The sequence below is a fragment of the Cohaesibacter gelatinilyticus genome (genome assembly GCF_900215605.1).
Taxonomy (GTDB): domain Bacteria; phylum Pseudomonadota; class Alphaproteobacteria; order Rhizobiales; family Cohaesibacteraceae; genus Cohaesibacter; species Cohaesibacter gelatinilyticus.
The window spans coordinates 173015-229291 of the sequence record NZ_OBEL01000002.1 but is presented as its reverse complement, the minus strand read 5'-3'; the positions used below and the strand labels follow the sequence as shown (position 1 = coordinate 229291).

The following is a 56277-nucleotide window of genomic DNA, read 5'->3' as shown; positions in this document are numbered from 1 at the left end:
CGCAAATTCACGAGTTGGCGGAAGCTTGGCTCCTTCTGCAAGCTCACCTGAGTTTGCCCGTGTCCTGATTGCCAGACATATTTGCTCAAAGACAGGTATTTTCGAGGCGCGATCAATCGAAAAGCCAAGCCATGTGGTTTCGGTCATTCTGGTATGCTCTTTTTTCTTATTTTTGGATATTAATGCCAATCCAATATTGTGACAAGCTTGCCTTGTTTTTTCTAAAAAAGGTCTCTCTCATGACATACACAATCAATCAGCATGGGCAGCCTGTCGGCATTGCATTACCAGACTGGATAGGTGCAGGGCATCCGGGCCACTCCTCCATGACGGGATGTTATGCGCAGTTGGTTGCCATTGATCCGCAGATCCATTGCAAGGATCTGTTCGAAGCCTATCGTGAAGATGTATCTGGCAAGATCTGGACCTATAACTCCCTCGAACCATTCCAAACAGAGGAAGGCCTTGCTGACTGGATGAAGACAGCGCAAGGGGTTGATGCTCAGCCTTATTTTGTCATTCTTGATCGGGAAACAGGTAAAGCGTCGGGTATCGCCAGCTTCATGCGTATTCGGCCTGAGCTTGGTGTGATCGAAATTGGTGGCATTACCTTTGCCCCACGTCTTCAACGCACTCGTGTTGCCACAGAGGCGATCTATCTGATGATGCGCCGAGCTATTGAAGAATTGGGTTATCGCCGTGTCGAATGGAAATGTGATGCCCTGAATGCGCCATCGCGTGCAGCAGCGGAGCGGTTCGGTTTCTCTTATGAAGGCCTGTTTGAGCAAGCGATGGTTTATAAAGGACGTAGCCGTGATACAGCTTGGTATTCCTTGCTGGACAAAGACTGGGGCGCGGTTGAACAAGGCTTTAAGGTGTGGCTGGATCCAGATAATTTTGATGAAGCTGGACAGCAGCTCCAAAAACTGGCTGATCTGATTGCCACAGCACGGGCATGATAGGTGATGAAAAGCAAATAGAAACCAATAGCGAGAAAAGACTGTTCTTTGAAAATCTCCGTGCAGCTTTCCTCATCATAGGGTCACGAGACAGTTGATTGGAGGAGGTCTGAATATCTGTTGTTCTATAGGCTGCTATTCCGTGACCCAGCCGGTTTTTACGGCGCGAGCCCAGTCTGGCCGGTCATTCTCTTTGGCCATTTCAACCATGCGTGTTGTGTCGTACGGGACCGAGCGGAAGGTGATGAGCCATTCCGTGCCGGACTTTTCTGCTATGGCATAGGAGGCATTGGGATTGCCGGTCTGCATTTCGTGATAGACCGGATAATCAGACTCATAGCCTGGGGAGCCGACACTGCCGGGATTGAGAACAAGTCGCCCATCACTCAGGCGTATCAGGCGTGGTTTATGGGTATGACCGCATAGAATGAGGCTGGCCTCTATCCCTTCGGCCTTTTGCTCGATCTCTTGCAGGCTTGCGGAGCTGATGGAGCCATCGTCATCGATGTGCTCAAGCCAATAATCCAGATCATTCTGTGGTGTTGCGTGGCACAGAAAGACCTCATCATGGACAAGCATGGTTGCCGGCAGTGTGCGCAGCCAATCCAGATGGTGCGGTTTCAACTGATCATAGGCCACCTTGTCCGAGGGGCTCATGTCTGACGGGTTCTGTTCGACCAGCCATCTGTCATGATTGCCCTGAATGGAGGGGAAGTTGAGCGGGATCAGCATTTCGGCGGTCTTATGGGCGTCCAAAGGTCCGCTCATATGATCGCCCAGATTGACAGCTTCTGATATACCCAGATCATCCATATCTGAGAGTACCGCTTCCAATGCTGCTGAATTACCGTGAATGTCGGCGAGAATGGCAAATTTCATGGACCGATGGTGCCAAAGATTGATTATGGTTTCAATCTCCAATTCAGATAAGCTTTGAACGATAGATGGTTGCAGCGTGGTTTTTGCTCGACAGGGGAAGGATCATTTGGTTTGATCGCGGGTCTGATGGCAGGATACTGCGGTTGATTTTATCAAGGCTGGCAGAATGATTTTTGATTGGGACTTTTTTATTTTTGTCGGGGCGCTGTCCGTTGCTGCCTTTGCGCCGGGGCCGGGTCTGGCAGCGATCGTTGCCACTGTTCTGGCGCGCGGTGCCAAACGGGCCGTCTGGTTCTGTGTTGGCATGATCATCGGGGATCTGACATGGTTGATCCTGTCCCTCAGCGGCCTTGCCGTGATCGCCCAGAAAATTCCGATTGTGTTTCTCGCCATCAAATGGGGTGGTGTCGCCTATCTTTGTTATCTGGCCTTCAAGATCTGGCGCTCGGAGCCTGATGCACCGGCCAGTGTGGCACATCCGCAGCAGCGGAATATTCCAGGACGTGTTCTGGCTGGATATGCTGTCACCATGGGCAATCCAAAAGCCATGCTATTCTATCTGGCCTTGCTGCCGAGCATAGTGAAGGCGGATCATATTTCCATTGCCTTGACGCTGTCGCTTGGTCTGGCTGTGATTATGGTTCTGTCTGTGGTCTTTGCCATTTATGTAATTGCGGCAAACAAAGCTCGCCAAATGATGACCAGCGGCCGTGCCGTGAGGACTTTCAACCGCATCACAGCCACAGCGTTGGGAGGTGCTGCGGCCTGGATTGCGTTCCGATAAGCAGTGTTGTTCCATCTCACTTGTTGTTCAATGTCTTGCCAATGCTCGCATACCAGTCAGCTTTGGTTTTGCAAACATCACGATGTTGCCCATCAACACCAGAAAAACACCTGCTATGGCTGTACCGGTCCATTGATAGCCCTCAAAAAAGGTGGATATGACCAAGGCAACGGCGGGGAAGATCACCGTGGCATATCCTGCCTGTGCAGAGCCGATACGCGCAACAAGCAGCAGATAGGTGGTGAAACCAATGACCGAGGCGAAGATAGCCAGATAGAGCAGGGCCGCGAGATAGGTGAAATCGGTGGGCAGAATGAAAGGCTGTTGCGTGGTCATGATCAAGGTCCAGAGAATACAGGCGCCAATGGCCATGCCCCAGGCATTGGCGATCATGGGCGGGGTGCCTGTGGCGGTGTTCTGGCGTGATGCCATATTGCCCCAGGAGAAGAATAGAGTGCCAAGGGTCATCCAGCCAATGCCTTTCAGGCTATCCGGGTTGAAGGAGACAGCAAGGCTGTCCCAGAATAACAGCCCTACACCACAGACCCCGATGAGTCCGGCAATGAATATTCGAATAGAGATCCTTTCACCGAAAAAGATGCGGGCATTGATGGCATTGAAGATGGAGGCAAGCGAGAAAATGACCGAGAGCAACCCGGACGGGATCAGTGCGGCGGCATTATAGAAGGCCATGAAATTCATGCTGAACAGGCAGATTCCCTGCAATGCCACAAAGCGCCATTGGCGGGGCAGTGCAAGGCGTCTGGTCAGGCCCAGCCAGAGCAGGAGCAATAATGCCGCCAGCAGGATGCGGTAGAAAATCGAGACACTGACGGGAACAGGTCCGATTTGCAAGGCGATGCCGATCCAGCTTGTGCCCCAGATCAGGACCGTGACAAAAAATAGAAATGCGTTGCTCATGATAGCCTCCGTCGCAGAGGCCTATCATTCCGACCCATGTCTGTTTTGCATGATCTTGCTGTTTTCTCTTGTCCTGACGGTTTGAGTGCTTTCGCTGTTCGCTGGCGATCTGTTAGAATGGGGGCATGTGCTATACCGTCTCAGATTATCTGGATCAGTCTCCCAACGCCCATGCCCGGGCTCGTCTGGCTCTTGGAGCCGGGCGCACCGTGACCATATGGGAGAATGATGATGCCCGGATCCTCTATGATAAGCCGATCGGCCATACCTTCAGCCTTTATTTGAGAGGTGGTACAGGTACAAAGAGACTGGATGCGGGCGGTGTGAGTGGATGGCCGGGCGCCATTTGTGTCTTGCCCGAAGGACAGATATCTGATTGGGAAATTACTTCGCCTTTCCGGTTTCTGCATCTCGTTTTGCCGGATGAGCCGTTGCGTGCGAGCTTTTCTCGCATACATGATCGTGATGCCAGATATTTTGATCTGGCAGAGGTCATGTATGATGATGCCCCAACCATGATGGGGCCACTTGTGCGATTGGTTGAGGCCGCGAAGACCAGTAATGTTCTTTTGGCAGATAGTGCCATTGCAGAGCTGATCCATCAGTTGCCCGATCAACCCGTTATCTTGAAAGGTGGGCTTTCAACCCGTCAATTGAGGCAGGTGGATGAATGGATTGAAGCAAATCTTGCTTCTTCCATTCGACTGGCAGATCTGGCTGCTCAAACGGATTTGTCAGAGTTTCATTTTCATCGCATGTTTCGTACCTCGCGGGGCACATCTCCACATAAATGGGTTCTGATGCGCAGACTGGAGGCTGCCAAACGGCAACTGGCAGGCTGTGATAGCCTCGCATCCATCGCTACCAATTGTGGCTTTTCCTGCCAAAGTCATTTCACGCGCCTGTTCAAGGCTGATATCGGCACGACCCCTGCAAAATATCGCGTTGCGATGAGGTCTGACGGATAACGCAATCCTGGCGCATCGGGAGTTATGCTCAAATCCTGATAGATCTTGGGAGCCCAAGCATTGCGGGATTGTTTCAATGTAGGGTTCAATGCTGCAAGCAAGGGGACTGTGTTATAGTTGCTGTCGAGCTACTGGATGTTCATCTCCTGAGCCTGTTTGATCAGCCAGTCTCGGACGCAAGTGACAAGGGTGGGGTTTCTTGGTTCTCGCGGAGCGACAACATAAAAAGCTGCATGGGTGCTTTGGGAGAAGGCAAAAGGTTGGCAGAGGCGGTTTTCGCGCAGATCATCCATTACCAGAGCCCGGTTTGTCAGCGCCACACCTTGCCGGGCAATGGCAGCATCGATGGCCAGAGATGTGAGGCTAAAATTAGTCGTCTTGGTGTTCTGGAGCTGCTTATCGCCAAGGGCAGCTTGAAGAAAGATGGGCCAGTGACCGTGGGCGTCTTCGAGCAGGACATGATGGGCCAGATCTTCGGGGGAGTGGATGGCATTCTCTCCTTTGGCAAGATCGGGATGGCACACGGCTATTATCTCGGAGTCGAATAGATTATCTGCAACCAGGCCGGGGCCGAAAGGTGACTGTCCTTGGCGAATGGCAATGTCCACACCATCTGTCTGGAAATTGGCAGGGGTGTTTGATGCATCCAGACGCATGCGAATGTCAGGATAATCTTCGGAGAACTGACCCAATCTGGGCACCAGCCATCTGGTGGCAAAGGATGGGGTCGTGCTGATGGTAACCACCACATCTTTGGGTGTGAGGGTTTCTGTTGCCTCGGCAATCATGTCAAATGCACGGCGGATTGGCGGTAGATAACGACGCCCGTCATCGGTCAGGGACAGCCCTCGTGCATGGCGATGAAAGAGCTTCATGTTCAATATTTTCTCCAATGATCGAACATGCTGTGCCACGGCGCCATGGGTTACATTCAGCTCTTCTGCGGCCAATCTGAAATTCAGATGCCGACCAGAGGCTTCAAACGCCTTGAGAGAATTAAGTGGTGGCATGGAGCGCATGGAATTATCCGATCAGACTGTAGAATTTCTCCAGGATTAACGCAGAATATCTGATTGGTCAAAAGTTTCAATTGGCTCCATGCTGATGGCGAGATGACAATCACAGAGTTCATGGAGATAAAAATGGCTGAGAAGAAAGTGGCAATCATCACGGCAGGTGGTAGCGGTATGGGGGCCGATTCTGCGCGGCGTTTGGCGGCTGATGGTTTTGATGTGGCCATTCTGTCGTCATCTGGTAAAGGAGAAGCCTTGGCCAGGGAGTTGGGCGGCATTGGCATGACCGGATCCAATAAATCCAATGAAGATTTACAGAAGCTGGTTGATGCCACGATGGAAAAATGGGGCCGGGTAGATGTGCTGGTCAATTCCGCCGGGCATGGGCCTCGTGCGCCCATTCTCGAAATCAGCGATGAAGACTGGCATGAAGGCATGGAGGTTTATTTCCTCAATGCCGTACGTACGACCCGGCTGGTTGCTCCCATCATGATCGAGCAAAAATCCGGTGCCATCATCAATATCTCCACTTTTGCCGCCTTTGAGCCGGACCCTGTTTTCCCGACCTCCGGGGTCATGCGGGCCGGTCTGGCAGCCTATACGAAATTGTTCTCCGACAAATATGCGGCCGATAATGTGCGAATGAACAATGTGCTGCCGGGCTTCATTGACAGCCTGCCGGAAAATCCGGACTGGAAAGCTCGCATTCCGATGGAGCGCTATGGGCAATCCTATGGTGAGATTGCAGCCACGGTTGCATTCCTTGCGTCCGACGGTGCCGGCTATATCACGGGTCAGAATATCCGGGTTGATGGCGGCATAACACGCGCGGTGTGATCTGCCGCTAAGCCCAGCCGTCTATAATAGTTTGCCAAGCCTTGCCACGGCTCGTTCAATCTCGTCTTCGCTATTGTAATAATGCGGGGCGATGCGGAGCATGGTGGGGAGGTTTCGCCGTTCGGAATCCAGGCGAGTGCTGGAGGCCTGGGATGCGCCGATGGCGAAGCCTGATTTCGCCATTTGCTGGACGATCTGGCGTGGGTCTTTGTCGGCAATGGAAAAACTGACAATGCCGCATTTGTCTTGGCCGAGATCCTTCAAATTGACTGTCGGCAGATCGGAAAGGAGTGTTCTGGCTTTATCAGCCAGCAGGGTGACACGGTTCTCGATCAGATCGATGCCGATCTGGTCGGCATAATCCATGGCAACACCCAGGCCGGCGCGCAAGGCATAGGAATTCTCCCATGTTTCGAACCGTCTGGCATCTTCGCGTAGTTCATAGTGATCTCGCGCCACCCAGGGAGCGCCGAAATGATCGATCATGGCTGGTTCAAGTGAGCTGAGCCAGCTTTCCTTGACATAGAGAAAACCAGTGCCTCTTGGCCCGCGCAGGAATTTACGCCCTGTGGCAGAGAGAAAATCACAACCCAATTCGGCCACATCAATGCGTTTTTGCCCTGCGGCCTGACAGGCATCCAGCAAATAGGGTACGCCGTGGGCATTTGCGATCTTGCCAACGTCTGCAGCGGGGTTGACCAAGCCGCCATTGGTCGGAATCCAGGTGATGGCGATCAGTCCGACATCCTCATCCATCATAGTCTGCAAGGCATCCAGATCCAGCGCGCCGCTTGCGTCGGACGGGATCACGTCGATGGTCAGATTGTCCCGCTTGGCTCTTTGCAGGAAGGCAACATAATTGGCGGCATATTCCGCTTCGCATGTCAGAATGCGAGAGCCGAGTTTCAGGGGAAGGGCATAGAATGCATGACACCAGGCAACGGTGGCATTTTCCATCAGGGCGATTTCAGTGGTTTTAGCGCCCAGATGACGGGCAACGGAATGATAAACCCGGTCGAGCTTGTCGACCTCTTTTGCATGGGCCTCATAGCCACCGATCTGTGCTTCCAGTTGTGTGTGCTCGACAATCGCATTGACCACACATTGCGGCATCAGTGCCGAGCCGCAGGCCAGCAGATGAGCCGAGGTCCCAACACCGGGTGTATCCTTGCGTATCTTTTCGAGATCAATCTGCCGCATGCTTTCTCTCCCTGACCGAATTGATTGTCGACACTGTGACTGCTTCGCGCGGGTGTGGCAATATGGGAGCGAGCAAGCTGTGGGGAGGTGGCGTATGGATTGGAAGGCTCTGGTTTGAGCCTTCCCGGTTTTGCATCCTTTTGTTCAGGTCGGTGCTTGCTTGAAAAATAGTTCAGCCTTTCAGGAGCCGCTGTGTCAACGAGCCTGGATCTCGGTGATCATGGCGCGGCCAATGTCCGAGATTACCTTGTTGCGCATTGGGAAATCTGCTTTGTTTTCCGTCATATAGATTGCGGCCAAATAACGTTTGCCGTCCGGTTTTTCAATGAAGGCAATGATGCCACGTGTGCCGTAACCGCCTGCTCCAGTCTTGTCTCCGATTGTCCAGCCTTTTGGAAGATGCGCACGGATGAGAGCATCCGCCACCTTGTCGTCAATCATCCATTGACGCAGTTGCCGCGAGGATTTTTGTTTCAGCACATTGCCAAAGGCCAGTTTTTCCAGGGAGCCAAGAATGGCCCGTGGTGTTGTGGTGTCGCGGGCATCGCCTGGCTTTCCTTCGTTCAGCTCTGTTTCCCAGCGATCCAGACGTGTGGTCGTGTCCCCCATCTTACGCAGGAATTTTGTCAGTCCTTTTGGCCCATCAATACGCTTCAGCAAAAGATTGGCGGCGGTGTTGTCACTGATGGTGATGGTTGCTTCGCAAAGCTCGCTTACACTCATGCCGTCTTTGACACGCTTCTTGGTCACCGGCGAATAACTGACCAGATCCTTTCTTGTGAATGTGATCTTGTTTGACAGGTTCTCTTCGTTGGCATCAACACGCGCCAGAACAGCACCACATAACAGGCTCTTGAAGGTGCTCGACATTGGAAAACGCTCATCGGCACGATGAGCGATGGACCAATCGGATTCCATCTCGCTTAACAATACACCGATGCGTGCATTCAGATGCTTCTCCCAAGATGAAATTGTCCTGTTTAACTCTTGTGCGATGGCGCTGCCTTGAGAGCTGAGGCCCATGGTCAAACTTACCAATATAGTGCAGAACAGATTTTTTGTGGTTAGTCGTTTTGTCATTTTACCAGCCGTAGTTATATGAGAATTTATCATCCTTTTTCAAAATACGGCTTACAATTGATGCTTCAAGCGACTAATATTTGAACTTTCTATTAGAAAAACTAATGCTATGGATCGTCCTGATATTCCTCTTAACGCCTTGCGTACATTCGAGACTGCCGCCCGGCAGGGCAGTTTTACCAGTGCTGCGATTGAGCTGCGGGTGACACAGGCGGCCGTAAGCCATCAGATTTTGCGTCTGGAAGAATTGCTGGGCGTTCGCCTGTTTCATCGTTCTCGAACTGGTTTGTCACTTACGTCCGAGGCTGAAGCCCTTTTGCCTGATTTAACGGCGAGTTTGGATCGAATTGGCGGGTTGCTGGACCGGCTTCAGGATGGGCGGTATGTGGAGGTGCTCAATATTGGTGTGGTGACCACATTTGCTGCAGGTTGGCTGTTGCCCCTTTTATCCGACTTTGAAGAAAAGCACCCTTCCATCAAGGTCAAGATCTTCACCAATAACAATCGGGTCGATATTGCTCGAGAAGGCTTGGATGCTGCCATCAAATTTGGCTCCGGACATTGGCCAGGACTTGAAGCAACCCAGCTTATGACCACACCCTTCGCGCCTCTTTGTGCTCCGGATCTGGCTCTGGGTCTTGAACGACCTGTCGATCTTATGGGGCAGGTCTTGTTCAGGTCCTATATGGCGGAGGAATGGTCACGATGGTTCAAATCATGTGGGCTTACTGCACCCGAGAATGATGGACCGGTTCTGGATTCTTCAATTGCCATGGCCAATCTTGCTGCCAGTGGGCTGGGGGTCGCCTTGTTGCCGGTGCGCATGTTTGCTGCGCAAGTCGCGGCTGATTTGTTGAGAAGGCCCTTTGATCAGGAGGTGGTTCTTGGAAGTTATTGGTATACCTGCCTCAACTCCAAGGAAGAGACCACAGCGTCCAGATTGTTCCGGACCTGGATGCAGGACAGCATATCCGATCAGGACCGGGGTTAGTGCCTCTTGTTTCCCGGCATTTTCGGTGTGTTCTGGTGTGGTTTTCTGTCCAGCGTTACCAAACAAAGGTGGCATTGTGAGATAATCCTTCGGGGCGCCTTTGTTTGTGATTCAGGTGCTATCAACATGGCACTGAGACAAAAGAGCTGATTGCAGAAGCGGAATAGGTGGCTTATATTTACATAGCCTGCTATTTAAAAGAATTGAGCATCTGATGCCATTTTCGCGACATACCTCTCCCGGTTATCTCATAAATCATCTCGCACGATTGTTTGTGAGTGCCTTGCAAAAGGAAATCAAACCTCTGGGTTTGTCGACAGGTGTCTTTCCCATCATGGTGCATCTTTGGGAGAGGGATGGTTTGTCCCAGAAGGAATTGGTGGAGCAGGTGGGTATCGAGCAGGCGACCATGGCGAACACGTTGATGCGGATGGAACGTGATGGTCTTGTCATGCGGCGTCGAGATAGTAGCGATGGACGTATGCAGCATATCTGGTTGACAGTGCATGGTCGCAATTTGCGCGAACCAGCCTTGACGAAGGCAATGCAGCAAAATGCTTCGGTATTGGTGGGCTTGAGCCAGCAGGAGCAGCGGCAGATTGTTTTTCTGATGTCCAAGGCCATCCGGTCGATAGAGTCAGGGTGTGAGATTGAACATAGAGTTTGAAAGATGGCAACCTGTTCAATGAAATCGGCGCGAGTTTTACCCCGCGCCGGTTTTGTTTGATGACAGTTGGCGTCTAATTCTGCTCATTAGAGCGTGTTCCCGAAAAGTTGAAGCACTTTTCGGATAAGAATTCGCTTTGGATCAAAGGGTTAAAGCACTACTCACGATTCAATGATTGTGAGAAGTGCTTTAATGGGTTCTGGGCCTAATAACCACTGAACTCCTCGGTGTGGATGTCCTGTTCTGCCACGCCTTGTTTTTCCAGCAGTGTGCGCATGGACATGACCATGGCTGGTGAACCGACCAGATAATAGATTGGGGCATGTATATCGTCGAGATGATGGTTGAGCATTTCTGCATCAATGCGTCCTGTTTCGCCCTGCCAGTCTGTCATGGTTTCATCGCTTATTGTCGCAACCAATTTGAAATTGGAATTGGTCTTATCCATCCGGGCTAATTCGTCCAGGAAAACCGCATCCTTGGCTGTTCGACTGGAATAGAAGAGTGAGATCTTCTGGTTGGGTGTGTGGCGCGTCGCGTGGCGAGACATGGCAAGGAAGGGGGTGATGCCAATGCCGCCAGCCAGAAAGACCACGGGACGATCAATCGTCTTTGGCAAGGTCATGATCCCTTGTGGATCGCTCACCTTCACTTCTGCGCCAATGGGCAGCTCTGCAAGGGCTTGTTTGAAGGCCGATGTGCTAAGTCGGGTTGCGAATGTCAGGTCGGTGTCATGAGGAGCTGAGGCAATGGTGAGGCTGCGGGCGGTTCCCTCGCGATCTGTATGGCATGGATTGATCAAGGTTAGGCGCGTCCATTGCCCCGCGTCATGTTGGAAACCTTTTGGTTTGGCAAAATGAAGCACCATTGAGCCATTATTTATCAACTCGCGGCTGATCAATTTGGCCTTGTTGTTTTTGCCAATCTTGCCAGTCATGCGCAATCCGTCGCGAATATTCAGGCCCATGAGGGTCAGGTTGGTTCCACCTGCGAGTAGTTCGATGGCCTGTAGCCCGTAAAACCAGGTATCAAAAGCACCAGATGCTGCCTTGTCAGCAAGAATGAAGGCCATGGGCAACAGAATCAGCAAGCCATTGGCTGCGATGATTGGCATGCGCTTTTTTTTGGTGCTGGCCAATATGTCGGTACGCTTGCCCCCCAGGGCCATTCCAGACCCACCCACGATGATCATTGCAGGGATCAGAATGATCATGCCTCGCAGGATCATGGCTTTGACATTTGCGATGGTCTCATAGGAACCAAACAGTTCTGAAAAGACGGTAGAAGTCCAGAATGTCAGGATCATCAGAAAGCCTATGCCACCGGCAATGGCATGTATGCGCGTTTTCATGGGAATTGGTCCTTGAATATTGAATGTCTTATCATTTTGCTGCGGCTCAAATGCCTCGGAACACCTTAAGGGGATCTGGTCTTTTCGAGGTGCAGTCGCTTTATCAGTCTGTCAGGATGACCTGATAAAGGCCGGGTGTGAATTTTAGGCCTTTTACTGGCTTGATACCGGATGTTTCGCGCATGGCTTTTGATGCTGCCTGAAAGGCTTCGGCACTTTCCCATTTGGCAATATTGATCAGTTGGAATTTTGCGTCCGACCCGATGGATTTGTGCAGGGCAGTCGAGATATAGCCAGGTTGTGTTTGAAGGAAATCGCGGGACTGAACCCACATGTCCACGGCAGCCTCATATTGACCTTGTGGGACTTCGAAAACATTGATCAGCGTGATGTCCTTCGCCGATGAAGCAAAGGACATTGTGCCGGAAAGGCATAAAGCTGCGGTGGCTGTCATCAAGGGCTTCATTGTCTCTTCTCCTATTTAAATAGCAAGCTATGTTTATTGATTTGCTTTCGCATCCATTTGATGTGTGTCGTAGATTTATATAGCATACTATATTTATTTTGTATAGTCAGCTATTGAAAAATGTTCAACATCGAAATGAGAGGTGATGGTGCGCCTTACAGGCTCTGATTTGAAGAGTCCGGGAAGGACTTGTGCAAGCTTTTGTTCGGGTCATTGTATTCCTTGCGCTATGTTTCTACTGTGAGACATGAGCTTTGATCACAATTCCTCCGCCGGTTATCTCGTCAATCACATGGCGCGTCTGTTCTTTGAAGAATTGCGCAAACGTATCGAGCCGTTGGGCATCGTGCCTGGGCAGTTTCCTGCTCTTTTGGCGTTGTGGCAAAAAGATGGCCAAACTCAGAAGGAATTGGTGGAGGCCCTTGATGTCGAGCAAGCGACAATGGCCAATACGCTCAACAGAATGGAACGGGATGGGCTTATTATCCGCAAGGATCATCCTACTGACGGCCGCGCAAAAATCATCTGTCTGACAGACAAGGCACAAAGTGTGCGTGATGATGCTTATGCTTATGCCAATTCCGTCAATGACATCGCTCTGGCAGACTTTACCCCGGAAGAACGAGAGATGTTCATGCATTTCATGAGGCGCACCATCCGTGCTCTGAAAGCTGGCTAAAAGCAGGCGGTCGAAAGCGGTGCGGGTGAGGTGATCGGGATCTTCTGAAACTGGCTTTGATCTTCTTGGGTGGGGCGAGCGTGCATTTGAATTGTTCCCTTGATGCGCTGGTTGCAAAAGCGAAACAATTGCTGCATCCAGTTCGTAGATGACCGGATAGTGTGATCGAATTCCTGGTGGGATGAGATGCTTGGATAAGAAGGGGCCGGAGCGAGGTGATATCTTGCGCTCCGGCCCCTCGGTTGTTCCCTATTCTGCTGGTGCTTCTGCTTTATGGGTTATCTCGACGTGATGATGGTCACGCACGGCACTCACGAACAGGTTTGCGAAAAATGCAATTACCAGCAAGGCAGCCATGGCATACATCGTCGTATTATACAGGCTGGGTGTTGGATCCACCGTGCCAGCAGGCGCAATTTCCATAAGCTTTGCGATGGTTACGGATTTGGCCGTGACCAATTCGGAGAGCTGAGACAGAGGGGCTCCAAATTTTGCTTCAAAGTCTGCGGGGCTGACCTTGGCGGCGATGTCCCTGATGGCGTCCTGTAAAGACAGATTTCGCAGATATGTGATTGCAAAGGGTCCAAGGACACCTGCTGTTGCCCATGCCGTCAGGAGACGTCCATGTATGCCACCGACATGCATCGTTCCGAACACGTCTGCCAGATAGGCCGGAATGGTAGCGAACCCGCCGCCATACATTGTGAAGATGATCATCGTAGCGGCGTAGAACATCACCAGCCATGTTATCGACGGATCTGCGCTCACTGCCGATGCGGTGAATGGAATGGACAGATACAGCAGCGTGCCAAGCACAAAGAAACAATGATAGGTGTTTTTCCGCCCGATGAAATCGGACATCGAAGCCCAGAAGAACCGGCCACACATATTGAAGACCGATATCATCAAGACATATGTGCCTGCAAATGTTGCGGTTACGACGCCGGGCAGGGTGGTGCCGAAAATTTCGCCCATCATCGTTTTTGCAACACCGATTACGCCAATGCCGGCGGTCACATTGAAGCAAAGCACGATCCAGAGTAGCCAGAATTGTGGTGTTTTAAGCGCCTGGTCGATATGAACGTTATTGCTTGTAATCATGCGTTTTGCAGATTCAGCTTTTGCCGGAGGTGTCCAACCTTCCGGTTTCCAGTCTTTTGCTGGAACGCGATAGCAGAAAGCAGCTATCATCATCACACTGAAATAAACGATGCCCAAGGTCAGAAACGTTGCGGCAGCGCCGGTGTTCCCTGTTCCGACAACATAGACGCCAGCATCCCCTGGAACCGCCATTTTTGCGGCTTCTGCTGCACTGGCGATGACCACCTCGACCTTGCCGGTCGCGGTTTGTGCAAAGCGACGACCGCCTTCAGTGATGATGCTCAAAGAGCCTTCGGTGCCAAGATAGGTCGGTGCGGTGGAGAAGGTTTTCAATAGAAAGGCAATGAGGGGAGCGCCGATCATGGCGCCGCCTCCAAAGCCCATGATGGCCATTCCCGTTGCCATTCCGCGCCGGTCCGGGAACCAGCGAATGAGGGTGGAGACCGGTGAAACATATCCAAGCCCGAGGCCGCATCCTCCCAGTACGCCATAGCCCAGATATACCAACCAGAGTTGGTGGGAGAGAATGCCAAAGGAACCAAGGATGAAGCCACCACCCCAAAGGAAGGCTGATGTTACGCCGACACAACGAGGGCCGACATCTTCGAGCCATTTACCGGCAATGGCTGCGGCCAGCCCAAGAAAGACGATGGCGACTGAGAAGATCCAGACAACATTACTGAGGCTCCAGTCGTCAGCTGCACTGGTGACGACGCCCAGTTCCTTGACCAGTGCCGGATTGAAAACACTCCAGGCGTAAACTGAACCGATGCATAGATGGATTGCGATTGATGCAGGTGGTACCAGCCACCTGTTATAACCGGGTTTGGCGACAATGTTTTCTTTCATCAAGAAAGAAAACATGCCGTTCTGAGATGAATTGGAATCGGCCATTTTTAAAAATGCCCCCCTAGATTGCTTATATTGATTATTGTTCTGTTTGAACGGTGCCACGGTTGACGTTATGGGACACGTCAACTGTTGCTGTTCTTTTTTGTTTCATAAAGAAATGGGTCGTCCGGTCATATGCCGGATGGTCGTCGTTTCCTCCTGGTCCTGGCGTTGGCAAAAGCCAAAACGCTCTTTTGTTATGACCATTTGGTCAGCAAGACCTGTGCCAAAAGAGGAGGTGTCTAAAAATCAATGAGTTATGGGGATTTGGAAAATCAGAAGGGACAAAATGTCCAGTTTGACCAAACTTCGGGAGGGCGATATGGATAAATTGTCCAGATAGCAGGGGAGAGCGAACCGGTTCTGTTGTCAGTCAGCTTCAGGTATCCAGACAAAGAAAGTTGTTCCCTGACCTTGAGTGCTTTTGGCTGAGATATGTCCACCATAACGGCTGAGAAGCGTTTGGCTGATTGAAAGGCCAAGGCCGGTCCCTTCCTCTCGTTTTGTTGTAAAGAAGGGGTCGAATGCTTTCTTCAAAATTTCCGGGGACATGCCGCCTCCCGTATCTGTTACCTCAATTATCAGTCCGGGAATCTTGTCCTTGAGTTGATCATAGGTTCGCAGTGTCAATGTGCCACCATCAGGCATTGCATGAATGGCGTTGACAATGAGATTGATCAATATCTGCTGTAACTCGGTGCGGCTCATCAAGACAAGGCATTGCGTGCCTTCGTCCCTGATGATCTCTATTTCGGCTTTGCCCAGCAGATGCTGAACCAACAACAAGCAGTCGGTCAGAACATCGTCCGGCGCATGCCGATCAACGAATCCGGCAAACTCGTCCGGCCGCGCAAATTGAAGCAGTTTATTGACAATCAGATTGATGCAATGGATTTGCTCGTCAATCAGGCGGAATTCGGTCTGGTTTTCCCTGATCTTAGATCCCAGTGCTTCTCGGATAACATCGAGATTTCCCTGAATAACAGCGATGGGATTGTTTATTTCGTGAGCGACGCCTGCTGTGATTTCTCCTATTGCAGCCAATTTTTCTGACATGACGAGTTGTTGCGTGGTGGCTTCCAGCCGTTGATTGGCTTCTTTCAGTTCTCGTGTGCGTTCTTCCACGCGCGTGTTCAGTTCTGATGCCCAGTCGCGAAGATCGCGATCACGTTCCTGTAGTTGCTCCAAAAGCGTATCCAGGTGATGTGCGACTTTTCCGATTTCATCGCCGCTGTTCACCGGGCCTGTCCGTGCGCCCAGATTTCCCTGTTCCACCCGTGAGATTGTGAGTGCCATTCGCTCCAGAGGTTTGAATATATTCCGTGCCCAGCGCAGGAAGATCGGGACCGAGATGGCAGCGACCAGCAGAAATGCCACGGCAATTGCGATCAGGGATGTATATTTGGCGGCCTTAAACGGGGCTTCGAGGAAGCCGACATAGAGCATGCCGACCCGTTTGCCGTAACTGTCCACGATTGGCTCATAGGCAGATATGTACCAGTCGTTCACAACAAAGGCTCGATCCAGCCACACCCGTCCCTCGTCCAGAACAGTCGACCGTACAATTGCGGAAACGCGTGTGCCCAAGGCGCGTACATTTTCAAACAAGCGGACATTCGTGCTGATACGAATATCTTCCATGAACAAGGTTGCTGTGCCTTGGCTGCCAGCAGGCAGGCTGGCCTGACGGTAGACAAGATCGTTGATGGTATCGATGAATGCGAGGTTCCGATTGAGGAGAATGCCACCAACCAATGCGGCTTTTGTGGTCCCAAATTCCACCGGGGTTGCCGTATGAACCATCATGCCTCTCGTTTCTACCGTGCGATCTGTGGGAATGGCGGCGCGGGTATGTACAAGATCGAGCCGTGCTCGTTGCGCGAGATCAGGTGATAAAGCTGTGAGGTCTTTTGCGCTGAATATGTCGATGGCCGTTGATGGTTGTCCGTTGAGTGCGGATATTATAACCGGCCAGTCATTTGCTGGTCGTTCGGATCTGCGTGATAGAGAAGCCGCGTGGGTAGTTCCTTCAAGATCGACCAGATAGAGAAAATCAAACCCAAGCGCTTTCCTGCTCTCGTTCAGGTATTGGTTGAGATTCAGGTCACTGATCTCCATATTCAGGTTTCGGGAGAATGTTGCTGATGCGCCCAGCGCCTGGATTTTTTCTCCGCTGTTTTCCAGTATGCGGGACAGATATTGATGGGCGATGGTGAGATCACCATTCACTTTGGTAATCAGAAGATTGTCGAATTTGCTGGCCCAGCGCGTTACTGCAACGCCCAGCAGAACAGGCATGACCACCAGCATCGGCAGGAGCGCAATGACCAGAAGGCGAACGCGAACCGAGCGCTCCTTACCAGGCCGTGTGGCTGAAGACTTCGTCAGAGACTGATTGTCCGCAAGTTCAGACATTCCATTGTTCGCATTTGCGGTCGATGGTTTTACGAGAAATTCCAAGGCGACGTGCTGCCTCTGCTCGATTGCCTCCACATGCTTCCAGCACAGATAGGATATGGCGTCGCTCGACCGACTTCAGAGAGTTTTCGTTTGCGCCTGTATCTTCCCCTTCCTCGTTGTCAAACTCAGACGGGAATTCTCCCAAAATCAGCGATCTCTCGATGAGATTTCGTAATTCGCGTACATTTCCTGGCCAGTCATAGTTGGTGAGGCCATGGCGTATGGGAGCTTCAAGCGATAATGCGGGTACACCCAGATCGCGTGAAAGCTTGTGCATGAACATTTCGGCTAATTCTACGACATCGCCTTTGCGCTCGCGTAAGGGCGGCATATCAACGTTCACCACATTCATTCGATAGAAAAGATCCGCTCTGAACTTTCCTTCTTCAACCGCTTTGGCCAAATCAACATTTGTCGCAAAGACAAAACGCACATTGATCGGGATTTCGCGCTCAGATCCCAAGGGGCGGATTTTCTTGTCCTCGATCACTCGCAACAGCTTGCTCTGCATGGGCAAGGGCAATTCTCCAACTTCATCGAGAAAAAGAGTGCCTTCGTTGGCGTAAAGGAATAAACCATCGCGTCGGGTATCTGCACCGGTGAAAGCCCCCTTGAGATGTCCGAACAGCTCGCTCTCGATCATTTCGGAGGGAATGGCTGCACAATTTACCGGAACAAATGGTTTCTCTGCGCGGTCGGAGACGGAATGAAGCATGCGGGCGGCAACTCCTTTCCCGGTTCCTGATTCCCCCGTGATCAGCACGGATGTGGGCATGGGAGCTACGCGGGCGAGGGTTTCCCGAACCTGTTGCAGGGCCGGAGATTGGCCGATAATTCGGCTGCGCTTCAGTGTTTCGTTCGTTTCTGAAAGCAATTCGTGACGAAGCAGAAAATTCTCTTTTTGCAAGTGAAGTCTATCAAGACATCGCGCTACGGCGTTTAGAATCTGATTTGATCGAAACGGTTTCAGTACAAAATCCACCGCCCCCGCCCGCAGCGCTTGTATGGCTGTCTCCAGATCGGCAAAGGCTGTGATCAGGATGGCATCTGCAAAAAAGCCGATGTTGCGCTGCTCGTTGAGCCATTCCACGCCGGATTTGCCGGGCATGATGTTATCCAGAATAACCACATCGAATTGGTTGCTATCCAGATGCCGGGATGCTTCCTCAACGTTACAGGCCTCTACCACCCGACGACACCGGGGGCTCAATGTCTTGACCAGAAAATTTCGCATGCCGGGTTCATCATCGACAATGAGTATGGAGGCTTGAGACAACCAAGGGCCAAATTCCGGGGCGTCACCTTCAGCGTCTTTATCTTTGAATTCTGCGTGAGCCTGCATCACCTTGCCTGTTTTGATCCCGCTGCCAATATCAAGCGCCTGTCATGATCACATTGGCTCAGCTTTCCAGCCGGGTTTTATCCCAAAGTGGTCTGGTCAATTTGAGCAGAGATCATCCAGCCAACTATTGCGAAATTTAGAACTCCCCGATTTGACCAGAGAAGTTTTCAGGGGTGCCGCTGCTTTCAGGCATATCAGTACATTATCGCTATTGCAACTCACTACCAGTTTGCAGATTCATGCAGTCTGTTTGATGTCTTGCATTGCTAGCGATCAAATCGAAAGACGATATCCCGGACCACAATTGGACGCTGATGGTCGAATCTGCGGATAATCAACTCATTATCCCAGCCTATGTCTTTCTTCAAATGCTGCGATAGTTGATTGATATCGGAATGTTTGGTGCGCTGCCCTTTTGTGGAGAGTTTTATTCTACGTAAAAGGTGCTTTATTGTTAGTAAAAACGGGGACATATGAAGCCTCTATGATAAAATTGGTGATGCGTATATGCGTCATCTTCTTTATTGACATCGTGCATATGTCGCGGGATAACAAATTTAATATCAGCATCAAACATAAGGAGAATTTATACCTCATGGCTCGAAACCTTCCTCCTTTGAGTGCAATTCGTGTGTTTGATGCAGCCGCCCGACACAGCTCTTTTACGGCCGCATCCACGGAGTTGGGTATGACGCAAGCTGCAGTCAGCTATCAGATCAAGATTTTGGAAGAGAGGGTGGGGGCGGCCCTGTTTGAGCGCGTTGCGCGTGGTGTGCAGCTCACCAAAGTTGGTCGCAGATTGTTTCAGCAATCTTCTGCTGCGCTCGATATTCTGTCAGATGCCTATAGTGACGCCCAAGGAACCAATGCGGGTACATTGTCGATCAGTGTCATTCCAACCTTTGCGACCAGTTTTCTGGCTCAGAGAATTGGAACGTTTCATATGGCGCATTCTGACATTGCCGTGAGGATGGAAGTTGGGGAAACGTTGGTAGATTTTGCGACCAGCGAGTTTGATGCCGCTATCCGCGGTGGTTATGGCGAATGGAATGGATTGTGCAGTCATCTTCTGATTCCAGCGGTATTCACTCCCATGCTTTCGCCCAAACTTATTGATGAAGCGGGTGAGCTTTCTTCGCCTGAAGATCTGCTGAAATTACCCATCCTATCTGAAGGGGATGCCTGGTGGCGGCACTGGCTGTCTTTGGTCGGGTTGAATGATGCTGCCATTGTTTCTTCTTCGGAGAAGCATTTTGCGCCTCAGATCGTGGAGGCTGGTGCGGCGGTAGCCGGACATGGTGTGGCGATGCTGACACCGACCTTCTTTCAAAGCGAGCTGGAAAGCGGACTTCTGGTTCAGCCCTTCGAGCAGGTTGGCTATGATGGCTGCGGATATTGGCTGGTCTATCCCGAGAGCCGTCGCAACGCGGTCAAGATCAAACGATTTCGATCTTGGCTGGAAAGTGAAACAGCACAATTTCGGGATCGCTGATTGATGCGATCCTGATGATCAGTGCTGTCAGTGCAAGTGCAACCTTGTTCAACGTGCCTTGTTTCTGGTGGCATCCAGTACCGTTTTGAAAATTTCAACCGGTGGGTATGGATGTTCAATGATGGTGCCGATGCCTTGCTCGGTGAAGGCACTTTTCAGATTTTCATCGGTTTGACCATTGCACATCAGCACTGTTCGACCCCGGTTATGAGTGGTTTTCTGGTTGATCATTCCACTGAGATAATAATGCACGATCTTACTATAGACCATGAAGCAAAGGTCATTTTGCTGTATGCTGTCCTTACGCACTTTGAGATGGGATTCCGATATGAACTCCACGAGGCAACCAAGCTGGTTCAAGGCGCTTTCAATGGGACTGACAAAGTCATGTGATTTTGCCACGATTGAGATGCTCAACGGCTCCTTGAAACCCTGATCTTCTTTCATGGAATAGTAAATCTTCTTCAGCCGGGACTCGTTGGTCTCCTTGATCTTCCTGTTTCGTGCCAATCTTGCTTTCAGTGTTGCGAGAAGCAGGTCATAATCAATTGGTTTTCGAATGAAGTCATCTACTCCGAGACTCTTGGCCCTGATCTCGTCCTCGCGCGAGGATTTGGCAGTCAGGTAGATGAAAGGTGTCTCATCATGCTGGGGTAATCTTTCGCGAACCAGCTCCAAAAGCTTGTAGCCATCAATCAGCGGCATCATGACATCGGAGAGAATGAGATCGACATAATCATATTTCAGTATCTCAATGGCTTCCTTGCCATTGTTAGCCTTGATGACCTCATAGCCATTGTCTTCCAGCTCATCGGCGATATCATCCAAAATGAGCTGTTCATCTTCAACACAGAGAATTTTTTCATTCATAACCTTCTCCTATGATGCTTGCTTTGTCAGATTGGATGTATTCTCATCCTGCGCCCCTATGAGCGAAGCAGGTAGCAGGATGTTGAAACAGGATCCTTTGCCAAGGGTGCTTTCCACTTTGATGTTGCCGCCGTGCTCGTCCAGCACCATCTTTGCAAAATGCAATCCGATGCCGGTGCCAGCGCGGCTGAGCCCGGAAGAGGCGCGGAAATATTTCTTGAAAATACTGGGTAATTCATCCTCGGCAATGCCGACGCCCTGATCTTGAACCGTGATGGTGACGTATTTGTCATCGACTTGCCCTTCAACTCTTACTGGAGAGCGGGGGGCTGAATATTTCACGGCGTTGAGAATGATGTTTGACAGGCACTGATTGAGCAAGACTTCATCTGCGAGGAACTCTTCTGGCAGATTGTCTACATTGCAATGAATGACAGCATCTTCCTCTGCCTCACAATAGCCCTCGCAAAGCTGTTTGAGGCAATGTTGCAAATTGATTGACTTGGCTTGAATTTTGACACCCTCGATTTCGTCACTGGAGAAGGACATGAAGCGTTCGATGAGAAATTGCATGCGTTGCACAGCATTTTGAATGTTGGCGGTGCGCTCCAGTAGCCGGTCTGGTGTTATGTCTTCTACCCGCTTTTCAATGCGGCGAATATTTCCATTGATGATAGTTAGCGGTGTCTTGAATTCATGAGAGGCCATGGTGACGAATTCGCGTTGCGTTTCAGCGAGTGCCATTTCCTTCTGCAAAAGCTTTACCAGCTCCGATGTCTGGCCTTGCAGCTTAACATTCTGCTTCTTGTATTCCGTGATATTGGAGAAGACGGCAATGGAACCGCCATCCAACGTGCGGGACTTTTCAATCCGATACCATTTGTCATTATGCAGCTCTTTTTCGCAGCTGTAGGAAGGTGACGGCTCGAATTCATCCTTGCCGGTCAGGCCAGGGGAGGGGAGCTCTTCTATTCCGAGTTCGGTTATTGTGGATTTTTTCTCCAGATGTTCGGAAAGGGAAGGATAGAGCTCCAGCATCAGTCGATTGGCAAGGATCAGTCGATCACTTTCATCAAAAATGATGATGCCGTCATTGATGACATCGACTGCATTTATGAGTAGATCGCGGTTGAATCTGACTTCATTCATCGTTTGTTGCAATTGGCCTTCGAGAGTCTTGCGATGGTTCTCATTTGCGATGAAAATCCGAATGGCTCGAGCCATTCTTCCCACTTCATCCTGTCGCCTCAGGCCTTCGACCGCGATGTTACTCTCACCTGCAGCCAATTGACCCATATTGCGGATCAACTCGCCCATGGGTTTGGAAATGGATTGGATCACCAGATAGGACACGAAACCGGCAAAGGCAAAGGCGAAAATGGTCAGGCCGATTGTCTTGGCGGCATGGACGTGGAAGGCGGCTTTCAGATCGTCAGTATAGATGCCCGTGCCCAATACCCATTGCCATTCAGGGATGGCTTCCACCCAGCTGATTTTCTCGATGGGGGTGCCGCCGTTGGGTTTCTCCCAAAGATAAGTATAACGCCCTCCACCCTGTTCTGACAGGGTTATCAGATCACGTGTAATATAATTGCCACGCGAATCCTTGACATTCAAAAGATTGGTGCCCTGCAAGGCCTTGTTTGGATGTACCAGATTGGTGCCGTCTTTGTGAAAGACAAACACATAGCCGACGCCGTCATCATAGCGGATCTGCTCCAGTGCGGCCTTGGCGCGGATTTGGGCTTCTTGACGTGAGAAGAGTCCTGCTTTTTCCTGCTTTTGGACAACGGTGACGGCTGTTTTGGCGGATTGGATGATATGTTTCAATCCTGTGACGCGTTCTTCCTGCATTGTATGCCAGAGCTCGTTCAAATTCAGAGCAGTCAGGGCCATCATGAAGAAGAATAGAATAAAAGCCGGTATGGAAATTTTCCAAAACAGCGTCAATCGAGAAAGCAACATGGTACCACCCTTCTAGTTGCAAGTTGCTTTCATAGTAGTGGCTTATAACTAAATTGGAGTTAAAGAATGCAGTGATTGGTTGGTATTTTTTTTTGAATTCATAATACTATCTAATGAGTTTTTATTATGAGTTAATGCAGGAGGTATATTCTTTATTTTCAATAAATTTTAATATATATTATAAATATAAGTTTTTATATTTATCTAGTATTTATATATTGTTGTTTTGGTTGAAATGTTGATTTTCTTGCATGAAGAAGTAAATGAATGAAGCCTTTCTTATTTCTTTTTGTGAGCAGAAAGACTTGCCTCTACCAAATTCACCGCATTTGTGAGTCTACGGCCTAACTCGCGGCAGGCAAGGTTATGGTGAAAGTGCTGCCTTCGCCGATCTTGCTTGTGACCTCAAGAGTTCCATCATGCTCTTCAATAAGGCCTTTTGCCAGATGCAGACCGATGCCGGTGCCTTCTATTCCCTCGGCGGTTTTGGCCCGAAAGAATCGGGTAAACAATTGTTTTTGATCCTCTTCGTCAATGCCAAGGCCAAAATCACGGACCGAAACAAAGGCATTGTTCTCATCGCTCCAGCCTTTGACAATAATGTCGCTCGCATCAGGCGAGTATTTTACGGCATTGGACAGGAGATTGGTGATAATCTGGTCTAATGCGGTAGCATCAGCCTGTATTTCTGATGGAAAATCCGTCAGATCGCGGATTATTTGCCGGTCTGGGGTAACGTCCTGCTGACGAATACAAGCCTCATTGACAATGGAGGTGATGTCACAGGGAGACAGAGAAATTTCAAGCTTGCCTGAATCGAGCCGTGAGCTTGACAATGTACTCTCCATCAATGCGATCAGGCGAGTGACAGCTGAAGTGATCCTGCCCGTCCGCTTCAGCAATTCTTCCGTTGTCAAATTGTCTTTTTTACGCAGCAATCGACGAACTGAGGAGTCGATCACTGCCAGTGGTGTCCTGAATTCATGGGAGGCCATTGCAATGAATTGTCGCTGGGATTCGTTCAGTTCGGTTTGTTGCTGCAAGGCAGTGGAGACTTCCGAATAGGCTTGCCTCTGAGCCTGTTCGAGCGCTCTTCTGGGTGTAATATCGCGAATGGTAGCAGATATCACACTTTCGTCTTCAAGAGGCACTTTCACCAGACCGACTTCGGCAGGAAACCGTGTGCCATCCAGACGATGCCCGATCACTTCCACAGTTTGCCCTGCCGAGGCCATGGAGTCTATGTCACCGTCGAAGATCGAAGATATCTTCTCCTCTCTGGCCTCGGAATTGTTCGACATAAACAGGGTAGCAAAATCCCGACCTGTCAACTCATCCTGTTCAAGACCGAACATTTTCTTTGCGGCATTGTTGCCGAGAGTGATTTTTCCATAGGTGTCTGAAACAATAATTCCGTCCAGACTGTTATTCATGATCGCGGAAAGCAAGGCGGATTTGGCCGTCATTCTGCGTGCGACCGAGGCAAAAAGGACAAGCATCAGAAATGCGAACAATATTCCGATGCCGACCAGAGATATGATATCGCCGTCAATGGTCTGATCAGGGCGCGCGCACAAGGATCCTTCATAGAAGGTCACGGCCAGCATTGCGGTATAATGCATTCCCGAGATGGCGACGCCCATAGTGGCTGCCGCTATAGTATTCGACCATATGGTATTGGCTTGCGGGAAAAATTTCCTGATTTCTGTTCGGGCGGACAGAGCAATAATCGCCAATACCACCGCTACGGCAATCGACACGGCAAAAAGCACAGGATCATATCCCATGGATGCATTTGCACGCATTGCATCCATGCCGATGAAATGCATTGCTCCGATTCCGGCACCTGTAATCGCGCCTCCTGACAGGATGGATTTCCAACTGACTGTTTCGCGACTGAGTAGGAACAGGACAACCAGACTGGCACCGATTGATGGAATGGCAGAAATCAGTGTCTGGTTTAATGCATATGCAACAGAAAAGGGCAGCTGATAGGCGAGCATGCCGACGAAATGCATGGACCAGACGGCGCACCCCATTGCCGCAGCCCCAAGTCCGAGCCACAACAATCTTTCGTTGCGTTTGCTGGCCATCTGGATCTGACCGCATACGGTCAGTCCTGCAAAAGAGCCTGCAAATGCGAACAGATATGACAGTAGAACCAGTGGGATGGAATATCTTGCGGCATACGGGATCATCAAATCCAGATTACCTGTCAGGAATCGAATACCAAGTATATCTAATCCAAAATCCATTTCTAAATTCCGTTATTGACCCACCTCGATCTTCACAAAAGCTCCTCAAGCTTATCCAGCAATTGATCATAATCGATCGGTTTCGTAAAATAGCCACAAGCACCTTGATCCAGCCCTTTGGACATGTCCTTTTCATCTGAAAGTGCCGTCAGATAGACCACAGGAAGGCCGTCGAATTCGGGATGGTTCTCACGCAGGTCTGCAACAAGCTGCCAACCGTTTTTCCGTGGCATTGTAATGTCGCTGATAACCAGGTCGGGTTTATGCTCAAGGATCATTTCCAGGCCTTCCTGACCATCACATGCTTCCAGAACATCATAACCAGCCTCGGCAATTTCTTCGACAAGATCGGTACGAAGGTCAGAATTGTCTTCAATACATAGTATTTTCGACATGGCGGATATGAAAACCCCAAGTAACGTTAAGTTGAAATACTTATCTGAATACTCCAGATAGTTTAGTGCTGATTGGTTAAGCCAATTTTAAAATAGGAAACCAGGCAGTGTAGACGGATTTTATCAAGATGAATGTTGCCGCAAGAGATGCGATTGCTCTCGTTTCTGTCATAATCTCATGGACATGAATGAGCTCTCGACCTGGTTCGGTGGAATTGCAATTGTTATCACTTATCGCAAGTTCATTCGGTGATCGCTGTTCAATGTGACGACCTGTAGTTTCGGGTGGCTAGAAGGATTGATAATTGGAGTTTGATCACAGTCTGATCTCGGTTTTGCCAGTGTTTCATGTACATCACATCTTGCAGAACTGATCGATGAGCCATGCTTTTACCGCGATCATTGCTTCAGACGGTGCACTGGTTTTGGGCCTGACGAACCAATAGGCATAGCTGGCATCAAGGCTGATATCGAACGGGGCCATCAGCCGCCCTGCTGCAATGTCATCTGCCACCAGCAATGAGCGACCAAGGGCAACGCCCTGATGCTCCACCGCTGCTTGCAGGATGGCGGCATCATCGCCAAGGCGTGGGCCCATGTTCGGAGGCTGCTGGCACTTGGCGGCCTTGAACCAGGCGGGCCAGTCTTCGGGGATGTCGCCGCAAAGCAAAGTGGCGTGTTGCATATCCTCTGGTGTCTTCAGGCCATGTTTTTGCGCATAATCTGGCGAGCAGACAGGCAAGATGGTCTCGGTGCCAAGCTTTGTTACCTCCAGATTGCCCGTCGGTCCGGGGCTATAGCGAATGGCAGCGTCCACTCCGTCGCTGGTAAAATTCACCAGATGGCGGGATGCGGTGATGCGCAAGTCGATCTCGGGATTGTGACTCATGAAAGAGCCCAGCCTTGGGGCGAACCAGCGGGCGGCGACAGATGGCAACATGGACAGGGTGACAATCTGCTCGGAGCGTTTGGCATCGGCCACCGCGCTCCAGGTGCGGGCAAAGGCATCCGCCAATTGTATGGCCAGTCGCTCGCCTGCCGGGGTTACGCTCAGTCTTGCCCCGTTGCGTACAAACAGATCCACGCCCAGGATCGCCTCCAGATCGGAGACTTGTCGCGATACGCCACTTTGCGTGATGCCAAGTTCTTCTCCGGCTGCGGTGAAGGTGCCACAACGGGCTGCGGCTTCAAAAACCTGCAAAGACCGTAGGGGTGGTTTTATATGAGTTGAACTCATGCTGGCTCTCGGAAATTCGCATTATGGGCTGGCTTAAGCTTAATCTAACATGAGCTGAGATCAAATAATAGCAAGGCCAGCCATGAGTGACTATCAAGCAAGCATACCCGCCAGTGCAGGGTTCAAACGTTATGTGCCAGATTTGCCGCTGGTTATCTGGATGGTGCTTTTGACGCTTCTTTTGGGGCTTATGGGTGGATTGCCAGCAGTAGATCTGATTGCTGGCTTCAATCAAGGTTTTGGGCGGGCTCTTGGGGAGTTCGCTCTGATCCTGTTGCCGTCTTTCACGTTGGCTGCTGCTCTCTCTCGTCAGAATTTGGGCTCAGACGCCGCTGGCCGGACAGCAGCGATGGCATCGCCCATTGCAGGGGCGGGGATGATTTGTCCTGATACCGCTTATGCGGCGCTGTCCCCTGTGGCGGGGCGCTATAAACTGGACCTGGCCTTTGGCGCTTATGCAGGTTTCAAGCTGCTTTATCCTGCAGGTCCTCTGATTGTCGCTGCGGGATTGGGGATCGGCACAATACAGGTGGAACCGGTGCTTTTGTTGGCTATCGGTGTGGGACTGACATTACCCGTCTGGCTCGTGGGGGTGCTTTGGGGGCGTTGGATGGCAGGTGATGGGGCTGTGTCACAGACAGAGCAATCGATAAGCTCGGGCAACTTGTTTCTCAGCTTTGCGCCATTTGCACTGATGGCTTGCTTGCTGCTGCTTGGTGGTATTGTGGGAAAGACAGGTATTGGTGTGCTGGATTTTCTGCTGATGCCGAAAGGGGCGTTACTGGCGGCGGCGCTTCTCTCCTTGCTGCAGGTTGCGCCTGATCAGCGGCGGGATTGTCTGGATAGTGCCGTGCGCCGCACCGGATCGCTTTTGCTGGTGATTGGGGCAGCCAGTGCCTTTGGCTCTGTTCTGACCGGCATGGTGGCATTGGATCAGATTGTGCCTGCGGGCAGTGGCCTACTGACCCTTCTGGCTCTTTTTGCTTTGACCATCCTGTTCAAGCTGGCGCAGGGGTCGTCCATGGCGACCTTTGCTGCCATTGCGCCCGTCGCGGCGCCCATTGTGGCTGTGTCCGGTGTCAACCCAATCGCTGCCATCTTCGCTATATGCCTTGGTTCCTTTGTCGCGATCCTGCCCAATGACAGCTATTATTGGCTGGTGCGCCGGGATGCCTTGGCTGAGCAGGAAGAGGGGCGGGCGATCTGGATTCTCTCTGGTGGGGCCATCCTGCAAGCTGCTATAGGGATGGTGCTGTTGCTGGCAGGAGTGATGATATGGACCTGAGTGAGATCACAATGGGCGAGATGATAATCCGGGTGCCGATCCCTGATGATGAAGCAGCCATTGCAGTTATTGACGCGCAAGGGCTGGCGAGTGGTCATGCCTCATTCCGCGATCAAACCCATGACTGGCGGAGCTTTCAAAAGAGCTTCATGACAGGACGGGCTTTGGCGCTGATTGCAGAAGATGAAAAGGGCGTTGCTGCCTGGGCCGGGGTGAGCGTCATCTCAACTCGCGCTGTCTATCAGGGTGTTGGCGAGGTCTCGATCTATGTCGCCAATGATCGGCAAGGCTGTGGCACTGGCCGTCGGCTTTTGGAAGCGATGATCCAACATTCCGAAGAAGCTGGTTACTGGACCTTGATTGCACAGATTTTCCCTGAGAATGAGACCAGCCTGAAACTGCATGCGGCACTTGGCTTTGAGGTGCTCGGCACCCGTCGCAAGCTTGGAAAAATGACTTATGGCCCGATGGCTGACCAATGGCGCGATGTGGTGATGATGGAACGGCGAAGCGCGATTGTGGGCTGAGATTTGATCGCCGTTGGAGCTATGGCCCGCTAGATGCGAGCCATAGAAATATCAGTTTAGTTGCAGGCACCGCCATCGCAATTATTCGAGCAGCATTCGCTGTTTGATAGGCAAGGCTCTGCTTTTTCGTGACATTTGCCAGCGACGTCAAAGCTGCCAGTCGGGCATTGCTTTGCTTTTCCATCTGACTTTTCAGCTTGCAGCTGAATTTGAACAGGAGAGGATTTCGCTACTGCCGTGCCTTCAATTTTGGACGGGGCAGCGAAAGCGAGAGAGGAAGACAGGATGAGGGCAGAAGCCAGAACGAGAGCAGTTTTCATAGTGATTTCCATTTACAGTGAATTGAACCGGACCTTGTTCAGCGTTGCATTGCAACTGGATCAGATCAATTCGTGCAGATGTAGCATAAGCACCAGATATTGTTTGCGTTTGTCTTTGCAGAATTTGCTTAACTGATGGATTCCGAAACTCATTGAGTGATTACGCATTTCCCATCCTGCCGCTGGTATGGCTGATTGCATGTCCAATCGTTTCCACTATAGTTGAGATGGGCGTTTTGAGGCAGTTTGATGGCGAGGCATTTGGTTTCTGATGCCCTATATCCTCTCTCGCAATCCCATCCGGTTCCGTTTGATGAACCAGATAGAAATCCATGTTTGGGAACCTTGATTGCAATACATGCATTGTCTATTCCAATAAATCCGCGATTGCACTTCCACCCCCTGCCATGGGCCGTCTCGACAGAATAACCATTCCGAGGAATGGTTACGGCAATGCAGCTGTTGTCTGTTTTGCGAAATCCGCGTTCACATTCCCACCCTGGATCACCTCCAAATTGGGAGAGATACCCGTTTTCTGGGATCTTGATTGCCAGGCAGGCATTCTTGGATCTCAGATATCCCCGGTCGCACTCCCATTTGTCACCATAGGAATTGAGATAGGCATTTTTAGGTATGTTGATCTTCTTGCAGAATTGATCGACTTGTTTGAAGCCGCGTGAACATTCCCACCCGGTGCCGAATGAAGAAGAGGTCAAATATGCATTCTCCGGGACTTTGATGGCAATGCAGCGATTTTCGTCTCTGCGAAACCCGAGAATGCACCGCCAACCGTCTCCGTAGCGATTGGTTTTTGCGTTGTCGGGAATTGTACCGTTGGCGGCAACGGAGCCAAGGCCCATCATGATTATGCCAATAGCAAGCAGGAGAGGCCAGAAGATATGCTTCGATTTACTGCTTTGTGACATTTTGTAAAATCCATTTGGAAGGAAAAAAAGACCGGATGTTGCTCGAGCCGTTGAAAGTTAATAAAGCTAATGATGTGATCTGGGATCCCGTGCTTTTGAGGGCCCGGGAAGCCAGTTATTCTTACCCGGTAAGACTTTCATTGAACTGGGTAGGCGCGTGTAATCCCGACCGATATCTTCGATCTGGTGGTTTTGTGGCAGTTCTGACCACTTTAATATTGGATCACTACATGAAGTCGCTGGAGCCTTTGGTGATGTCGGGCACCATTTGGAATTCAACGATATGTATATACAAGCTCTGAATTCTGATGGTCAGAGCTTGAATATCCATAGCCTACATGGTTTTGATCAGTTCAACCTGACAGGCCTGAGCAAGAAACACATTTGGTTTGTCTGCGCCGGGAGGTGTTGCCCATCCGGTTTTTTCTATAATTGATTGACGTTGAAAGCTATTGGCCGCCTTGAGTTTAGCAAAGACATTGTCAGCTTGTGGGTCTGATTTCGAATTCTGTATGCAATATGGCACAAGCGCAGACGTCACAGCCGTTCGTGATGCTTTGGCAGAAAGTTCCTGTGCGGAGCTGCTTGTCATCCAACCACCCCAATTGAACCCGACAATCGCCAGAGCAGCAGCACCTGCGCCCGCACCCAGAAGTGCGGGGGTCGTCCATTTAGAAATTTGCATGATTTTGTCCAATCGATATTGGGGCAAGCGCGCATGATTACGGGCTAAGTTGGCATTCTATCATATTTTCTTATGAAATGAGATTAATTAATTTAGGTCTTGAATAATTGAACCATGGGCCCCATATACTTATGATGTGTTACTGCCATCATTGGCTATCTGATTTCCCGGTTGTCCGGTTTGTTTGGTTTCCCCTGATTTTGTGACGTATTTACCCGTGAGCATAATGCCTGCGGGAAACCCTTCCGTTCGCCTTGGGCGTCGGGCTTTTTTATAAGGTATCTATCATGACTACTGGCACCGTTAAATTTTTCAATCCTTCAAAAGGCTTTGGTTTCATTGAACCCAACGATGGCACCAAAGATGCATTCGTTCATATTTCTGCAGTAGAAGAAGCTGGTCTTTCCAGCCTCGATGAAGGCATGAAAGTCTCCTATGACTTGCAAGAGGGGCGGAACGGTAAAGTTTCAGCTGCGAATCTGAAGCTGGTTGATTAAATCCGGAACAAGGCCGCATTAACAAATGTGGCCTTGATCCCGCACCAAGGATTGAACATGGTCAGCATTTCAAAAACCAAGGCAGCCAAGCGCTTGGCTGCGGTCCAGAAGTCTAAAAAAGCGGCGCTTAGTGAAACAGAAGAAGAGGCGTTGAAGGTTAGAGAAAATATGGCCCGTCTCAAAGCTTTACGCCTTGCAAAAGAAGCGGCGGATCAAGCGATTGATCCTGCAAAGAAATCCAAATAGATCGGTTTTCTGTCACGCAAAGCGGTCGATGTCCCATTGCCTTGTGGGGGGCGGGGCGAGATGTGAATGACAATTCAATTGATTGCCAAATCAAGGCGACGGGCGCAGATGAAGTCATTCTCACTGAGGCCACCAATGGCGTGGGTGGTGTAAAATATGCGGCAATAGCCCCAGCCAAACTGAATGTCGGGATGATGACCATCCTGATCGGCCCGGAAAGCTGCCAGATTGGCCAGATAAACCGCCTTGGCAAATCCCTTGACCTTTACCTCGCGGATGATGGAAAGCCCATCTTCGCAAAGGTTCCAATCCTCATGTAAATGGTCAAGTAATTCTTGCGCCCGCTCAAGGCTCAATGGCTCAATCCCGCTCTCCTTACCAGAGCAAGGCACACATTCCATCCCATCCAAAGCATTGCTATCCGTCATTGTCTTCCCTCCCGTTCGGGTGAGAGATCAGAATAGCATTTCTCGGCCATGATGAGGTAGAGAGTGTCATTCAAACAAGTTTGATCTAAGAAAATCAGCAGGAGGCTTGATTGCCTCCTGCTGAATGTTACCTGCTGCCTTCCTCTATTGCAGTGAGGATGGCAGGAAGAGGGCGATCTCGGGGAAGGCGATGAGGGCGGCGACCATGATCAGCATGACGATGACGAAGGGGATGGTGCCCAGCATCACTTCGCTCATTTTGCCGCTTTTGCGGGCGCCTTGTACCACGTAGAGGTTCAGGCCAACCGGTGGTGAGATCAGCGCCATTTCGATCAGCACGATCATCAGAATGCCGAACCAGACCACATCAAAGCCTTGCTCGACGATCAGCGGCACGATGATGGGAATGGTGACCACCATCAGGGACAGGGTTTCGATGAAGAAGCCGAGCACGATATAAATGCAGACCACCACCAGAATGGTCATCAAGGGTGACAGGCCCAGACCATCGAGAATGGATTTCAACTCTGCCCCAAGGCCAGCCGAGGCCAGCGTGAAATTCAGGAAGGATGCGCCGATCACTACCAGCATGATCATGGATGTGATCTTGATGGTACCGACGACACTGTCGCTGATCATCTGCAGCGAGACACCACCAAAGTAAGCGGCAATCAGAATGGCCCCGGCAACGCCGACGGCTGCCGCTTCGGTTGGGGTGGCCCAGCCTTTATAGATGGTGCCGACAATGGCTCCGAACAGGATGATGATGGGTACCAGCTGGACAAGTGCTCGGATCATTTCACCAATGGGAAAGACCCGGCGCATGCCACCCAGTTCCGGGCGGATCATACAGATGATGACGGTTATCGTCATGAAGCCCAGAGCCAGCAACAGGCCGGGCAACAAACCGGCAAGGAAGAGCTGCGGGATTGAGGATTGGGTGAGGAAGCCATAAACGATGAGATTGATGGATGGCGGGATCATGATACCCAATGTGCCCCCGGCGGCAATGGCCCCGGAAAACAGCTTGGCGTCATATCCCAGTTTTTCTGCCTGTGGCATGGCGACGGTTGCGACCGTGGCTGCGGTGGCAACAGAAGAGCCGGAAATGGCGGAAAACATAGTCGAGGTTGCCACATTGGCATGGACCAGACCTCCGGGCAACCAGGATACCCAGCGGTCAAGCGCGGCGTAGGTTTTGGCCGCGATGCCGCTACGTACCAGAATTTCTCCCAGCAGGACAAAGAAGGGAATGGCAATGAGAGTGGCATTGTTCGAGGTCGACCATACCAGATTGCCAAGACCCTTGATCAGTGGAAAAGGACTGAAGAAGGCATCGATGCCAAAGCCAAGCAAAAACAGGACGATGCCCACGGGAATGGAGAGCGTGAGAAGGGCCAGCAGGCCGATGGAGACTGTCGAAATCATGTGTGAATCTCCACTTCATCGTCGCCGACCGTACCAATGGCTGCTTCCGATTGCTGGAATTCGCCACGCAGGACCAGCATCAAGGCAGCTGTAAGAGTGAACCAGGAGACAATGGCAAACCAGAGCCAACCAGCAAACCAGGGCAATTGCACCAGCGCCAATGGTGTTTCCAGCGGCGTATTGGCGCGTGAACCATTGAGGAGAGAGCGCTCGACCACCGGCCAGCAGCGAAAGGCAATGAGCGTGATGGTGCCGGAAAGCACGATCATGGAAAACAGATCGAACAGCGAGCGCCCAAGTGCGCCAACCTGCACCCGCAGAAAGTCAATGCGCACATGGCTTAGCTCAAGCAGGGCAAAGCCCATGCCCCAGGATGTGACAATGGCCATGACATAGCCGCTGATTTCGTCGGTGCCGCCGAGGGAGGCTCCGAGTTTTCTGATGATGATCTCAGTTAGAATGAAAAGGACGCAGACCAGCAACAGGATGCCAATCAGCATCGCTACGCCTCTGTTGAGTCGTTTCATCAGTGCCAGAATTTTTTCAGGCATTTGGAATTTCTCCCTCGATTGGTGCCGCCCTATTGGGCGGCTACCTTCACGCCTACGGTCTTGCCCACCGACATATTCCAGCGATCAGCCCAGGTCTTGCCCGCGCGCTTTGCCCATTCTGGCAACACTTCGCTGACCAGAATTTCACGCGCTTTGTCAAAATCTTTTTGTGAGACTTCTACCAGTTTCATGGAGTGGGCTTCCCCGGCCGGGCATTTGCCATTGCCGGTCAGACAGGCAATGTCATTAACCAGGGCATCTTGTGCCACCGCCCAGGCTGGCTCCTCGAACTGGGTCTTGATCTGGCTCTGTATCAGCTCTTGCGTTTCGGGTTTCAGACCGTTCCATTTGTCCATGTTGATGGCGGTAACCACCGGATCCCAACCGCCGAGCGGAATGGGCATCAGATGGGTGGAAACTTCCCACCAACCGGCATTATAGCCAGATCCGGCGCCCGTTACAGCGCAATCGACCACACCTTTTTGCAAGGCACCTGGCACTTCCGAGAAGCTGACATTGACGCCTTCAGCGCCGAGAGCGTCAAGGAACTTGGCTGTCATGCGGCCAGAGGCGCGGATTTTCAGGCCTTTCAGATCATCCAGTTTGCTGACTGGGGCATTGCAGAAAACCACCTGAGGTGGATAAGGGGCGATGGCCAGAACATGGCTGTTGAAGCGGTCTTTGTAGATGTCGCTCACCATGGGGCGGGCGGCGTCAATCATGGCGCGGGCTTCATCGGCGGAGAGGGCCAGCAGTGGCACATCCAGGCCTTCCAGTTCGGGTGCATCGGCAACAGCATAGTCGGCTACGGTCATGCCTACATCATAGACACCATCGCCGAGTAGGCGGAAGACATCGCCGACGCCCAGATTCATCTGGTTATGGGTGGTAAGAGACACATTGATCTTGCCACTTGAGGCTTCGGGCAATTTTTCCGACCAGAAAGGTGCTTCGAATTGCTTGTGCAACGGCAGGCTGGACCAACTGCCAACAACTGATAGATCTTGAGCAAGAGCGGGCGCTGCCAGCAAAGCGGTGGCTGCCAGAAAGGGGATTGTTTTTTTCATGTTCTTCTCCTTGATGAGAGTCTGTTCAGGAATTGCTGTGTGCGATGACGGGAATTTCTGCATCGTCATCGACATCGGTGATCAGCATGTATCCGGGTTTGTGCGTGATGCAGATCGGAAGCCGGGCCTGCTCTATTGCCACTTGCGGCGTCACACCACAGGCCCAGAAAACCGGTACTTGATCATCGGTGACCGGGCTGGCGTCTCCCCAATCGGGGGTATCAATATTCTTGATGCCTATCTCGGAAGGATCACCCCAATGAACGGGCGCACCGTGAGCCAGAGGGAATTTGCGACTTATCGCGATCACCTCTTGGATGCGGCTTTTATTGATCGCGCGCATGCTGACCACCATGGGGCCGCTGAACGGGCCAGCTGCTACCGTCTCAATGTTTGAGCGAAACATTGGTACGGTCTTGTCATTCTCGATATGCCAGAGCGAAAATCCGGCGCGCATGAGAGCATGTTCGAATGTGAAGGAACAGCCAAGGGCAAAAGCGACGAAATCGCTTTGCCAGAGTGTCGTGATATCGTGGATTTCCCTTGAAAAGGTGCCATGTTCATAGAGGAAATAGGATGGTACATCCGTGCGGATGTCAACGTCTTGTCCCAAGGTGAACATATTGGGATTGCCGGAATCCGAGACACCGACCAACGGGCAGGGTTTGGGATTGCGTTGGCAAAAACGCATGAAATCAAGCGCGTAGCGCTCCGGCATTACAGCGATATTGGCTTGCAGTTTGCCTTTGCCCAGACCTGCTGTGTGTGAAGCATAGTCGCCTGCCCGAATGCGTTGGCGTATCTTGCCAGCGGCAAGCCTTAAAATGTCTTCGTATATGTCTTGCACGTCTGTCTCCTCTCGTGGGGAAGAGGATCGGATGGCGGATATATAAAATCAAATTGAAAGAAATTGTGGTTATATATAAAATTTTTTTATATATGGTCTTGTGAGATATCCAGGGCCAATTTTGCGGCAATCTCAAGCAGATGGCTTTTGGGTTCTCCAAGGAAAGACGCGGAAAATTTCAGGGGTTCGGGACACCAGCCGGGATCGAATTCGCGGATCCTTTCGTCCGTCACATAGCGCTGGCCGATGGAGCGGGGCAGGGCGGCCACGCCAAGGCCCACTTCGACCAACCGAAAACAGGCGGACAGAGAAGAGGACGGAAAGAGCGAGACCTGTGGTCCGACACGCTTGAAAAGCTCAGCTTTCAATTCTCGAAACGGGCGTGTGTTCTTGGCATAGGATATGACCGGAGTGGTGGCAAAATCGACTGGCATGTCGCTGCCATCCGGGGCAGGCATTGCGCGATACCATGCGAGATCCACTTCCGGCAATTCCACATTTTCGACGGTATATTCGGAGATCGGACCCAACAGGATGGCCAGATCGATTTCCCTTTGTAGCAAGCCATCGCGCAGAACGGCGGAAATATCGACACTGATCTCGATCTTGACCTTGGGGAAGGTGTGATGGAACTCGGTCACGAATTCCGGCAACCAACTCTGGGCAATGGTTTCCGATATTCCAAGGCGTAAATGACCTTCAACGCCTTCGGTATTCATGACATTTTCTTCGACCAGTTCGGAGAGCTGCTGGAATTGCTCGGCATAACCAACCAACAGATCGCCCTGTTTGGTCAATCTGACGCCCGATCCGGTGCGTTCGAACAATTGAACCGCCAGCGTGTCTTCCAGACTCTTGATCCGGGAGGTGACTGCCGGCTGCGTCAGGTTCAGCATATGGGCAGCGCGGTTGATGCCACCGGCACGAACAACCGCGAGAAATGCCTTGATCTGTTCGATTTTGAGCTGAGCCATTGCCTGGTCTTCTATGGAAATCAAAGTCTGTCCGGAATGATACGCAGCTCTATTGCGGGCTCGCAACATCGAACTTCAATTTCTGATGTTGTTTGTCAATTGGGAGCGCTCTGATCAGGTGGCAATCCGATGCCTGTTCAAGATGGGCGTGATCAGGTTTCTGTAAACAAGTGATTGGAAAAGAAAGGAAAAATTTGGTGATAGAGGTAGGAGACGATATCGACCGTCTCCTACCAAAAGAATTGGTTGGTATGATTTGGTGCTGAAAAGCTGGGCACAGGCCTGTGGGGACATGGTGGCCTGTGCGCCATCTCTTGGTTTGAAGCTGTCCTTATGGGAGAAAGGCTTCAAATATCCGCAAAACGGGTTTTAGCAAGTTCCGCTAATGGCGTTTGCGAATTTCGTAATGTCGTCGGTTGAATATTCACCGTAGATTTCTGATTGCAACTCTTCTGCAAGTTTCAGACTGGCGGCTTCCAGGTCAGATGCGGCATCTGGTACACCCAGATCCTTGGCGATACCTTTTGCATAACCAATCATATTGATGACAGCGAAGAATTCTTCCATGCGTTCGCGTTCGAACGTGGTATTTGGGCTTGTTGCTTCCATATGAACTCCCACTTGCTAGTTTTCATTTTGTAAGAATGCCACAAAATATGGAGCGCTGCGCGTTGCATAAGCGTTGCACATCTTAAAGGAGTTCTTTGGTCCATTCTAAATTCGATAGGTTGAATAAGGCCTTATGAATACATGGCTCGCCAAATAGGCGTTGCGTTGAAGGTCCAGCCAGCCTCATTTTGCGGGTATTTCCGCTCTGTTTGCATCGCTTTCAGCAAAGTCAAAGCGTCTGCACGCTTCTGATCCACATATGCGTATTTGACGATTTCATCCATGATTGATCGTTCAAGCTTTGCGACTTCAGCGATCTTTTTCCATGTGCGGTCCTTGAAGAAAACTTCCCGTGCAGCGAGGGATATTGCAGTTTGCTGATCTTTTGATATCAATGCCAGATCCGTTGCTTTCTTCAGCGTTGCATCCACATTGACCATGGGAAGTGATATTGGAGGGTAGTTCAGTTCGGGCGGTCCGTAGAGCAGAGCAACATCGGCATCATCCCAACGCAGGCCACTTGCATATTCTTCATAGATTTTGCCAATTCCAGTCATGCCGAAAGTGGCGCATTCTGCTGCACGTAAGGCGCCCATGCTGGCGGAACCCAGCACGGTGACGCCTTTGGAAAGGGCAAAGAGAATTTCCTTGTGCCAGACCGGAGCGACGAATTCGAACTGTCCATCGATAAGGCCAATCAGTTTGGCTCCCTCGCTTACAGCCTGCATGATGTCGCCCTGCATTGCGGGGGCACGAGATATGATATCATCCGGGATATGATCGCTTGCATCGGGCAAGCTGGGCCCCACAAACACAACTTTCACTGCAGTCTCCTCAACAGGGCGCGCTGTCCCACCCTCTGACGGCGGTCACCATCCGGGCTTTCCAATTGTGGTGCCATGACCTTCGCGACACTGACGGGCAGCCAGTCTGGTGTCAGGTCCACGGCGAAGAGTTCGCTTATGCCATGGGTCTGGAGACGCTTTAACAGAGCGTCCAGCGCCAGTTCTGTGGTTTTGCCGGGGAGTTCGTCCAATTGTTTGATACAGACGGCTTCTGGCCCGGTGAAGGCGCGCAGCAATGACGGGTCTACCGGACGGGAGAATGTTTCCGGCATCAGGTCATCGCGCGCGCCTGCGATGAAGGTCATGCGCGATTGCACGGCCTCGGATATGGCACGGGCTGCGGCCACCAGCGGGAAAGGGGAGCAACCGGCTCCAAGGGTTACATCTACATGGCGTGGCTTGCGGTTGGTGGCTTCCTTTGGGCGCATCAGGGCTGATATGCAAGGCACCCCCAGATCAGAGGTGATATTGAAAAGGGCGATTTCCAGGCCTGCTTGATCGATCCTTCTCAGCATGGTCTGGATAGTGTCATCGGCAAGGCTGGTCAGTTGAATGCGGTTCTGAAAGCGTCGCTGTGGCATGTCAATCGCCCAGAGTGCCAAAGCATCGCGTTCCACCCGCTCCAGCAGGCCGTGCATGATTGCTTCATTGAGCGTGTTACCAGAGGCCAGACCGTCGGTCGAAAGCCAAAAACGGGGGTTTGGTCTGGTGCGATCAAAGCAGACCGCATCATAGGGTACCCATATATCGCTGTGATCTATCAGACGCCTGGCACGGGTCCAGTCTATTTGTTCGTCATCTGCGATAGGTTGGCCCCCTGAAGACAACAGGATTGTCATCTTGTGGGCAACTTTTCCCGTTTCCTGCAATGTGGCATAGGAGCTGGTGTGCAACTCACAGTCGGGCTGTGTGGCAATCACCCTCTCCACGGCTTCCATGGTGGCGGAGGTGCGGGCGCTATCGTCGTCCATACCCTTGCCTTGGGCAATGACAATGGCTTTGGCGTTGGGGGTATAGGCACACCAGACAGGAATGCCCACGCGGTCGAGACCGGTTTGTGCGGCGACGCGTGTGATGCCAAGGCGAGAGAAATAGGGTGAGACCCTGGAAAAGGTCTCACCCGGTGTACAGATACGAAATCTGGACGGTTCTAAACTGGTCATTTGAAATCTCAGTTTTCGCAAAGGCCTCCTGGGGTATTGGCCATGCTTTCTGAACGCTCGAACAAGCCACCGGCTGCGTTGGTTATACTCTCAGAGCGTTCAAATAGACCGCTTGCGGCTTCTGTCACACCTTCCGAGCGTTCGAACAAGCCGCCCGCAGCATTGGTTATACTCTCAGAGCGTTCAAACAGACCGCCTGCGGCTTCTGTTACACCTTCCGAGCGTTCGAACAGGCCACCTGCAGCTTCTGTTACATTTTCAGAACGTTCAAACAAACCGCTTGCACTGTCATCAGCGGAAGAAAGGGAGACAGCAAAGTCCACACCATGACCCATTGGTTGACTGTTCTTTCTCAGTTCCGCGGCGGAAATTACACCGCTTTCTTCATCCATGGGAAGGATTGTTCCTGCTTCCAAATCCGCAACCCAGAGCTTATCCTGACCAGAAAGTCCTAAAACAATTACATTTGCCATTGCTTACTCCTTTTTAAAAACCAGCCTTCAAAAGGCCTTCTCTATAATGCTCAATCTGCCATTTCTCCTTTATGGGGATCATGGCAAGCCAGGATTCCAAATCGAAATCCGGATTATCCTTTAAAACGCGTTGTCTGCATGACCGTGCCTTTGTGGTCTGGCCAAGCATCCCCCAGCAGGCAGCAGCCAATCGGAATGCTGAGCTGGAATCTTTCATTTTTTTAATATGATCAAGTGCTTGCTGGTATTCGCCAATGAAGTAACTCGCCCCTGCTGCGGTCCAATGATAAGTATCAGGTGCAAGGGGGTTGAATGAGATGGCGGAATTGATTTTCTCGATGGCTAGGGCGGGGGTTCCTCCGTGGGTCAGACTGTCTGCATAACTGCATAGGACATCGGCATAGTGCGGGCTGAGATTTTCGGCCTGATGCAAGGATCCAAGGCTGTCGTCAATCTTGCCCATATAGAGCTGGCTGACACCCAGTTCCTTGAAGGCCCCGGCAGAGGCTTGGTCTTGTTCGATGGCCAAACGAGCCAGTCGTTCGGCTTCTTCAAGCAGATTGTTGTCGCCGCGCGCAGTTACTACCCATTCCATGCTGAGTGTTCTGGCAATGCCAGCCAGTGCGGGAGCGAAGCGCGGTTGATACTTCAAGGCATCCTTGAAGTGTTTTCGGGCCCGGCGCAGGGCGGGAAGCGTCATGCCGGAGAGATTTTGCAAGCCATGCAGGTAAGAGTAATAGGCATCCGGATTGGAATTGAACTCGTTCAGATAGGGCGAATGCATCGTGATCTGTTTGGCGATGGATGCTTGAATGGCGTCTTGGATCAGGCTGCGCTGGTCTGCCGAGTTGCCTGCATCCAACTGGAAACGATGTGCCCATATGGTCTCATCTGATGGCATGAAAACGAGTTGGGCAAACAACTCATCATTGGTCTTTCTTGTGTCGAGCGCAAATGCGACCTTGTGTTTTTCAAGCAGGCCAGCCTTGTCGTCCGAGGTTGCTATCTTTTGCGAGGTATAGGGAGCAACGACGGAAATCTCACGTTCGCCGCACAGGCTGATCGTGATGTCTTCGATCAAGGCGGTTGCAATGTTTGACTGTTGTGCCTCTTCGCCCAGACCACCGGGAGGGAGGAGTGCAATACGGGGTGGCGGTGTTTGAGCGTTGTCTGGTTCCGGGTTGGTCTGCGTGCTTGTGTCCGGGCTGGATTGACCATTGGCTGCAGCTGGGACAGGCCTTTTGGGCAGCTCTATGAAACTATGGATCTTGTTTGTTGTTGATGCGGGTGAGGCCGAAGGTCTGGTCAGTTTTGCCAGATGGTTTCTGACTTCTTCATCACGTGGGTCCTGATCCAACAGAAAGGCGGCAACATGTTTGAGTTGTTGTCTGTTTTCCCAAAAACCCTCTGACCCGCAGATCTTGAGAAAGTCGTTGCGCAGAATATCGAACAGGCCAGCCTGATAAGTGCGGACCCATTTGTCCAGATCAGAACCACCTGTACCAAGGGAAGGCAGGAAACCTTTGTGCAGGGCCTCGTTCAGATCAGACAGGCGTTGCATGGAGCCTGGCTGATCAAGCAGATCGAGATCGCAATCCAGTTTGCCACGGGTTATTTGCAAATAGCGATCATCAATGGTCAGGAAATTGATGGTCTTGGTTGGCATCTGAGCGGCAAAACGGCGCATCATGGAACGCAGATTGGTCAAGGCCGCAGACTGGGTCACCTGTGGCCAAAGCAACTTGGCCAGCTCTTGCCGTGAAACCGGGCGCTCACAGCCATAGAGATAGGCGAGCATCACAGCTGCCTGGGCGGGAATGCGAAGCATATTATGGTCCGATTGCGCGAGATGGCAATCTCCAAAAACCGTCAAATAATACTTCATTCCGTGGGTCCCGCCTTTGATTGCGTCAGCAATCCGATGAGATGATCAGGGTGTGAAATTTTCTACCGATCGAACCAGTGCCAATATTTTCTTTCGTACGTCCTTGTCTTGGATGGCCAGATAGGCCATGGCCAACTCGATGCAATCCTTGGACTTCATCATCTCTGCCAATTGGCTGGCTGAACGGTCCATATCGTTGGCTTGGTCACTCGGTCTGCCTTCAAAGAAAAAGGTGATGGGAACATCCAGACAATTGGCCAGATTGTGCAATCTGCTGGCGCCAATCCGGTTGATGCCTTTTTCATATTTCTGAACTTGCTGAAAGGAAGTGCCCAAAGCATCGCCCAATTGTTCCTGCGTCATGCCCAGCATGACACGGCGAAATTTGATGCGAGAACCAATATGGTGATCGATTGCAGTGGGAGCTTTTTTCATATTCTGTCCTGTTCTAGCTAGTTGTTGATTACATATTTGCGCGAAAAAATGAAAGACGCAACCAATATTTGCACGCTGATTCGTGAAAGTGATCGGGTCCCTATGATGATGGTATCATCAGAACCAAAATGACGACATGCCGAATTGGGCACGTCGCCATTTGTGATTTCCGAATGCTTGCAACAACTGGTTCTCAGTCTCCCCATACATCAATCATGCCAAATCGAGGATAGTCAGTCGCGGTTTTTTTGGGAGACGACCCAACGGGCTGAAAGGGGGACAATCATGGTCAGAAGCGCCAACAACCAGAATGCGATGCTGAGTGACAGGATATCAGACAGGAAACCAATGATTGCAGGACCCATCAGCAGGCCTGCGTAACCTGTCGTTGTAACGGCTGCTATGGCAATGCCCGGCGGCATCAGGTTCTGGCGACCTGCTGCACTGAAGAGGATGGGTACCAGATTGGCTGCGCCCAGTCCGATCAATACAAATCCGGATAGGGCGACGATCAAATTTGAAGAGAGCAAGATTACACCGAGCCCTGTCATTGCAATGAGGCCGCCGCATACAAGGGTTGCAAACTCTCCGGCTTTTGCGATCAACCGGTCACCGGTCAATCGCCCGATGAGCATGGCAATTGAGAACAGGATATAGCCCGTGCCAGCATTTTTGGGTGAGCTGAGGTCCCGGTCGATGATCAGAAGCGCACCCCAGTCCAGCACTGCACCTTCGACAAGAAAGATGATGCAGGTAAGAGCGGCCAGAAGAAGGACAATGCCACGCGGCATGACAAAGGGTTCCGGTTCTTTACCCGTGACATTGAGGAAGCAAGGTCGGGCTATCAGCATTGCGATCAATGCCGTAGCGGCCCCTATGCAGGCACATGCCAGAACCGGGACCGACAAGGATAAGAGCAATGTCATCAACCCCGCGCCGCAAAAACCGCCGATGCTCCAATGTGCATGAAAGTTTGACATCAGAGGGCGTTTTTCCAGAGCTTCGACTTCCGCTCCGTGCACATTCATTGCCACATCGATTGCGCCAAGGAATGCGCCAAAAACAAGAAGCGCCGCTCCGAGTGCCATTGGTGATTGTGCCAGAGCCATAAGTGGCAACAATACAACCAATCCATAACCGCCTGTCAGGATCAGCGGCCGAGCTCCGCGTCGTGCAGCAATCATCCCTGTCGCAGGCATGGCAATGAGAGACCCGAGCCCAAGACAGAGAAGGAGCGCGCCAAATTGAGCCTTGTCAGCGGCCACATTCTCCTTGAAAAACGGAAAAAGGGGCGCGCAACACGCCATGGCAAAGCCAGCTGCAAAGAATGCAAGCCGTGTTGCCAGACGGGCAGGTGCCGTGGTTGAAATATCAGGCCTGATTGGGTCTTTGGGCACCATGACTGTGTCTGTAGTGTTCGTCATTGGCTTGTTACCACTCTTGTTCCAGAGGCCTGCAATGTCTTTGTCATCTCGCTGCTAGCGTCTGTTATCACGGTATCGATATCCGACATGGTCAATGTTTGGTAGCGTGCGCGCCGTCCGATTTTGGCTTTATCCGTCACAATGATGGTTCGGTTCGCTGCTTCATGCATGGCACGTTTCATCATGGCTTCGTCATGATCGTCAGAACTCAAGCCAAAGTCGGCCTCAATGCCACAGGCACCAATGAGGGCTATGTCGGCATAAAGTTCTGCAATGCGAGTGGTGGTTGTGTCTCCAGTGGTAATTCCGCCCAAGGGCCGTAATGTACCACCGAGCATGAATACGGCGATGCCTCTTTCCTGACAGGCAATGGCAACCCATGGTGATGGTGTGATGACCAATCGCCCTTGTTGTTTGGGCAAGTGTTCGATCACGCATAATATCGTCTGTCCTCCATCCACCAAGAGCGTCGGGGCGTCACCGATTTCGCGAATTGCTGACTGGATCAGGTTTTTGTCAGGTGGTGGGCCATCTGTCAGGCGTACATGGAGTGGCGCTGCGGGAGCTGCAATTGGTACGGCGCCACCGCGCACTCGGTGTGCTTTGCCTTGCGCTTCCAGCGCAAGAATGTCTCGACGTATTGTATCAATGGACACACCAAATTCGTGGGCAAGCTCAATTGCGACGAGCTGCTGGCCTTCTTTCAGGCGGGTGGCAAGTTCCGATTGTCTTGTATCTGGAATATTCAGATTCATGCATAATCCTGCAAAATATTGCAAGATACTGCATATCGTATTATAAAAAGATGGTCAATATGGGACTGGAATTTGGATCGTGTTTCAGACCAAATCCAGCTCATTTATGAGTATACGGCCTAATAATTACAGTAGGTAATGGAGGCTTTCATGGGTTTGCGCTAGATAGGATAAACCGATGGAATCATAGCCTTTCTGATGTTCTGGTCAGGATCGGAACGGAGGTGTTTACGGCCTAGCATCACCCGACAAGACAATTATGGAAAATTCACCGAAGAGGGCAAACAGTTGTTTGCCTCCACGGCTCGTGCATTCAGAATTTCGGCTCTAAACATCGGGGCGCAGCAAAAGGTAACCAGACCAGCCGAATTCCCTCAACCTCCATTGATGAGGTGTTCGACGAGTTCGGTGAAAACATTCTGACCAAGAGAGAGAGGGAGATTGTCGCCTTGATCTTGAAAGGCCACTTCTCCCTCTCAATCAGCCATGTTGTCAATATCACTGAAGGGATAGTGAAAATTTATCGAAAGAACGCCTACAGCAAGTGCGGCGTTGTTTCTCAGAGAGATCTCTTTGCTCGATTTTTGAACCTGCTGCGAAAGGAACTGGATCGCTAACAATTCCGTTCGATTGGTTGGCTAGCCGGCAGACGTTTTCTGTATGTTTTCTGGACAGACTTTTCCGTCAGCTTGAAGACCATAGTGTTCGACGAGTTCGGAAATGAATCCAGAATGGAAGTCGACCACGCGTTGCTCTGGCTGCTGCCCGGTCAACCGCTCCTGCAAGGGGTCTTTTGCCCGGATGCTTGAACCAGACATTTCTTCGAGCATTGCGTGACCGCAAAACGGAACGTAGAGCTCTGAATAGCCACCTTCATGAACCGAGACGAGTTTGCCACCGGTATACTCCATGATCTGGCGCGTCATGAGACGATAGGTTTCCGATATGCACATCATGCGCGATAATGGATCAACGGCCGAAGCATCAAAGCCGCATGCGATGATCACCAGCTCCGGTTCAAATTCCTTGAGTTTTGGAAGAACCAATCTTTCCATGACTTCCAGATAAGTTGCATGGCCACATCCAGGGGGCAGGGGAATATTCATATTCGTGCCGACACCATCCCCTTCACCGATTTGATCGATGAAGCCTGTATCTTGCGGATAGCATCGATCTTGATGAATTGAGATCGTCAAAATATCGGGGCGTTTTAGAAAGATCGCCTCACTACCATTGCCGTGATGAACATCCCAATCAATGATCGCGACTTTCCCAACGAGCTCTTTTGCTTTTGCAGCCTCGACAGCGACAGCAATGTTGTTCAGCAGGCAGAATCCGTTGGGCCAATCTGGTAGGCAATGATGGCCGGGTGGACGAGAAAGAGCATATGCGTTTTCATACCGCTCCTCCAAAACACCAATCACAGCTTCTTTTGCAAGACCTGCAGACTTAGCTGCTATTTCAAATGCACCTGGACCAAACGGTGTTCTGAGGCCAAGCTCTCCACCACGTCCATCCGAGAGTTTCTTGAATTCATCAAGATATGTACTTGGATGAATGCGAAGCAGATCATCCATGCTTGCGCTTTCAGCTGTCGTCTCAAACAGATCCTTTTTCAAACCTGTGAAGTCGATGAGGTTCTTAAGTCGGCGTTTGGTTTCCGGTGCTTCTGGCAGCCCTCCTGAAACGAATGGCTGAACATCGCCTCCGACAGGTGCCAACATTGCGTAGTTACTGCCAGTGTGCCAGAAGCAACTTTCATCCCAAATAAATGCTGTTTTACTCATGGTCGGCTTCCTACACAGACAAAAATTTTTCTTTGATCGCGATTGCTTCATCCGTGAAGAATTCTTCACTGGTGAACTCGTGGAACAGCTTCCCCTGCTCTACGATATAGTGGCGGTCAGCCAGGGTTTCGCAGACGCGCAAGTTTTGTTCCACAAGCAGAATTGGAATACCACTTTGCTTGATTTCCTTCAGCGTATTGACGATCTCCTGAACAATAACAGGTGCAAGCCCTTCTGAAAGTTCATCGCATAACAACAACTTCGGGTCATTGAGCAATGCCCGCGCGATCGCCAGCATTTGCTGTTCACCACCTGACAGTTGACCGCCACCGTTTGTTTTACGTTCTTTCAGTCGTGGAAATAGCTGGTAGATGTCTTTGATTGTCCACCGTCCGCCTTCTTTCTCAGAAAGCTGCAGGTTTTCTTCAACCGTCAGGATCTGGAAAATATCGCGTTGTTCCGGGATCAGGCAGATGCCCATGTCAGCAATCTTATGTGTGGGCATGCCAATGAGGTCTTTTCCATCAAAGGTAATCCGTCCTCTAACGTCTGGAACAAGACCGACAATGGTAGAGAGTGTCGTTGATTTTCCGGCACCGTTTCGACCGAGGATCGTTACGAGCTCGCCTTCGTTGATCTTTAAACTTAGATCGAAGAGGATGTGGCTTTTTCCATAGAGTGCATTGACGTTTTCGAGTTCCAACATGATCAGATCTCCTCGCCGAGGTAGGCAGTTTTGACTTCTTCGTTCTCAGAGATTTCTGCTGGTGTTCCCGATGTCAGAACCTTGCCACCATGCATTACGGTAACTGTGTCACAAACTTTGGTGACCAGACCCACATTGTGTTCGATCAGAAGGATCGTACACTCCTTGCGTAGTGCTCCGAGCAAATTCGTCATGGCTGGAACATCATCAATCCCCATGCCTGAAGTCGGCTCATCGAGAAGCAGGATTTTGGGTTTGGCCATCAGCGCCATTCCAACTTCGAGCAGGCGTTGCTGCCCATGCGAAAGGGCTGAGGCAAGTAACTCTTTTTCTGCTGTTAGTGTTATGCGTTCCAATACCTGATCAATCTGGGCGGTTTCATCAGGACTGTTGTGAACAGCATGCCAAAATACAAAACCCTTCTTCGTATCCAAAGCCTGACCTGCCAGCCGCAGATTCTCCTCAACACTCAAATCTGAGAATAAGCTGGTGACTTGGAATGATCGGCCAATTCCAAGTCGTGGTCTCTCATATTGACCCATACCTTCAATAGCCTTGCCATCGAATATTATGTTTCCAGATGAAGCAGGTACAGTTCCTGCCAGACAGTTGAACAGGGTGGTTTTCCCCGCACCATTTGGCCCGATCACTCCGTGGATTGTACCGGCATCAACATCGAAGCTGATATCAGTGTTCGCGTAGAAGTCACCGTAGCGCTTGGTTAGGTTTTTGATTTCAAGAAGAGGACTATGCATGGCTTCCTTCCTTCTTGATGTCCGAACCACGAAGTTTGCTGATGGCCTTTTGCGTTGCCTCAGAAAGGCCGCCAGGCAGATAAAGCATGACGATGATCAACAGCAAACCGAGCAAAAGCATCCAACGTGGCCATAGGTCGGCCAATATATCGGTCGCGACAAGGAATATTATTGCTCCAAACACCGATCCATAGAGTGAGCCCAGACCACCAAGAACGCACATGAACAGAATGACTTCACTTGTTTCGATGTCGATATTGGAAAGTGGGGCAAATCTGAGCATAGTTGCATAGAAAGTCCCGGCAACAGCGGTCACCGCTCCAGAAAATGCAAAGACCGCAATCTTGTAAAGCTTGACTTGATAACCAATTGCTTCAGCGCGTGCCTCGTTTTGTTTGATCGCTTTGAGGACAGAGCCCAAGGGTGAATCCACCAGTCTCTGCATAGCGACAAATATCAGAACAAATACGATTGAAGTCAGAATATAAAAGGATGTGTCGGTCGCAAATTTGAACTCGGTCACAAAAGGAATGGTGAATGTGGGACGGACAACATCGAGCAGACCGTCTTCTCCACCTGTGATTGGTTCGGCGAGGAAGGCGACATAGTAACCCAGCTGCGCAAAGGCCAAGGTCAGCATCACAAAGTAGATGCCTTTGCGACGGATCGCGAAGAACCCGACGACGACAGCTAGAACGGCTCCGGTCAGTATGGAGGCAAGGATCGTTGGAACGAGTCCAGGATTATAATGAATTGATAGCAGTCCGGCTGCATATGCACCTGCACCGAAGAAGAGTGCTTGTCCAAATGAGAGAAGTCCGGTGTATCCGAGAAGTAGGTTACATCCAATCGCTGCCATTGCGAAAATCAGGATTTCTGTTGCGAGCACATAAGAAGGCAGAACAATTGGAAGAACAGCCGCAATCACTGCGGTGAGCAGAAGATGAATGTATATTGGTTGATTGGCACTCATAGTTTATGCCCTCCCGAACAGACCATTGGGGCGCAAGAGAATAATTGCCGCCATTACCGAGTAGATCATCACATTGGCACCCTCGGGCCATATGATTGCCGTAAAGCTCTGTACGAGCCCCACTATAAGCCCACCTATGAGGGCTCCCGTGAAACTGCCCATGCCGCCAATGACAACAACGACGAAGGCAATTCCGAGCGCTTCAAGGCCCGCAAATGCGTCAGCACCGCGGATTGGTGTCAAGAGTGCCCCAGCTATTCCGGCGAGTGCCACGCCAAGGACGAAGGTGATCGCGAATAGGCGTTCTGTGTTGATACCAAGGAGCGAGACCATTTTGGGATTTTCACTGCCTGCACGCACCTGAATGCCGAACTTGGTTTTCTCAAGCAGATACCATAGCGCTACTGCGATCAGTGAGGTCGCTGCGACGATGAATAAGCGATATTGCGGATATACAAAGTCGCCAAAGACCATGACACCCTTCAGGAGATCAGGTGTGGAGACCGGTTTTGGTACTGTACCCCAAATGATGAGGATTGCTTCCCGGATCACCAGCATGACGCCGATTGTTATGAGAATTTGTACGGCATGATCGAGCTTATAAAGCTTGCGTATCAGTACGCGCTCGAGCAAGTAAGCAAAGGCGCCAACCGCAAAGGGCGTTACCAAGAGACCGACCCAAAAATTGTCTGTCATTGTTATGAATTGAAAGCAGAAGTAGGCACCAAGGGTATAGAGAACACCATGGGCAAAGTTTACGAAGTTCATCATACCAAAGATGATTGTAAGTCCCACTCCCATCAGGAAATAGATCATTCCTAGACCTATTCCGTTGAGTATCTGGAAATAATAAAGGCTCACTATCCAATCCCCGCGCTTTATTCTTACGTTTACTGCGCACTTCCAATGTTTGGAGATCCCGATTTAAGGCTCCGGTGATTGGATAGCAGTCAAGAAAATGCATCCTCCGGACAGATGTCCAGTGGATGCAAGTTATGTTTGGGAGGATTAATTCAGCTTGCAACCAGTATCAGCTGCTGACTGGAAGTATTTCGCTTTTGCAACCACGTCAGCGAAATCATATTCGTCTGCCTTGTCACCTTCTGCCTTGCCAAGAAGGAGGTAGAAGTTCTTTTCGACCTGATTGTTTTCCGCGCTAACGGACTCAGTGCCGGTGATGCCTTCGTATGACTTACCAGAGATGTGAGCTTTGATTTTAGCAGGATCTCCAGTGCCAAGCTCGTTAGCCGCGTCGATAATCAGCTTGGTCATCTGGTAGTAGTGAGCCATTGGGTAAGTCGGTGCTTCGCCCAGCTTATCTTTGGTCAACTTCACGAGTTCCAGATTCGCCGGAGCCTCTTCCTCGTGCCAGTACTGCGCACCAAAATAGATGCCTTCGGAAACTTCAGCGCCCAAGGACTGCATTGTGTCGAGGCCTGAAGACCAGACAAGAAGGATTTTCATCCTGTCTTTGAGACCGAAATTGATTGCCTGTTGGATGGACGCAGCAGCCTGCGAAGAGAAGTTCAAAAGAACGAGCAGATCAGGATTTGCCGCCTGAGCCTGAGCAATGATGCCAGAGAATTCTTTGTCTTTCAGCGAGTGGTAGCTGTTACCAGCCAGTGTAAGACCGCGCTCTTCAAGAACAGCTTTTGTGTTTGAAAGCATGGCTTCACCGAAGACGTATTGTGGTGTCACGGTGTATGCTGACTTAATTTCGGGGTGAGCGTCCAAAACTGGACGCAGGCTTGCATTCACAGCGCCATATGTTGGAGCGCTCCAGCGGAACATGGAAGCATTACACTTCTTACCGGTAATTTCATCAGCACCAGATCCGTTGATGTAAAAACCACCTGCTGAGTGGATTTCTGCACCCACAGCGAGTGCTGTTGATGAAAGAGTTGACCCAAGATAGAGACCTGGACCTTCTTCACCAAGCTTAGACTTCACCTTACGAGCTGCCTTGCCGGCATTACTTTCTGTATCGATGAGATTCAGCTTGAGTTTCATGCCACCAGCTGTACCCGCCGTTTCAATAGCAAGGCGTGCGCCTTTTTCAGCTTCTTCACCGAATTGAGCGAATGCACCAGACATGGATGCAACAACGTTGATCGTAAGTTCATCGTCTGCCGCCAAAGCCACAGATGATGACATGGCCAATGCGGCCACGCATCCAAGCAGTGATTTGAGTTTTGTTTGTTTCATCAGATCCTCCCAGATTGTCAGCAATTTGCGCAAAGCGCATCTCAGTCGGGAGACATGGAACCATATGTTAGCCCCTGATATAAAATATATAATTTACATAGGGTCATACATTTTATATATTACCTTCCATGAGATTGACCTATCGCCAAGTTCAGTATGTGCGCGAGGTTGCGCGGCTCAAAAGTGTGACGGCAGCCAGCAGAACAATGAATATATCGCAGTCATCAATCCTGGCTGCGATCAATGTTGCCGAGGAAACCACAGGTGTTCGGCTCTTTTACCGACGGCAGGGACACGGCATGGAATTGACACCGGCTGGCCAAGACTTCCTGATTTCAGCACGTCGTTTTCTTTCTGCCGGTGAAGAGTTCAATCGATCTGTGAAAGGTATGGATAGAGAGACAACGCCAAGCCTCAGGGTAGGGTGCTTCTCACCATTTGGGCCGATCCTGATTCCGCCTGTGCTCAAACGCTATATTGAACAGAACGGTGAATGTCAGATCAATTTGCTCGAAGGTGATCAATCTGAACTGAGGAACTGGTTGACCGCTGGTGATGTCGATCTAGTTGTGACTTACGACATTGGTGAGCTTTTCGGCATTGGTGTCACACCGATCTGCAGATGTCCTGCCCATGCTGTCTTGAATGTAGATGATCCTGATGCCGGACGCTCGTCGATTTCGATGAAGAGATTGTCCCGAAAGCCGCATATTCTACTCAATCTTCCGGAGACAAGTTCTTATCTGCTGGCTCTTCTCGATTTTGCAGGTCAGCGGCCGGATATCGTATTGAAGACGCGCTCCTATAACACTATTCGCGCTGCGGTTGCCAACGGCATTGGTTCCTCAGTGCTTAACATCCGCCCTGCGGAAACTAGTCCCGACACTCCGTCTCTCGTCCGTATTCCGATATCAGATGATCTTCGGCAACCCACACTGATGGTTGCTGACCCCTATGGCGATCTGAAACCAGATTATGTCAGTGCATTCATAAAGGCACTCTATGATTATTTGGCTGAATTGGGGCCATCACGTTTCGCAGTTGCACTGAAAAAACATGAAGCTGACCTTCTTTATGATCCACCAAAATTCTAATTAAGCGATGAGTGGTGGTCTATTAGCTCTAAATAGAAGCCGCTTCCAAGCGAAATTGTGGCTGAGTGCATTATGACAGGAGATATCGCTATGCAGATCAGGACAGTCAAACTGGAAGACAGAACCGCCTCTGTCAATATGGCGGCTGGAGAAGGGTGTCATGGAGCTGGCATGAAAAACGGCGATACGCTGAGAAAGCATGTCGCCGTTTTGGATTTGCAAGTGTTTGAAGTGGCTTGGGGCTTAGTCTTCCAGAGCGTCGATCATGTCCACGCGGGTTGCGTGGCGACCGCCTTCGAATTCAGCGGACAGGAAAGCATTGACGATTTCCAGAGCCAGACCTTCGCCAACGACACGGGCGCCGATTGAGAGAATGTTTGCATTGTTATGCTGGCGGATCATACTGGCAGAGAAGGTGTCGGAGCAAACGCCACAGCGGATGCCTTTGACCTTGTTGGCAGCCATCATGATGCCTTGTCCAGTGCCACACAGGATGATGCCGAGATCGACATTGCCAGCCGCCACTTTGCGCGCCGCCGCTTCACCATGTTTTGGATAGTGGGTGCTCTCAGTTGTCGTCGGGCCGATATCTTCGACTTCATAGCCAAGGCCTTTGACATGCTCGGCAATGGTCTGGCGAAGGGGGATGGCAGCATGGTCGCTGGAAAGAATGATGCGCTTGGTATCAGTCATGACAGGCTCTTTTGGTTCGAAATAGAAAATGGCAGCAGCCGGATCTGTTCCTGCCTTCTATCGCATTTGCCTGCTCCAAGTACAATGGAGATATTGGATGAGTTTTAGCCTTGCCAATTATTTTCGGCGTATCATAGATGGTTGACTTGACCTGAGTATTGTTATTGCGGGGTTGTATCCTGACATAGTTGTCATGATCTTGCGATATAATGCATCACTATTGATGAGAAGGGTGTTGTCCGGACGGGTGATGCAAAGACGGGTGTTAGGATAGGGGCGTTTGTTCTATGAATGATAAGCACATATATCACTTGCAGGATTGACCCATGTCTATATTGCCAGCCCTGTCTGCTCGTCACGTTGATCACCGCTCTTATCCGGTTGGGGTGGCCTATATGGATGGGCAATATCTCCCGATGGCCGAGGCGAAGATTTCGATTCTGGATTATGGTTTTCTGCATTCCGATGCCACTTATGATGTGGCCCATGTCTGGAAAGGGAACTTCTTTAGGCTTGATGATCATCTGGAGCGCTTTTGCCGGGGTATGGAGCAATTGCATATGTCCGTGCCCTATGACAAAGAGCAGATGCGCGAGATCCTGCACAATTGTGTGGCACTCTCGGGCCTCAAAGATGCCTATGTTGAATTCATCTGCACAAGAGGCACGTCGCCAACTTTCAGTCGCGATCCGCGGGACGCTGAAAATCGCTTCATAGCCTTCGCCATTCCCTTCGGATCGGTCGCCAATGAGGAGCAACAAAAGAGAGGGTTGAACCTGGCAGTGACCGATATCTTGCGTATTCCACCGGCCTCCCTTGATCCGACCGTGAAGAATTACCATTGGTTGGATATGGTCAGAGCTCTTTATGCGGGCTATGCGATTGAGGCTGATAGCGCGGTGCTGGTGGATCAGGAAGGCAATCTTTCTGAAGGGCCGGGCTTCAATATCTTCGTAGTTCGGGATGGCGAGATTTTGACGCCCAAAGGCAGTGTCCTGCATGGTATCACCCGCCAGACCATCTTTGATATCTGTTCTGGGCAGGATATCCGCTGTGAACAACAATCTATCCCGGTTGATGCCTTGAAGGCGGCGGATGAAGTTTTCATCACTTCTACAGCGGGCGGTGTGATGGCTGTCACCCGGCTTGGCGGACAAGCGGTTGGTGACGGGATGATTGGGACAATCACCCAGCGCATCACCAAGTGCTATTGGGATATGCATACCGATGCACGCTATGCCAGCACGGTGCGCTATCCAGATATTGCGTGATGTTTAAGAGATTGTGTCACCTAAAGTACCAAGCGGCAGCGCTACATCCACCACACTAGAGCATTTTGAATGAATACCCGGTCATTCAAAATGCTCTAGCCATTGTTTCCAAGCATATTCTTGTCCGAAAACCGCACACACTTTTCGGGAATATGCTCTAGTGGCGAGGTGGAGATAGGGTGTTTAAATATGAGTTTTTTACACAACTATCAGTTTCGGAAATAAAACTCGCTTGTTAATGTTATGTTATAACGTTACATAATGAGCTCAGTTTTTTCAGATGGGCTTCATTCCTATGTTAGATCGCACAGATGCCAATGCGCCAGGCTTCAACTCCAAGGCTGAGTTCGTCAATGTTTTGATTGTGGGGGCAGGGCCGTCGGGGATCGGAGTTGCTCGTATCCTTCAACAGCTTGGCGTCTCGGATGTCGTGCTTTTGGAGAAGGATCAAGTGGCGGCTTCCTTTCTTAGATGGCCCAAGGAAATGCGTTTCATTTCTCCGTCCTTTCCCAGCAATGCCTTTGGCCTGACCGATCTGAATTCCATTACCTATGACAGCTCTCCGGCCTATGCCCTGCGCCGTACCCATCCAAGTGGCAAGGAATATGCCGACTATTTGCGCAATGTCGGGGAAGTGCTGGAGCTGAATGTCGCCGAGGGAGCGCGCGTTCTGGGCATTGAGAAGAGGGGCAAGCACTTTGCCGTTCGTACCAATCGGGGCCTGTATCGCGCCAACTTCGTGGTCTGGGCAGCCGGGCAATTCAGCTATCCGCATATACCCGGTTTCAAAGGTTCCGAGCTTGGGCTTCATTCCAGTAAAGTTCGCTCCTGGCGAGACCTGGAAGGTGATGAAACGATTGTGGTTGGGGGATATGAAAGCGGCGTTGATGCGGCTTTGTCGCTTGCTGAAGCAGGTCGCAAGGTGACCTTGCTTGGCCGTACCCCCACTTGGGACGACACCAATCCGGATCCAAGTATCAGCCTGTCGCCCGCCACCCATCAGCGGCTGGTCAATTGCGCGCAGATCAGGAATATCAGCTTTGTCGGGGATGCGGACATCGTTGGCTTTGAGCGTAACGATGACACCATACAGGTTTTCTCGGCAGATGGCCGCAGCTGGCAAACACAATCCCGGCCTATTCTGGCCACTGGCTTCAATAGCAGCACCAAGGTCATTTCCAATTGCTTTGACTATGATGCGGACGGAAGCCCGCTGATCAATGAGTGCGATGAATCCACCAGACTGTCAGACCTGTTCCTTGTTGGGCCGGAGGTCAAGCATCGTGATCATCTCTTCTGCTACATCTATAAATTCCGTCAGCGCTTCGCCATAGTCGCCGATTGCATCGCGGAGCGGCTGGGTCTGGACAGAGACATCATGGACCAATATCGGCTGCACAACATGTTTCTGGAAGACCTCAGCTGCTGCGATGAGGAGAATTGCTTGTGTTAGAGCCTTATTTTTAAGTCCTGAGCCGAGCCCTTTCCCCCAAAAAACCACCCGTCATGGTACCCTCATGGGCGGTTTGGGAGTGGGAGAGGGTTGGACATGCAGCCTATGCGGGTACTTAGCCCGGCTGACTGTCTGAGGTTTGATTGAGCTCTTCTGCTGCGGTTTGGAACCAGGTGACAATATCGCGATAGTGGGGCTCTCCCCAGAACTCGATCAGCTTGCTGGTTTTGAAATTTTTCTTGTCCGCCAATTCGTCCAACCGTTCGCGCACATAATTCGGGGTCAGCTCGATGCCGCATTTGACCGTGATGCAGTCTTTCCATTCGTCATAGGTCGTGGGTTTCACCATTGTCGCTCACTGCTCCTTCCAACTTCAATACATGCCTCGCTGGCGCAGCCAGCTTCTATAAATGCAATGGTATAACGTTACATTTATAGATAGAAGATCCACTCCTTCACTTCAATCACCAATGTGATTGCTGCTCTTCATTTCCTCATTTCTCGCAAATTCAGGAGATAGTCATGAATAATCTCGATATCTCTCCGTCAGCTTCACCAGCGCCCGCACTCTCTCCCTGGTTCGCCATCAAAGGTGACTATCAGCTGCATCTGCAAAGGATTGGACAAAGCGTCTTGATCGCATTGGCAATTCTGGTGGGCTTTGCTCTGCATCATTTCAACCCCACGGCTGCCAGTGATGTGGGTGCTTATGGGGATTGGGCTATCTTGCTGTTGCTGAGCTTGCTTTTGTTTGAGGTGCGCATTCCAGATTTGCAGCTGAGCCGCCAGAATGTACTAACCATCTTTGTCTCTGTTCTGATGAATTTCGTGATCACCCCAATCTTGGCCTATGGTATCGCGTCACTGTTTTTTGATAGTGGCTCTTTGCTCTTCATCGGTTTGGTGATCTATTTCATCGCCCCTTGTACCGATTGGTTCCTGGGTTTCACCAGGTTGGCAGGCGGCAATACCAATGTCGGCTCAGCACTGATCCCGCTCAATATGGCGATCCAGCTGCTGCTTTATCCTTATGCGATGTATGCAATTGGTCATGAGGTCTTGCCGGTCAATGTGGATTATATCAGCTCCACCATTCTGGATTGGTTCATCATGCCGTTGCTGGTTGCCATCGCCGTCAAGCTTGTCATGCGCTTTGTCATTCGAGAG

57 protein-coding genes (2 of these 57 only partly in view) are annotated in these 56277 nt (G+C 50.9%); 17 read left to right on the top strand and 40 right to left on the bottom strand.

Annotated features, from left to right (window positions below):
* On the bottom strand, positions 1 to 147 hold the start of the coding sequence (gene pdxR, locus CRO57_RS11105; RefSeq protein ID WP_097153518.1) for a MocR-like pyridoxine biosynthesis transcription factor PdxR. It extends 1251 nt beyond the left edge of the window; 147 of the gene's 1398 nt are visible here — the first part of the coding sequence; it begins with the start codon at positions 145 to 147; its stop codon lies beyond the left edge, outside the window.
* Between the two features lie 92 nt (positions 148 to 239).
* Between pdxR and CRO57_RS11100 the strand changes: the two genes are divergently transcribed.
* Positions 240 to 959: a GNAT family N-acetyltransferase gene (locus tag CRO57_RS11100; protein ID WP_097154041.1), complete on the top strand. Its 720-nt coding sequence runs from the start codon at positions 240 to 242 to the stop codon at positions 957 to 959.
* Between the two features lie 135 nt (positions 960 to 1094).
* Here the strand turns inward: CRO57_RS11100 and CRO57_RS11095 are convergent, their stop codons facing one another.
* Complete coding sequence (locus CRO57_RS11095) at positions 1095 to 1838, bottom strand: metallophosphoesterase family protein (RefSeq protein ID WP_097153517.1); 744 nt, start codon at positions 1836 to 1838, stop codon at positions 1095 to 1097.
* A gap of 166 nt (positions 1839 to 2004) precedes the next feature.
* On the opposite strand from CRO57_RS11095, the gene CRO57_RS11090 reads away from it, so the two are divergent.
* Positions 2005 to 2622, top strand: coding sequence for a LysE family translocator (locus tag CRO57_RS11090; RefSeq protein WP_097153516.1), 618 nt, complete (start codon positions 2005 to 2007; stop codon positions 2620 to 2622).
* A gap of 27 nt (positions 2623 to 2649) precedes the next feature.
* On the opposite strand, the gene CRO57_RS11085 is transcribed toward CRO57_RS11090, so the two are convergent.
* Complete coding sequence (locus tag CRO57_RS11085; protein WP_097153515.1) at positions 2650 to 3543, bottom strand: DMT family transporter; 894 nt, start codon at positions 3541 to 3543, stop codon at positions 2650 to 2652.
* A gap of 125 nt (positions 3544 to 3668) precedes the next feature.
* Here CRO57_RS11085 and CRO57_RS11080 point away from each other — a divergent pair, with 125 nt between their 5' ends.
* A complete protein-coding gene (locus CRO57_RS11080) occupies positions 3669 to 4511 on the top strand; it encodes a helix-turn-helix transcriptional regulator (protein WP_097153514.1) in 843 nt (280 codons plus the stop codon).
* Positions 4512 to 4639: 128 nt separating this feature from the next.
* On the opposite strand, the gene gcvA is transcribed toward CRO57_RS11080, so the two are convergent.
* Positions 4640 to 5530, bottom strand: a complete 891-nt coding sequence (gene gcvA, locus CRO57_RS11075; protein ID WP_097153513.1) for a transcriptional regulator GcvA — start codon at positions 5528 to 5530, stop codon at positions 4640 to 4642.
* Between the two features lie 123 nt (positions 5531 to 5653).
* Between gcvA and CRO57_RS11070 the strand changes: the two genes are divergently transcribed.
* Positions 5654 to 6361: an SDR family oxidoreductase gene (locus tag CRO57_RS11070; RefSeq protein WP_097154040.1), complete on the top strand. Its 708-nt coding sequence runs from the start codon at positions 5654 to 5656 to the stop codon at positions 6359 to 6361.
* A 21-nt stretch (positions 6362 to 6382) separates the two neighbouring features.
* Here CRO57_RS11070 and CRO57_RS11065 read toward each other — a convergent pair whose 3' ends face one another.
* Together CRO57_RS11065 and bla are read right to left on the bottom strand one after the other, a co-directional pair.
* The gene (locus tag CRO57_RS11065) at positions 6383 to 7561 is read right to left on the bottom strand and encodes an aminotransferase class V-fold PLP-dependent enzyme (RefSeq protein WP_097153512.1); all 1179 of its coding nucleotides are present in this window, start codon (positions 7559 to 7561) and stop codon (positions 6383 to 6385) included.
* 195 nt (positions 7562 to 7756) lie between these two features.
* Positions 7757 to 8641, bottom strand: a complete 885-nt coding sequence (gene bla, locus CRO57_RS11060) for a class A beta-lactamase (RefSeq protein ID WP_210200846.1) — start codon at positions 8639 to 8641, stop codon at positions 7757 to 7759.
* Positions 8642 to 8750: 109 nt separating this feature from the next.
* On the opposite strand from bla, the gene CRO57_RS11055 reads away from it, so the two are divergent.
* Both CRO57_RS11055 and CRO57_RS11050 read left to right on the top strand, forming a co-directional pair.
* A complete protein-coding gene (locus CRO57_RS11055; RefSeq protein WP_097153510.1) occupies positions 8751 to 9632 on the top strand; it encodes a LysR family transcriptional regulator in 882 nt (293 codons plus the stop codon).
* 214 nt (positions 9633 to 9846) lie between these two features.
* Entirely contained in the window at positions 9847 to 10299 is a 453-nt protein-coding gene (locus CRO57_RS11050; protein WP_097153509.1) for a MarR family winged helix-turn-helix transcriptional regulator, read from the top strand.
* Between the two features lie 205 nt (positions 10300 to 10504).
* Here the strand turns inward: CRO57_RS11050 and CRO57_RS25285 are convergent, their stop codons facing one another.
* Together CRO57_RS25285 and CRO57_RS11040 are read right to left on the bottom strand one after the other, a co-directional pair.
* Complete coding sequence (locus CRO57_RS25285; protein ID WP_097153508.1) at positions 10505 to 11650, bottom strand: ferredoxin--NADP reductase; 1146 nt, start codon at positions 11648 to 11650, stop codon at positions 10505 to 10507.
* A gap of 103 nt (positions 11651 to 11753) precedes the next feature.
* Complete coding sequence (locus CRO57_RS11040; protein ID WP_210200845.1) at positions 11754 to 12116, bottom strand: antibiotic biosynthesis monooxygenase family protein; 363 nt, start codon at positions 12114 to 12116, stop codon at positions 11754 to 11756.
* A gap of 247 nt (positions 12117 to 12363) precedes the next feature.
* Between CRO57_RS11040 and CRO57_RS11035 the strand changes: the two genes are divergently transcribed.
* Positions 12364 to 12795, top strand: coding sequence for a MarR family winged helix-turn-helix transcriptional regulator (locus tag CRO57_RS11035; RefSeq protein WP_097153507.1), 432 nt, complete (start codon positions 12364 to 12366; stop codon positions 12793 to 12795).
* A gap of 249 nt (positions 12796 to 13044) precedes the next feature.
* Here the strand turns inward: CRO57_RS11035 and CRO57_RS11030 are convergent, their stop codons facing one another.
* The 3 genes from CRO57_RS11030 to CRO57_RS11020 form a co-directional block, all read right to left on the bottom strand.
* Positions 13045 to 14790 carry an OFA family MFS transporter gene (locus CRO57_RS11030; RefSeq protein ID WP_097153506.1) on the bottom strand — a complete coding sequence of 582 codons (1746 nt, stop codon included), beginning with the start codon at positions 14788 to 14790 and terminating at the stop codon, positions 13045 to 13047.
* A 366-nt stretch (positions 14791 to 15156) separates the two neighbouring features.
* Positions 15157 to 17202, bottom strand: a complete 2046-nt coding sequence (locus CRO57_RS11025) for a sensor histidine kinase (protein ID WP_097153505.1) — start codon at positions 17200 to 17202, stop codon at positions 15157 to 15159.
* Positions 17195 to 18589, bottom strand: coding sequence for a sigma-54-dependent transcriptional regulator (locus CRO57_RS11020; protein WP_097153504.1), 1395 nt, complete (start codon positions 18587 to 18589; stop codon positions 17195 to 17197). The genes CRO57_RS11025 and CRO57_RS11020 overlap by 8 nt, the downstream gene beginning before the upstream one ends.
* A gap of 595 nt (positions 18590 to 19184) precedes the next feature.
* Between CRO57_RS11020 and CRO57_RS11015 the strand changes: the two genes are divergently transcribed.
* Entirely contained in the window at positions 19185 to 20081 is an 897-nt protein-coding gene (locus CRO57_RS11015) for a LysR substrate-binding domain-containing protein (protein ID WP_097154038.1), read from the top strand.
* 48 nt (positions 20082 to 20129) lie between these two features.
* On the opposite strand, the gene CRO57_RS11010 is transcribed toward CRO57_RS11015, so the two are convergent.
* The 5 genes from CRO57_RS11010 to CRO57_RS10990 all read right to left on the bottom strand — a co-directional run bounded on the left by CRO57_RS11010 (position 20130) and on the right by CRO57_RS10990 (position 26803).
* A complete protein-coding gene (locus tag CRO57_RS11010) occupies positions 20130 to 20951 on the bottom strand; it encodes a response regulator (RefSeq protein ID WP_097153503.1) in 822 nt (273 codons plus the stop codon).
* A 9-nt stretch (positions 20952 to 20960) separates the two neighbouring features.
* The gene (locus CRO57_RS11005) at positions 20961 to 22916 is read right to left on the bottom strand and encodes a cache domain-containing protein (RefSeq protein WP_097153502.1); all 1956 of its coding nucleotides are present in this window, start codon (positions 22914 to 22916) and stop codon (positions 20961 to 20963) included.
* A 344-nt stretch (positions 22917 to 23260) separates the two neighbouring features.
* On the bottom strand, positions 23261 to 25171 hold the full coding sequence (locus tag CRO57_RS11000) for a sensor histidine kinase (RefSeq protein ID WP_097153501.1): 1911 nt from the start codon (positions 25169 to 25171) through the stop codon (positions 23261 to 23263).
* Between the two features lie 32 nt (positions 25172 to 25203).
* Entirely contained in the window at positions 25204 to 25566 is a 363-nt protein-coding gene (locus CRO57_RS10995) for a response regulator (protein ID WP_097153500.1), read from the bottom strand.
* Positions 25567 to 25921: 355 nt separating this feature from the next.
* The gene (locus CRO57_RS10990) at positions 25922 to 26803 is read right to left on the bottom strand and encodes a LysR substrate-binding domain-containing protein (RefSeq protein WP_097153499.1); all 882 of its coding nucleotides are present in this window, start codon (positions 26801 to 26803) and stop codon (positions 25922 to 25924) included.
* 82 nt (positions 26804 to 26885) lie between these two features.
* On the opposite strand from CRO57_RS10990, the gene CRO57_RS10985 reads away from it, so the two are divergent.
* Positions 26886 to 28088, top strand: coding sequence for a GntT/GntP/DsdX family permease (locus CRO57_RS10985; protein ID WP_097153498.1), 1203 nt, complete (start codon positions 26886 to 26888; stop codon positions 28086 to 28088).
* A complete protein-coding gene (locus CRO57_RS10980; protein WP_210200844.1) occupies positions 28079 to 28615 on the top strand; it encodes a GNAT family N-acetyltransferase in 537 nt (178 codons plus the stop codon). The genes CRO57_RS10985 and CRO57_RS10980 overlap by 10 nt, the downstream gene beginning before the upstream one ends.
* A 56-nt stretch (positions 28616 to 28671) precedes the next feature.
* On the opposite strand, the gene CRO57_RS10975 is transcribed toward CRO57_RS10980, so the two are convergent.
* Positions 28672 to 28935 (bottom strand): hypothetical protein, encoded by a 264-nt coding sequence (locus tag CRO57_RS10975; protein ID WP_097153497.1) that lies wholly within the window; start codon positions 28933 to 28935, stop codon positions 28672 to 28674.
* Between the two features lie 1260 nt (positions 28936 to 30195).
* Complete coding sequence (locus CRO57_RS10965; RefSeq protein ID WP_097153495.1) at positions 30196 to 30546, bottom strand: hypothetical protein; 351 nt, start codon at positions 30544 to 30546, stop codon at positions 30196 to 30198.
* Positions 30547 to 30833: 287 nt separating this feature from the next.
* On the opposite strand from CRO57_RS10965, the gene CRO57_RS10960 reads away from it, so the two are divergent.
* Complete coding sequence (locus tag CRO57_RS10960) at positions 30834 to 31043, top strand: cold-shock protein (RefSeq protein ID WP_097154036.1); 210 nt, start codon at positions 30834 to 30836, stop codon at positions 31041 to 31043.
* Positions 31044 to 31070: 27 nt separating this feature from the next.
* Positions 31071 to 31289, top strand: a complete 219-nt coding sequence (locus CRO57_RS10955) for a transcriptional regulator (protein ID WP_244580075.1) — start codon at positions 31071 to 31073, stop codon at positions 31287 to 31289.
* Between the two features lie 74 nt (positions 31290 to 31363).
* Here the strand turns inward: CRO57_RS10955 and CRO57_RS10950 are convergent, their stop codons facing one another.
* The 14 genes from CRO57_RS10950 to CRO57_RS10885 form a co-directional block, all read right to left on the bottom strand.
* Positions 31364 to 31717, bottom strand: coding sequence for a 4a-hydroxytetrahydrobiopterin dehydratase (locus CRO57_RS10950; protein ID WP_097153493.1), 354 nt, complete (start codon positions 31715 to 31717; stop codon positions 31364 to 31366).
* Between the two features lie 144 nt (positions 31718 to 31861).
* The gene (locus tag CRO57_RS10945; protein WP_097153492.1) at positions 31862 to 33145 is read right to left on the bottom strand and encodes a TRAP transporter large permease; all 1284 of its coding nucleotides are present in this window, start codon (positions 33143 to 33145) and stop codon (positions 31862 to 31864) included.
* Positions 33142 to 33696, bottom strand: coding sequence for a TRAP transporter small permease subunit (locus CRO57_RS10940; protein WP_097153491.1), 555 nt, complete (start codon positions 33694 to 33696; stop codon positions 33142 to 33144). Before CRO57_RS10940 ends, CRO57_RS10945 begins: the two co-directional genes overlap by 4 nt.
* A 29-nt stretch (positions 33697 to 33725) precedes the next feature.
* Entirely contained in the window at positions 33726 to 34763 is a 1038-nt protein-coding gene (locus CRO57_RS10935) for a TRAP transporter substrate-binding protein (RefSeq protein ID WP_097153490.1), read from the bottom strand.
* A gap of 25 nt (positions 34764 to 34788) precedes the next feature.
* The gene (locus CRO57_RS10930; RefSeq protein ID WP_097153489.1) at positions 34789 to 35610 is read right to left on the bottom strand and encodes a putative hydro-lyase; all 822 of its coding nucleotides are present in this window, start codon (positions 35608 to 35610) and stop codon (positions 34789 to 34791) included.
* 86 nt (positions 35611 to 35696) lie between these two features.
* Positions 35697 to 36584 carry a LysR family transcriptional regulator gene (locus CRO57_RS10925; RefSeq protein WP_097154035.1) on the bottom strand — a complete coding sequence of 296 codons (888 nt, stop codon included), beginning with the start codon at positions 36582 to 36584 and terminating at the stop codon, positions 35697 to 35699.
* A 369-nt stretch (positions 36585 to 36953) separates the two neighbouring features.
* Entirely contained in the window at positions 36954 to 37193 is a 240-nt protein-coding gene (locus tag CRO57_RS10920) for a hypothetical protein (RefSeq protein ID WP_097153488.1), read from the bottom strand.
* A gap of 131 nt (positions 37194 to 37324) precedes the next feature.
* Positions 37325 to 38017, bottom strand: a complete 693-nt coding sequence (locus tag CRO57_RS10915; RefSeq protein ID WP_097153487.1) for a TfuA-like protein — start codon at positions 38015 to 38017, stop codon at positions 37325 to 37327.
* Positions 38014 to 39201: a YcaO-like family protein gene (locus tag CRO57_RS10910; protein WP_097153486.1), complete on the bottom strand. Its 1188-nt coding sequence runs from the start codon at positions 39199 to 39201 to the stop codon at positions 38014 to 38016. The genes CRO57_RS10915 and CRO57_RS10910 overlap by 4 nt, the downstream gene beginning before the upstream one ends.
* An 8-nt stretch (positions 39202 to 39209) precedes the next feature.
* On the bottom strand, positions 39210 to 39674 hold the full coding sequence (locus CRO57_RS10905; protein ID WP_097153485.1) for a hypothetical protein: 465 nt from the start codon (positions 39672 to 39674) through the stop codon (positions 39210 to 39212).
* Positions 39675 to 39687: 13 nt separating this feature from the next.
* Positions 39688 to 41559: a tetratricopeptide repeat protein gene (locus CRO57_RS10900; RefSeq protein ID WP_141401223.1), complete on the bottom strand. Its 1872-nt coding sequence runs from the start codon at positions 41557 to 41559 to the stop codon at positions 39688 to 39690.
* A gap of 45 nt (positions 41560 to 41604) precedes the next feature.
* The gene (locus CRO57_RS10895; protein ID WP_097153483.1) at positions 41605 to 41994 is read right to left on the bottom strand and encodes a helix-turn-helix domain-containing protein; all 390 of its coding nucleotides are present in this window, start codon (positions 41992 to 41994) and stop codon (positions 41605 to 41607) included.
* Positions 41995 to 42227: 233 nt separating this feature from the next.
* Positions 42228 to 43418 (bottom strand): MFS transporter, encoded by a 1191-nt coding sequence (locus CRO57_RS10890; protein ID WP_244580074.1) that lies wholly within the window; start codon positions 43416 to 43418, stop codon positions 42228 to 42230.
* Positions 43415 to 44173: a DeoR/GlpR family DNA-binding transcription regulator gene (locus tag CRO57_RS10885; protein WP_097153481.1), complete on the bottom strand. Its 759-nt coding sequence runs from the start codon at positions 44171 to 44173 to the stop codon at positions 43415 to 43417. Before CRO57_RS10885 ends, CRO57_RS10890 begins: the two co-directional genes overlap by 4 nt.
* 392 nt (positions 44174 to 44565) lie before the next feature.
* Between CRO57_RS10885 and CRO57_RS25370 the strand changes: the two genes are divergently transcribed.
* Positions 44566 to 44790 (top strand): LuxR C-terminal-related transcriptional regulator, encoded by a 225-nt coding sequence (locus tag CRO57_RS25370; protein ID WP_425291279.1) that lies wholly within the window; start codon positions 44566 to 44568, stop codon positions 44788 to 44790.
* A 21-nt stretch (positions 44791 to 44811) separates the two neighbouring features.
* On the opposite strand, the gene CRO57_RS10875 is transcribed toward CRO57_RS25370, so the two are convergent.
* The 6 genes from CRO57_RS10875 to CRO57_RS10850 all read right to left on the bottom strand — a co-directional run bounded on the left by CRO57_RS10875 (position 44812) and on the right by CRO57_RS10850 (position 50599).
* Positions 44812 to 45960, bottom strand: a complete 1149-nt coding sequence (locus CRO57_RS10875) for a class II histone deacetylase (RefSeq protein WP_097153479.1) — start codon at positions 45958 to 45960, stop codon at positions 44812 to 44814.
* Between the two features lie 10 nt (positions 45961 to 45970).
* On the bottom strand, positions 45971 to 46666 hold the full coding sequence (locus CRO57_RS10870) for an ABC transporter ATP-binding protein (protein ID WP_210200843.1): 696 nt from the start codon (positions 46664 to 46666) through the stop codon (positions 45971 to 45973).
* Positions 46667 to 46668: 2 nt separating this feature from the next.
* Positions 46669 to 47421, bottom strand: a complete 753-nt coding sequence (locus CRO57_RS10865; RefSeq protein WP_097153477.1) for an ABC transporter ATP-binding protein — start codon at positions 47419 to 47421, stop codon at positions 46669 to 46671.
* On the bottom strand, positions 47414 to 48394 hold the full coding sequence (locus CRO57_RS10860; RefSeq protein WP_097153476.1) for a branched-chain amino acid ABC transporter permease: 981 nt from the start codon (positions 48392 to 48394) through the stop codon (positions 47414 to 47416). Before CRO57_RS10860 ends, CRO57_RS10865 begins: the two co-directional genes overlap by 8 nt.
* A gap of 3 nt (positions 48395 to 48397) precedes the next feature.
* Positions 48398 to 49255: a branched-chain amino acid ABC transporter permease gene (locus CRO57_RS10855; protein WP_097153475.1), complete on the bottom strand. Its 858-nt coding sequence runs from the start codon at positions 49253 to 49255 to the stop codon at positions 48398 to 48400.
* Positions 49256 to 49402: 147 nt separating this feature from the next.
* Positions 49403 to 50599: an ABC transporter substrate-binding protein gene (locus CRO57_RS10850; RefSeq protein ID WP_210200842.1), complete on the bottom strand. Its 1197-nt coding sequence runs from the start codon at positions 50597 to 50599 to the stop codon at positions 49403 to 49405.
* Between the two features lie 128 nt (positions 50600 to 50727).
* On the opposite strand from CRO57_RS10850, the gene CRO57_RS10845 reads away from it, so the two are divergent.
* Positions 50728 to 51693, top strand: a complete 966-nt coding sequence (locus CRO57_RS10845; RefSeq protein WP_097153474.1) for a LysR family transcriptional regulator — start codon at positions 50728 to 50730, stop codon at positions 51691 to 51693.
* Between the two features lie 243 nt (positions 51694 to 51936).
* On the opposite strand, the gene rpiB is transcribed toward CRO57_RS10845, so the two are convergent.
* Complete coding sequence (gene rpiB / locus CRO57_RS10840; protein WP_097153473.1) at positions 51937 to 52386, bottom strand: ribose 5-phosphate isomerase B; 450 nt, start codon at positions 52384 to 52386, stop codon at positions 51937 to 51939.
* 326 nt (positions 52387 to 52712) lie between these two features.
* Between rpiB and CRO57_RS10835 the strand changes: the two genes are divergently transcribed.
* Both CRO57_RS10835 and CRO57_RS10830 read left to right on the top strand, forming a co-directional pair.
* Positions 52713 to 53657 carry an aminotransferase class IV gene (locus tag CRO57_RS10835; protein ID WP_244580073.1) on the top strand — a complete coding sequence of 315 codons (945 nt, stop codon included), beginning with the start codon at positions 52713 to 52715 and terminating at the stop codon, positions 53655 to 53657.
* A 295-nt stretch (positions 53658 to 53952) separates the two neighbouring features.
* A complete protein-coding gene (locus tag CRO57_RS10830; RefSeq protein ID WP_097153472.1) occupies positions 53953 to 55110 on the top strand; it encodes an NAD(P)/FAD-dependent oxidoreductase in 1158 nt (385 codons plus the stop codon).
* Between the two features lie 115 nt (positions 55111 to 55225).
* On the opposite strand, the gene CRO57_RS10825 is transcribed toward CRO57_RS10830, so the two are convergent.
* Positions 55226 to 55459: a hypothetical protein gene (locus tag CRO57_RS10825; RefSeq protein WP_097153471.1), complete on the bottom strand. Its 234-nt coding sequence runs from the start codon at positions 55457 to 55459 to the stop codon at positions 55226 to 55228.
* A gap of 173 nt (positions 55460 to 55632) precedes the next feature.
* On the opposite strand from CRO57_RS10825, the gene CRO57_RS10820 reads away from it, so the two are divergent.
* On the top strand, positions 55633 to 56277 hold the 5' portion of the coding sequence (locus CRO57_RS10820; protein WP_097153470.1) for an arsenic resistance protein. The gene runs 396 nt beyond the window's last position; the window shows 645 of its 1041 coding nt (coding positions 1-645); the start codon lies at positions 55633 to 55635; the stop codon falls past the right edge of the window.

Excerpts from the sequence above, each read along its gene's own strand:
- CRO57_RS11085 (WP_097153515.1), bottom strand. The coding sequence starts at position 3,543 with ATGAGCAACGCATTTCTATTTTTTGTCACGGTCCTGATCTGGGGCACA.
- CRO57_RS10950 (WP_097153493.1), bottom strand. The coding sequence starts at position 31,717 with ATGACGGATAGCAATGCTTTGGATGGGATGGAATGTGTGCCTTGCTCT.
- CRO57_RS11070 (WP_097154040.1), top strand. The coding sequence starts at position 5,654 with ATGGCTGAGAAGAAAGTGGCAATCATCACGGCAGGTGGTAGCGGTATG.
- CRO57_RS11090 (WP_097153516.1), top strand. The coding sequence starts at position 2,005 with ATGATTTTTGATTGGGACTTTTTTATTTTTGTCGGGGCGCTGTCCGTT.
- CRO57_RS11030 (WP_097153506.1), bottom strand. The coding sequence starts at position 14,790 with ATGGCCGATTCCAATTCATCTCAGAACGGCATGTTTTCTTTCTTGATG.
- CRO57_RS10845 (WP_097153474.1), top strand. The coding sequence starts at position 50,728 with ATGAGATTGACCTATCGCCAAGTTCAGTATGTGCGCGAGGTTGCGCGG.
- CRO57_RS10960 (WP_097154036.1), top strand. The coding sequence starts at position 30,834 with ATGACTACTGGCACCGTTAAATTTTTCAATCCTTCAAAAGGCTTTGGT.
- CRO57_RS10975 (WP_097153497.1), bottom strand. The coding sequence starts at position 28,935 with ATGAAAACTGCTCTCGTTCTGGCTTCTGCCCTCATCCTGTCTTCCTCT.
- CRO57_RS10890 (WP_244580074.1), bottom strand. The coding sequence starts at position 43,418 with ATGACGAACACTACAGACACAGTCATGGTGCCCAAAGACCCAATCAGG.
- CRO57_RS25285 (WP_097153508.1), bottom strand. The coding sequence starts at position 11,650 with ATGAAAACGCGCATACATGCCATTGCCGGTGGCATAGGCTTTCTGATG.
- CRO57_RS11055 (WP_097153510.1), top strand. The coding sequence starts at position 8,751 with ATGGATCGTCCTGATATTCCTCTTAACGCCTTGCGTACATTCGAGACT.
- CRO57_RS11065 (WP_097153512.1), bottom strand. The coding sequence starts at position 7,561 with ATGCGGCAGATTGATCTCGAAAAGATACGCAAGGATACACCCGGTGTT.
- bla (WP_210200846.1), bottom strand. The coding sequence starts at position 8,641 with ATGACAAAACGACTAACCACAAAAAATCTGTTCTGCACTATATTGGTA.
- CRO57_RS10865 (WP_097153477.1), bottom strand. The coding sequence starts at position 47,421 with ATGCATAGTCCTCTTCTTGAAATCAAAAACCTAACCAAGCGCTACGGT.
- CRO57_RS10825 (WP_097153471.1), bottom strand. The coding sequence starts at position 55,459 with ATGGTGAAACCCACGACCTATGACGAATGGAAAGACTGCATCACGGTC.
- CRO57_RS11080 (WP_097153514.1), top strand. The coding sequence starts at position 3,669 with ATGTGCTATACCGTCTCAGATTATCTGGATCAGTCTCCCAACGCCCAT.
- CRO57_RS10965 (WP_097153495.1), bottom strand. The coding sequence starts at position 30,546 with ATGCAAATTTCTAAATGGACGACCCCCGCACTTCTGGGTGCGGGCGCA.
- CRO57_RS10990 (WP_097153499.1), bottom strand. The coding sequence starts at position 26,803 with ATGAGTTCAACTCATATAAAACCACCCCTACGGTCTTTGCAGGTTTTT.
- CRO57_RS10980 (WP_210200844.1), top strand. The coding sequence starts at position 28,079 with ATGGACCTGAGTGAGATCACAATGGGCGAGATGATAATCCGGGTGCCG.
- CRO57_RS10860 (WP_097153476.1), bottom strand. The coding sequence starts at position 48,394 with ATGAGTGCCAATCAACCAATATACATTCATCTTCTGCTCACCGCAGTG.
- rpiB (WP_097153473.1), bottom strand. The coding sequence starts at position 52,386 with ATGACTGATACCAAGCGCATCATTCTTTCCAGCGACCATGCTGCCATC.
- CRO57_RS11020 (WP_097153504.1), bottom strand. The coding sequence starts at position 18,589 with ATGCAGGCTCACGCAGAATTCAAAGATAAAGACGCTGAAGGTGACGCC.
- CRO57_RS10870 (WP_210200843.1), bottom strand. The coding sequence starts at position 46,666 with ATGTTGGAACTCGAAAACGTCAATGCACTCTATGGAAAAAGCCACATC.
- CRO57_RS10895 (WP_097153483.1), bottom strand. The coding sequence starts at position 41,994 with ATGAAAAAAGCTCCCACTGCAATCGATCACCATATTGGTTCTCGCATC.
- CRO57_RS10920 (WP_097153488.1), bottom strand. The coding sequence starts at position 37,193 with ATGGAAGCAACAAGCCCAAATACCACGTTCGAACGCGAACGCATGGAA.
- CRO57_RS11095 (WP_097153517.1), bottom strand. The coding sequence starts at position 1,838 with ATGAAATTTGCCATTCTCGCCGACATTCACGGTAATTCAGCAGCATTG.
- CRO57_RS10905 (WP_097153485.1), bottom strand. The coding sequence starts at position 39,674 with ATGGCAAATGTAATTGTTTTAGGACTTTCTGGTCAGGATAAGCTCTGG.
- CRO57_RS10945 (WP_097153492.1), bottom strand. The coding sequence starts at position 33,145 with ATGATTTCGACAGTCTCCATCGGCCTGCTGGCCCTTCTCACGCTCTCC.
- CRO57_RS11100 (WP_097154041.1), top strand. The coding sequence starts at position 240 with ATGACATACACAATCAATCAGCATGGGCAGCCTGTCGGCATTGCATTA.
- CRO57_RS11025 (WP_097153505.1), bottom strand. The coding sequence starts at position 17,202 with ATGTCTGAACTTGCGGACAATCAGTCTCTGACGAAGTCTTCAGCCACA.
- CRO57_RS10835 (WP_244580073.1), top strand. The coding sequence starts at position 52,713 with ATGTCTATATTGCCAGCCCTGTCTGCTCGTCACGTTGATCACCGCTCT.
- CRO57_RS10985 (WP_097153498.1), top strand. The coding sequence starts at position 26,886 with ATGAGTGACTATCAAGCAAGCATACCCGCCAGTGCAGGGTTCAAACGT.
- CRO57_RS10850 (WP_210200842.1), bottom strand. The coding sequence starts at position 50,599 with ATGAAACAAACAAAACTCAAATCACTGCTTGGATGCGTGGCCGCATTG.
- CRO57_RS10875 (WP_097153479.1), bottom strand. The coding sequence starts at position 45,960 with ATGAGTAAAACAGCATTTATTTGGGATGAAAGTTGCTTCTGGCACACT.
- CRO57_RS11010 (WP_097153503.1), bottom strand. The coding sequence starts at position 20,951 with ATGAATGAAAAAATTCTCTGTGTTGAAGATGAACAGCTCATTTTGGAT.
- CRO57_RS10910 (WP_097153486.1), bottom strand. The coding sequence starts at position 39,201 with ATGACCAGTTTAGAACCGTCCAGATTTCGTATCTGTACACCGGGTGAG.
- CRO57_RS11035 (WP_097153507.1), top strand. The coding sequence starts at position 12,364 with ATGAGCTTTGATCACAATTCCTCCGCCGGTTATCTCGTCAATCACATG.
- CRO57_RS10900 (WP_141401223.1), bottom strand. The coding sequence starts at position 41,559 with ATGAAGTATTATTTGACGGTTTTTGGAGATTGCCATCTCGCGCAATCG.
- CRO57_RS11015 (WP_097154038.1), top strand. The coding sequence starts at position 19,185 with ATGGCTCGAAACCTTCCTCCTTTGAGTGCAATTCGTGTGTTTGATGCA.
- CRO57_RS10830 (WP_097153472.1), top strand. The coding sequence starts at position 53,953 with ATGTTAGATCGCACAGATGCCAATGCGCCAGGCTTCAACTCCAAGGCT.
- CRO57_RS11005 (WP_097153502.1), bottom strand. The coding sequence starts at position 22,916 with ATGTTGCTTTCTCGATTGACGCTGTTTTGGAAAATTTCCATACCGGCT.
- CRO57_RS10885 (WP_097153481.1), bottom strand. The coding sequence starts at position 44,173 with ATGAATCTGAATATTCCAGATACAAGACAATCGGAACTTGCCACCCGC.
- CRO57_RS10935 (WP_097153490.1), bottom strand. The coding sequence starts at position 34,763 with ATGAAAAAAACAATCCCCTTTCTGGCAGCCACCGCTTTGCTGGCAGCG.
- gcvA (WP_097153513.1), bottom strand. The coding sequence starts at position 5,530 with ATGCGCTCCATGCCACCACTTAATTCTCTCAAGGCGTTTGAAGCCTCT.
- CRO57_RS11000 (WP_097153501.1), bottom strand. The coding sequence starts at position 25,171 with ATGGATTTTGGATTAGATATACTTGGTATTCGATTCCTGACAGGTAAT.
- CRO57_RS10925 (WP_097154035.1), bottom strand. The coding sequence starts at position 36,584 with ATGGCTCAGCTCAAAATCGAACAGATCAAGGCATTTCTCGCGGTTGTT.
- CRO57_RS11050 (WP_097153509.1), top strand. The coding sequence starts at position 9,847 with ATGCCATTTTCGCGACATACCTCTCCCGGTTATCTCATAAATCATCTC.
- CRO57_RS10995 (WP_097153500.1), bottom strand. The coding sequence starts at position 25,566 with ATGTCGAAAATACTATGTATTGAAGACAATTCTGACCTTCGTACCGAT.
- CRO57_RS10940 (WP_097153491.1), bottom strand. The coding sequence starts at position 33,696 with ATGCCTGAAAAAATTCTGGCACTGATGAAACGACTCAACAGAGGCGTA.
- CRO57_RS11040 (WP_210200845.1), bottom strand. The coding sequence starts at position 12,116 with ATGAAGCCCTTGATGACAGCCACCGCAGCTTTATGCCTTTCCGGCACA.